Origin of the sequence: Massilia alkalitolerans DSM 17462, from assembly GCF_000427785.1 — a bacterium.
GTDB classification, from domain to species: Bacteria; Pseudomonadota; Gammaproteobacteria; order Burkholderiales; family Burkholderiaceae_D; genus Telluria; species Telluria alkalitolerans.
On sequence record NZ_ATYR01000001.1, the window covers coordinates 399,115 to 452,008 of the forward strand.

Annotated in this window: 52 protein-coding genes, 1 tRNA gene and 1 pseudogene (1 of these 54 cut by a window edge); 16 read left to right on the forward strand and 38 right to left on the reverse strand. The window is 66.4% G+C overall.

Features of this window, described 5'->3' with window-relative positions; genetic code table 11:
• The 5 genes in view from YWC_RS0101815 to YWC_RS0101835 are tightly spaced (at most 37 nt apart) and all read left to right on the forward strand, a layout consistent with a single transcriptional unit that may run on beyond the window.
• Positions 1–28, forward strand: partial view of a response regulator transcription factor gene (locus YWC_RS0101815; protein WP_027863849.1) — the end only. Its footprint begins 371 nt before the window's first position; 28 of the gene's 399 nt are visible here — the last part of the coding sequence; the start codon falls outside the window, past its left edge; the stop codon is at positions 26–28.
• On the forward strand, positions 25–1,083 hold the full coding sequence (locus tag YWC_RS0101820) for a HEAT repeat domain-containing protein (RefSeq protein ID WP_027863850.1): 1,059 nt from the start codon (positions 25–27) through the stop codon (positions 1,081–1,083). The genes YWC_RS0101815 and YWC_RS0101820 overlap by 4 nt, the downstream gene beginning before the upstream one ends.
• Positions 1,080–2,495 carry a glycosyltransferase family 2 protein gene (locus YWC_RS0101825; protein ID WP_027863851.1) on the forward strand — a complete coding sequence of 472 codons (1,416 nt, stop codon included), beginning with the start codon at positions 1,080–1,082 and terminating at the stop codon, positions 2,493–2,495. The genes YWC_RS0101820 and YWC_RS0101825 overlap by 4 nt, the downstream gene beginning before the upstream one ends.
• Before the next feature lie 37 nt (positions 2,496–2,532).
• A complete protein-coding gene (locus YWC_RS0101830) occupies positions 2,533–4,206 on the forward strand; it encodes a hypothetical protein (protein ID WP_156923429.1) in 1,674 nt (557 codons plus the stop codon).
• Between the two features lie 2 nt (positions 4,207–4,208).
• On the forward strand, positions 4,209–4,967 hold the full coding sequence (locus YWC_RS0101835) for an SIR2 family NAD-dependent protein deacylase (protein WP_036212666.1): 759 nt from the start codon (positions 4,209–4,211) through the stop codon (positions 4,965–4,967).
• A gap of 30 nt (positions 4,968–4,997) precedes the next feature.
• Here YWC_RS0101835 and YWC_RS0101840 read toward each other — a convergent pair whose 3' ends face one another.
• Positions 4,998–6,347, reverse strand: coding sequence for a GntP family permease (locus tag YWC_RS0101840; protein WP_371845988.1), 1,350 nt, complete (start codon positions 6,345–6,347; stop codon positions 4,998–5,000).
• A 189-nt stretch (positions 6,348–6,536) separates the two neighbouring features.
• Between YWC_RS0101840 and YWC_RS0101845 the strand changes: the two genes are divergently transcribed.
• Positions 6,537–7,289 carry a hypothetical protein gene (locus YWC_RS0101845; RefSeq protein ID WP_027863855.1) on the forward strand — a complete coding sequence of 251 codons (753 nt, stop codon included), beginning with the start codon at positions 6,537–6,539 and terminating at the stop codon, positions 7,287–7,289.
• Here the strand turns inward: YWC_RS0101845 and YWC_RS0101850 are convergent.
• On the reverse strand, positions 7,286–9,574 hold the full coding sequence (locus YWC_RS0101850) for a sensor histidine kinase (RefSeq protein ID WP_027863856.1): 2,289 nt from the start codon (positions 9,572–9,574) through the stop codon (positions 7,286–7,288). The two genes, YWC_RS0101845 and YWC_RS0101850, sit on opposite strands and share 4 nt — an antisense overlap.
• 142 nt (positions 9,575–9,716) lie before the next feature.
• Between YWC_RS0101850 and ribA the strand changes: the two genes are divergently transcribed.
• From ribA to YWC_RS27875, 6 genes are all read left to right on the forward strand, one after another.
• Positions 9,717–10,385 (forward strand): GTP cyclohydrolase II, encoded by a 669-nt coding sequence (gene ribA, locus YWC_RS27870; protein ID WP_036212528.1) that lies wholly within the window; start codon positions 9,717–9,719, stop codon positions 10,383–10,385.
• Positions 10,386–10,496: 111 nt separating this feature from the next.
• Positions 10,497–11,954 carry a S1 family peptidase gene (locus tag YWC_RS0101860; protein ID WP_027863857.1) on the forward strand — a complete coding sequence of 486 codons (1,458 nt, stop codon included), beginning with the start codon at positions 10,497–10,499 and terminating at the stop codon, positions 11,952–11,954.
• Positions 11,951–12,913 carry an FHA domain-containing protein gene (locus YWC_RS0101865; RefSeq protein ID WP_027863858.1) on the forward strand — a complete coding sequence of 321 codons (963 nt, stop codon included), beginning with the start codon at positions 11,951–11,953 and terminating at the stop codon, positions 12,911–12,913. Before YWC_RS0101860 ends, YWC_RS0101865 begins: the two co-directional genes overlap by 4 nt.
• Before the next feature lie 70 nt (positions 12,914–12,983).
• A complete protein-coding gene (locus YWC_RS0101870) occupies positions 12,984–14,048 on the forward strand; it encodes a sensor histidine kinase (RefSeq protein ID WP_027863859.1) in 1,065 nt (354 codons plus the stop codon).
• Positions 14,036–14,755: a LytR/AlgR family response regulator transcription factor gene (locus YWC_RS0101875; RefSeq protein ID WP_027863860.1), complete on the forward strand. Its 720-nt coding sequence runs from the start codon at positions 14,036–14,038 to the stop codon at positions 14,753–14,755. The genes YWC_RS0101870 and YWC_RS0101875 overlap by 13 nt, the downstream gene beginning before the upstream one ends.
• 112 nt (positions 14,756–14,867) lie before the next feature.
• On the forward strand, positions 14,868–16,097 hold the full coding sequence (locus YWC_RS27875; protein WP_036212531.1) for an acyltransferase family protein: 1,230 nt from the start codon (positions 14,868–14,870) through the stop codon (positions 16,095–16,097).
• 18 nt (positions 16,098–16,115) lie between these two features.
• Here YWC_RS27875 and YWC_RS27880 read toward each other — a convergent pair whose 3' ends face one another.
• The 34 genes from YWC_RS27880 to YWC_RS0102050 all read right to left on the reverse strand — a co-directional run bounded on the left by YWC_RS27880 (position 16,116) and on the right by YWC_RS0102050 (position 46,333).
• Positions 16,116–16,694 carry a phasin family protein gene (locus YWC_RS27880; RefSeq protein ID WP_051306130.1) on the reverse strand — a complete coding sequence of 193 codons (579 nt, stop codon included), beginning with the start codon at positions 16,692–16,694 and terminating at the stop codon, positions 16,116–16,118.
• A 133-nt stretch (positions 16,695–16,827) separates the two neighbouring features.
• The gene (locus YWC_RS0101890) at positions 16,828–17,733 is read right to left on the reverse strand and encodes an ion transporter (protein WP_051306131.1); all 906 of its coding nucleotides are present in this window, start codon (positions 17,731–17,733) and stop codon (positions 16,828–16,830) included.
• A complete protein-coding gene (locus tag YWC_RS0101895; protein ID WP_036212534.1) occupies positions 17,730–18,191 on the reverse strand; it encodes a VOC family protein in 462 nt (153 codons plus the stop codon). Before YWC_RS0101895 ends, YWC_RS0101890 begins: the two co-directional genes overlap by 4 nt.
• The gene (locus tag YWC_RS0101900; RefSeq protein WP_027863863.1) at positions 18,181–18,735 is read right to left on the reverse strand and encodes an NADPH-dependent FMN reductase; all 555 of its coding nucleotides are present in this window, start codon (positions 18,733–18,735) and stop codon (positions 18,181–18,183) included. Before YWC_RS0101900 ends, YWC_RS0101895 begins: the two co-directional genes overlap by 11 nt.
• 78 nt (positions 18,736–18,813) lie before the next feature.
• Positions 18,814–19,122, reverse strand: coding sequence for a hypothetical protein (locus YWC_RS0101905; RefSeq protein WP_027863864.1), 309 nt, complete (start codon positions 19,120–19,122; stop codon positions 18,814–18,816).
• A gap of 4 nt (positions 19,123–19,126) precedes the next feature.
• On the reverse strand, positions 19,127–20,386 hold the full coding sequence (locus YWC_RS0101910) for an MFS transporter (protein WP_027863865.1): 1,260 nt from the start codon (positions 20,384–20,386) through the stop codon (positions 19,127–19,129).
• A gap of 79 nt (positions 20,387–20,465) precedes the next feature.
• Entirely contained in the window at positions 20,466–20,984 is a 519-nt protein-coding gene (gene ispF / locus YWC_RS0101915) for a 2-C-methyl-D-erythritol 2,4-cyclodiphosphate synthase (protein ID WP_027863866.1), read from the reverse strand.
• 6 nt (positions 20,985–20,990) lie between these two features.
• On the reverse strand, positions 20,991–21,731 hold the full coding sequence (gene ispD, locus YWC_RS0101920) for a 2-C-methyl-D-erythritol 4-phosphate cytidylyltransferase (protein WP_027863867.1): 741 nt from the start codon (positions 21,729–21,731) through the stop codon (positions 20,991–20,993).
• A complete protein-coding gene (locus YWC_RS0101925; RefSeq protein WP_027863868.1) occupies positions 21,728–22,426 on the reverse strand; it encodes a hypothetical protein in 699 nt (232 codons plus the stop codon). Before YWC_RS0101925 ends, ispD begins: the two co-directional genes overlap by 4 nt.
• Before the next feature lie 3 nt (positions 22,427–22,429).
• On the reverse strand, positions 22,430–22,987 hold the full coding sequence (locus YWC_RS0101930; RefSeq protein ID WP_027863869.1) for an NUDIX domain-containing protein: 558 nt from the start codon (positions 22,985–22,987) through the stop codon (positions 22,430–22,432).
• Positions 22,988–23,019: 32 nt separating this feature from the next.
• The gene (locus tag YWC_RS0101935; protein ID WP_027863870.1) at positions 23,020–23,346 is read right to left on the reverse strand and encodes a DUF2818 family protein; all 327 of its coding nucleotides are present in this window, start codon (positions 23,344–23,346) and stop codon (positions 23,020–23,022) included.
• Positions 23,347–23,359: 13 nt separating this feature from the next.
• Positions 23,360–24,853: an NADH-quinone oxidoreductase subunit NuoN gene (nuoN, locus tag YWC_RS0101940; RefSeq protein WP_036212536.1), complete on the reverse strand. Its 1,494-nt coding sequence runs from the start codon at positions 24,851–24,853 to the stop codon at positions 23,360–23,362.
• A gap of 27 nt (positions 24,854–24,880) precedes the next feature.
• The gene (locus tag YWC_RS0101945) at positions 24,881–26,380 is read right to left on the reverse strand and encodes an NADH-quinone oxidoreductase subunit M (RefSeq protein WP_027863872.1); all 1,500 of its coding nucleotides are present in this window, start codon (positions 26,378–26,380) and stop codon (positions 24,881–24,883) included.
• A gap of 25 nt (positions 26,381–26,405) precedes the next feature.
• Positions 26,406–28,466 (reverse strand): NADH-quinone oxidoreductase subunit L, encoded by a 2,061-nt coding sequence (gene nuoL / locus YWC_RS0101950; protein ID WP_027863873.1) that lies wholly within the window; start codon positions 28,464–28,466, stop codon positions 26,406–26,408.
• Positions 28,467–28,505: 39 nt separating this feature from the next.
• Complete coding sequence (gene nuoK, locus YWC_RS0101955) at positions 28,506–28,814, reverse strand: NADH-quinone oxidoreductase subunit NuoK (RefSeq protein WP_027863874.1); 309 nt, start codon at positions 28,812–28,814, stop codon at positions 28,506–28,508.
• Entirely contained in the window at positions 28,811–29,497 is a 687-nt protein-coding gene (locus tag YWC_RS0101960) for an NADH-quinone oxidoreductase subunit J (RefSeq protein ID WP_036212538.1), read from the reverse strand. Before YWC_RS0101960 ends, nuoK begins: the two co-directional genes overlap by 4 nt.
• A gap of 17 nt (positions 29,498–29,514) precedes the next feature.
• A complete protein-coding gene (nuoI, locus tag YWC_RS0101965) occupies positions 29,515–30,003 on the reverse strand; it encodes an NADH-quinone oxidoreductase subunit NuoI (RefSeq protein WP_027863876.1) in 489 nt (162 codons plus the stop codon).
• Between the two features lie 14 nt (positions 30,004–30,017).
• Positions 30,018–31,106, reverse strand: a complete 1,089-nt coding sequence (gene nuoH / locus YWC_RS0101970) for an NADH-quinone oxidoreductase subunit NuoH (RefSeq protein ID WP_027863877.1) — start codon at positions 31,104–31,106, stop codon at positions 30,018–30,020.
• The gene (nuoG, locus tag YWC_RS0101975) at positions 31,106–33,448 is read right to left on the reverse strand and encodes an NADH-quinone oxidoreductase subunit NuoG (RefSeq protein WP_027863878.1); all 2,343 of its coding nucleotides are present in this window, start codon (positions 33,446–33,448) and stop codon (positions 31,106–31,108) included. Before nuoG ends, nuoH begins: the two co-directional genes overlap by 1 nt.
• Before the next feature lie 21 nt (positions 33,449–33,469).
• Positions 33,470–34,765, reverse strand: a complete 1,296-nt coding sequence (gene nuoF / locus YWC_RS0101980; protein ID WP_027863879.1) for an NADH-quinone oxidoreductase subunit NuoF — start codon at positions 34,763–34,765, stop codon at positions 33,470–33,472.
• Positions 34,762–35,238, reverse strand: coding sequence for an NADH-quinone oxidoreductase subunit NuoE (nuoE, locus tag YWC_RS0101985; protein ID WP_036205799.1), 477 nt, complete (start codon positions 35,236–35,238; stop codon positions 34,762–34,764). The genes nuoF and nuoE overlap by 4 nt, the downstream gene beginning before the upstream one ends.
• 17 nt (positions 35,239–35,255) lie before the next feature.
• Complete coding sequence (locus tag YWC_RS0101990; RefSeq protein ID WP_027863881.1) at positions 35,256–36,509, reverse strand: NADH-quinone oxidoreductase subunit D; 1,254 nt, start codon at positions 36,507–36,509, stop codon at positions 35,256–35,258.
• Complete coding sequence (locus YWC_RS0101995; protein ID WP_027863882.1) at positions 36,509–37,105, reverse strand: NADH-quinone oxidoreductase subunit C; 597 nt, start codon at positions 37,103–37,105, stop codon at positions 36,509–36,511. The genes YWC_RS0101990 and YWC_RS0101995 overlap by 1 nt, the downstream gene beginning before the upstream one ends.
• A gap of 15 nt (positions 37,106–37,120) precedes the next feature.
• Entirely contained in the window at positions 37,121–37,597 is a 477-nt protein-coding gene (locus YWC_RS0102000) for a NuoB/complex I 20 kDa subunit family protein (protein ID WP_020654624.1), read from the reverse strand.
• A 3-nt stretch (positions 37,598–37,600) separates the two neighbouring features.
• On the reverse strand, positions 37,601–37,960 hold the full coding sequence (locus YWC_RS0102005) for an NADH-quinone oxidoreductase subunit A (RefSeq protein WP_027863883.1): 360 nt from the start codon (positions 37,958–37,960) through the stop codon (positions 37,601–37,603).
• Between the two features lie 182 nt (positions 37,961–38,142).
• Positions 38,143–38,227 (reverse strand) — tRNA-Leu (locus tag YWC_RS0102010).
• Positions 38,228–38,452: 225 nt separating this feature from the next.
• Positions 38,453–38,938 (reverse strand): preprotein translocase subunit SecG, encoded by a 486-nt coding sequence (gene secG, locus YWC_RS0102015; RefSeq protein WP_027863884.1) that lies wholly within the window; start codon positions 38,936–38,938, stop codon positions 38,453–38,455.
• 93 nt (positions 38,939–39,031) lie between these two features.
• Positions 39,032–39,781: a triose-phosphate isomerase gene (tpiA, locus tag YWC_RS0102020; protein WP_027863885.1), complete on the reverse strand. Its 750-nt coding sequence runs from the start codon at positions 39,779–39,781 to the stop codon at positions 39,032–39,034.
• Between the two features lie 108 nt (positions 39,782–39,889).
• Positions 39,890–40,870, reverse strand: a complete 981-nt coding sequence (locus YWC_RS0102025; RefSeq protein ID WP_027863886.1) for an NAD(P)H-quinone oxidoreductase — start codon at positions 40,868–40,870, stop codon at positions 39,890–39,892.
• Between the two features lie 60 nt (positions 40,871–40,930).
• Positions 40,931–41,749, reverse strand: a complete 819-nt coding sequence (locus YWC_RS0102030; protein WP_156923430.1) for a hypothetical protein — start codon at positions 41,747–41,749, stop codon at positions 40,931–40,933.
• 93 nt (positions 41,750–41,842) lie between these two features.
• Positions 41,843–42,061, reverse strand: coding sequence for a hypothetical protein (locus tag YWC_RS0102035; protein ID WP_156923431.1), 219 nt, complete (start codon positions 42,059–42,061; stop codon positions 41,843–41,845).
• A gap of 61 nt (positions 42,062–42,122) precedes the next feature.
• The gene (locus YWC_RS27885) at positions 42,123–43,124 is read right to left on the reverse strand and encodes an MYG1 family protein (RefSeq protein WP_051306132.1); all 1,002 of its coding nucleotides are present in this window, start codon (positions 43,122–43,124) and stop codon (positions 42,123–42,125) included.
• A gap of 57 nt (positions 43,125–43,181) precedes the next feature.
• On the reverse strand, positions 43,182–44,033 hold the full coding sequence (gene fdhD / locus YWC_RS27890; protein WP_051306133.1) for a formate dehydrogenase accessory sulfurtransferase FdhD: 852 nt from the start codon (positions 44,031–44,033) through the stop codon (positions 43,182–43,184).
• The gene (locus YWC_RS0102050; RefSeq protein WP_027863889.1) at positions 44,030–46,333 is read right to left on the reverse strand and encodes an FdhF/YdeP family oxidoreductase; all 2,304 of its coding nucleotides are present in this window, start codon (positions 46,331–46,333) and stop codon (positions 44,030–44,032) included. Before YWC_RS0102050 ends, fdhD begins: the two co-directional genes overlap by 4 nt.
• Positions 46,334–46,602: 269 nt before the next feature.
• Here YWC_RS0102050 and YWC_RS0102055 point away from each other — a divergent pair, with 269 nt between their 5' ends.
• Positions 46,603–47,961: an SGNH/GDSL hydrolase family protein gene (locus YWC_RS0102055; RefSeq protein ID WP_084416248.1), complete on the forward strand. Its 1,359-nt coding sequence runs from the start codon at positions 46,603–46,605 to the stop codon at positions 47,959–47,961.
• Between the two features lie 36 nt (positions 47,962–47,997).
• Here the strand turns inward: YWC_RS0102055 and YWC_RS0102060 are convergent, their stop codons facing one another.
• Positions 47,998–48,609, reverse strand: a complete 612-nt coding sequence (locus YWC_RS0102060) for a tetratricopeptide repeat protein (protein ID WP_027863891.1) — start codon at positions 48,607–48,609, stop codon at positions 47,998–48,000.
• Positions 48,610–48,695: 86 nt separating this feature from the next.
• The gene (locus tag YWC_RS0102065; protein WP_027863892.1) at positions 48,696–49,481 is read right to left on the reverse strand and encodes a GIN domain-containing protein; all 786 of its coding nucleotides are present in this window, start codon (positions 49,479–49,481) and stop codon (positions 48,696–48,698) included.
• A gap of 317 nt (positions 49,482–49,798) precedes the next feature.
• Here YWC_RS0102065 and YWC_RS0102070 point away from each other — a divergent pair, with 317 nt between their 5' ends.
• The 3 genes and pseudogenes from YWC_RS0102070 to YWC_RS32585 all read left to right on the forward strand — a co-directional run.
• On the forward strand, positions 49,799–51,199 hold the full coding sequence (locus YWC_RS0102070) for a M16 family metallopeptidase (RefSeq protein WP_229412983.1): 1,401 nt from the start codon (positions 49,799–49,801) through the stop codon (positions 51,197–51,199).
• Positions 51,200–51,210: 11 nt separating this feature from the next.
• Positions 51,211–52,638, forward strand: coding sequence for a M16 family metallopeptidase (locus YWC_RS0102075; RefSeq protein ID WP_027863894.1), 1,428 nt, complete (start codon positions 51,211–51,213; stop codon positions 52,636–52,638).
• A gap of 114 nt (positions 52,639–52,752) precedes the next feature.
• Positions 52,753–52,894 (forward strand): annotated as a pseudogene (locus tag YWC_RS32585) (IS110 family transposase); the annotation flags it as partial.

Consider the following 52,894-nt stretch of genomic DNA (forward strand, 5'->3'; position numbering starts at 1 on the left):
CCGGCGTTTCCTGAAGACGGCCCCATGACCCCGAGCGCCTTGCCCGCAGGCGCCGGCGACACCTTCATTACCGTCGCGGTCTGGACCGGGACGGTCGCCCTCGTCCTGACCCTGTTGCTGGCCTTGCAGATCGTGCTGCTGCGTATGAGCCTGCGGCGGCGCGAGCGGCGCGCGGCGCGTGCCGTCGCCCGCTGGCGCCCGCTGCTGAACCAGGCCATCATCGGGGAAGAACCCGAGTTGCCGTCCTTGCGGCCGAACGAACGCCTGCCCTTCCTGCACCTGTGGGCGCACCTGCAAGGTTCGCTGCGCGGCGAGGCCAACGAAGCGCTCAATGGCGTGGCGCGCCGGCTCGGCGTCGACACCCTGGCCCGCGGCATGCTCGCACGCGGCGCGCGCGATGAACGCCTGCTGGCCACCCTGGTGCTGGGACACCTGCGCGACCGCGCCGCCTGGCCGCAGCTGCTGCCGCTGGCCAGCGCCGCCGACAGCGTGCTCTCGCTGAGCGCGCTGTGGGCGCTGGTGCGGGTCGATCCGGAAGCCGCGGCCGACTACCTGACACCGCTGTTCATCGAACGCGAAGACTGGGCGCTGTCGCACGTGGCCGGCATCCTGCAGCAGGCCAGCGGCCCGGTGGCGCAGGTGCTGGCGCGCATCCTGCCGGGCTTGCCCGAGGAACGGCTGCCGCGCGCACTGCGGATCGCCGAATCGCTGCGGGTCACCCTACCGGCCGGGGTGCTCGCCGCGGCGCTGCGCAGTCCGTCCAGTGCGGTGGTGATCGCCGCGCTGCGCGGCGTGCTGACGCCCGCCACCTTGTCCGAAGTGCGCGCCCTGCTCGGCCATGAAGACTGGCAGGTGCGGGTGCAGGCCGCGCGCGCCCTGGGCCGGGTCGGCGAGCGCAGCGACGCCGCCCGCTTGACCAGCCTGCTGGGCGACCCGCAATGGTGGGTGCGCTACCGCGCGGCCCAGGCTCTGCGCGAACTGCCGCTGCTGTCGCAGGCCGACCTGGACGCGGTGCGCGCCTCGCTCACCGACCGCTTCGCGCTGGACATGCTCGACCAGGTACTGGCGGAGGAGCAGGCATGACCGATTTCATCACCTGGTTCGTGTTCTGCTACTTCATCGCGCTCAACGGCGGATACCTGCTGCTGAACGCGATCGCGCTGCGGGCCCTGCGCGCCAAGGGCCAGGAACTGTTCATCGCCGACCTGCCGCGCGCCTACTCCGGCCTGGAGCCGCCGGTGAGCATCCTGGTGCCGGCCTATAACGAGGAAGCCACCATCGCCGCCTCGGTCCGCTCGATGCTGCAGCTGACCTACGCCGAGTTCGAAATCATCGTCGTCAACGACGGCTCGAAGGACGGCACGCTGGAGGTGCTCAAGCGCGAGTTCGCCCTGCTGCCCTTCCCCGAGGCCTACCGCCGCCAGATCCCGACCGCCGAGGTGCGCGGCATCTACCGCTCGACGCGCTACCCGAACGTGCGCGTGATCGACAAGCTCAACGGCGGCAAGGCCGATTCCCTGAATGCCGCGATCAACGTCTCGCGCTATCCGCTGGTGTGCGGGGTCGACGCCGATTCGATCCTGCAGCGCGACAGCCTGGCCAAGGTCACCGAGCCCTTCCTACGCGACCCGACCGTGGTGGCGGCCGGTGGCACCGTGCGGGTGGCCAACGGCTGCACGGTCAGCGGAGGCTTTCTCACCAGCGTCGGGCTGCCGAAGAACATCTGGGCCCTGTTCCAGGTGGTCGAATACCTGCGCGCCTTCCTCTTCGGGCGGCTGGGCTGGTCCTCGATGAACGGCATGCTGATCATCTCCGGCGCCTTCGGCGTGTTCCGCAAGGACGCCGTGGTGCTGGCCGGCGGCTACCGCCGCGACACCATCGGCGAGGACATGGAACTGGTGGTGCGCATGCACCGCCTGCTGCGCGAGAAACGCCAGCCCTACCGCATCGAATTCGTGCCCGACCCGGTGTGCTGGACCGAGGCGCCCGAGGACTACCGCACTCTGAAGAACCAGCGCATCCGCTGGCAGCGCGGACTGGCCGAGAGCCTGAACGCCAACTGGGGCCTGGTCTTCTCGCGCACGGGCGGCGTGCCGGGCTGGGTGGCCTTCCCCTTCATGCTGCTGTTCGAGTGGCTCGGTCCGCTGGTGGAGATCGGCGGCTATGTGTTCATGATCTGGGCCTACTTCAGCGGGATGATTTCCTGGGAGGCCTTCGGCGCCTTCCTGTTCGTCGCCATCGGCCTGGGCATCCTGCTGTCGGCCTCCGGCCTGCTGCTGGAAGAGATGTCCTTCCACATCTACCCGCGCGGCAGGCAACTCTTGACGCTGGGACTGGTGGTGATCCTGGAGAACTTCGGCTACCGCCAGCTCAATTCCATCTGGCGCCTGACCGGCCTGTGGCGCTGGGCGATGCAGAAGGAGTCGAGCTGGGGCACGATGAAGCGCAAGGGCACTTGGCAAAGCCAGGACGGCCAAACGCCAACCGGCAAATGAGCGCGGCAAGCGGGCCGTCATCGCTACACTGAAGGCCATGTCACGGCTTGCCTTACTTTTTCTCCTGTCGATGAGCGCTCCCGCCCACGCCGCGTTCCTGCACCTGTGTCCCGCGCAAGCGGCACCCGGCGGCAGCCCGTCCGCCAAGGCCCTTGGCCCTGACGGCAAGGAGCTGCGCTTCGTCGTCACCGGCGCAGCAGCGCTACCCGGCTGCCGCTCGCTCGCACTCGGCGCCGCCCAGGTCGAAACCCTGCACGTGCTGGGCGCGGACGCGACGCCGACGCCCACCATCCTGCTCCAGGGCGAGGCAAGGGACGGAGGCTTCGCCGTCAGCGAACAGACCCTGGTGCCGGAAGAAGGCGGCAAGCAGCCGGCGCCGCCCGCGCCGATGCCGCTGCGAACCAACCTGCTGGCCGGGATGCAGGTCCGCACCTATGGTGTCGAAGAGCGGGTGCAGGCGCGCCTGGACGGGGGCCGCCTGCGCATCGACTGCCGCGCCGGCTCGCGCCCGGCGGGCGTGCTGCTCACGGGCCCGTGGACCATCCCGCGCCTGCGCGCGCACCTGGCGGCCAGGTATTCCGGCAAGGGGCAGCTCACCTGGCAGGCTGCGGATGCGGCAGGGGCGGCGCGCGAATCGGCGCTCGACATGGGCCAGCTTTCCGCCGGACCCGCCGCGAGTAACACCCGGCTCGCCCTGCCGGCTGCCCTCGACCGGGCCAGCTGGCGCCACTTCGTGCTTGCATGCCCGGCCGCCGGCGCCAGCGTGGCGCTGGATTCCCTGACGCTGGAACCGGATTCCCCGGGCGCCGCGCCGCGCTCGACCTGGATCTGGGACCGCAGCGCCTGGCTCGAACGCGGCGAGGAACTGCTCGACTGGGCCGCGCGCGAGCGCATCGGCGAGCTGTTCATCGTGGTGCCGCTGGAACAAGGCCGCATCAAGGATCCGGAGCTTCTCTCCGCCTTCGTGCGCCGCGCCGGGCAAAGGGACATCGGCATCAGCGCAGTGGAAGGCGACCCGCACATGGTGCTGCCGGGCGAACGCGCCGCCACCGCCGCGCGCGCCCGCGCCTATGCCGCCTACAATGCCGCGCTAGAGCCGGCAGCGCGCTTGAGGAGCATCCAGTTCGACATCGAACCCTACCTGCTGCCCGAGCACGTGCTGCCGGCCGCGCGCCTGGACCGGGAGTACGTGGCCACCCTGGCGGCGCTGCGCGCGGCGGCAGGCGGCATGCCGCTCGAGTTCGTGGTGCCCTTCTGGTGGGGCGACCGGCAAGCGCTGCTGGACGGCCTGGCGCAGCACGCGGACGCGGTCTCGGTGATGGACTACCGCACCGATCCCGGGCAGATCCTCGCCTTCGCCATCCCCTTCCTGGATTGGGGAGCGGCCAACGGCAAGCGCGTGCGCATCGCGCTGGAAGCCGGCCCGCTGCCGTTCGAGACCCAGCGCCGCTACCGCCGCGCGCCGGTTGGCGCCGCGGGCGACATGCTGCTGTTCACGGTCGACGGCCAGCAGGTAGCGGTGCTGCTGCGCCAGCCGCTCGCGCATCCGCGCGCCATGCCCTACCAGCTGGTGGATAGCCGCCCGATCGACGGTTCGGCCACCAGCTTTCACAAGAACAAGGACGCGCTGCGCGCCCTGCTGCCCCGCCTGGAGGCCGAGTTCGGTGCCTGGCCGGGGTTCGCCGGGATCGCGTTGCACGAATGGCGATGACGATGACCGACTTCGACCCCGGCCTGCTCGCCGCGCTGAGCGGCGCGCGCAAGCTCATGGTGCTGACGGGCGCGGGGATGTCCGCCGAAAGCGGCATTCCCACCTTCCGCGACGCCTTGACCGGCCTGTGGCAGCATTTCGACGCGGCCTCGCTGGCCACGCCGGACGCCTTCCGGCGCGATCCCGCCCTGGTCTGGGGTTGGTACGAATGGCGGCGCATGAAGGCGCTGTCGGCCCGGCCGAACGCGGGTCATGCCGCGATCGCGGGGCTGGCCAGCCGCGTGGAACACCTGTCCCTGTTCACGCAGAACGTCGACGACCTGCACGAGCGTGCCGGCAGCCATGACGTGCAGCACCTGCACGGCAGTCTCCATCATCCGCGCTGTGCCGACTGTGCCCGCCCCTTTTCCCTGCCGGCGGCCGCGCCCGTGGAGCCCGAAGGCGGCCGGCGCCTGGCGCCGCCAGGCTGCCCGGCCTGCGGCGGCCCGGTCAGGCCCGGCGTGGTGTGGTTCAACGAAGCGCTTCCCGAAGACGTCCTCGCGCGTGCATTCGATGCATGCGCCAGCTGCGATCTCCTGATCGTCGTCGGCACCTCGGGCACGGTCTATCCGGTGGCGCAGCTTCCCGAGGTGGCGCGCCGGGCCGGCAGCCGGGTCGTCCAGGTCAACCCGTCTGCCAGCGAGCTGGATCGCGTGTGCACGTGGAATGTGAGAGGAAGCGCCGCACAGGTGTTGCCGGCCTTGCTCGACCGCGCGTGGTGAGCCCCGGCTGCGCGCCGGTTCCGGCGCCCCTCAGACCAGGCCGAACAGGTAATAGGCGCCGATCGCCACCAGCACCGCCGAGGTGCCGATCAGGACCGTGACGATGAAGATGTCGCGGTAGGCCTGCTTGTGTGTCAATCCGGTCACGGCCAGCAGGGTAATCACGGCCCCGTTGTGCGGCAGCGTGTCCAGCCCCCCGCTTGCCATGGACGCGACGCGATGCAGCACCTCGAGGGGAATGCCGGCGCCGTTCGCGGCGGCGATGAAACTGTCCGAGAGGGCCGCGAGCGCGATGCTCATGCCGCCCGATGCCGAGCCCGTGATTCCCGCCAGCGCGCTGACACTGACGGCCTCGTTGAGCAAGGGATCGGGAATATGCTTGAGCAGCCCGGTCACGGCGCCGAATCCCGGCAGTGCGGCGATGACGGCGCCGAATCCATATTCGGACGCGGTGTTCAGCGAGGCCAGCAGCGCGCCGCCTACCGCGCTGGTGGAGCCTTCCGCAAAACGCGCCGCAACCGGCCGGAACGCGAACAGCATGACCCACAGGATGCCTGCCAACAAGGCTCCCTCCACGGCCCAGATCGCGGCCAGCGGCGTCACCTGCACGGTCAGCGGCGTACCGGAAACGTCAATGGTGACGGCGCTGCCGAAGTAGCGCGGAATGAGCTGGGTGAACAGCCAGTTCAGCAGGCCGACCACGAACAGGGGCGAGACCGCCAGCAGCGGATGCGGGAGGCCCGCGCGGTCGATCGCCTCCGGTTCGTTGCGATGGCCGGCGCCGTAGCCCTCGCCGGCCGCGGCAGCGCTGCGGCGCCGGGCTTCCAGGTAAAGAATGCCCAGGACGACGATGAACACCGAACCCAGCAGGCCGAGGACGGGCGCGGCCCAGGTCGTGGTGCCGAAGAAGCTGGTGGGAATGATGTTCTGGATCTGGGGCGAACCAGGCATGGCCGTCATGGTGAAGGTGAAGGCGCCCAGCGCGATGGTGGCCGGGATCAGGCGTTTCGGGATATCGCCCTGCCTGAACATCTCCGCCGCGAACGGGTAGACCGCGAACACGACCACGAACAGGGACACGCCCCCGTAGGTCAGCAGCGCGCACACCAGGACGATCGACAGGATGGCGCGCTGTTTCCCGACCATCTGGATGACCGCGCCGACGATCGCCCTCGAAAATCCGGACAGCTCGATCACCTTGCCGAAGATCGCGCCGAGCACGAACACCGGGAAGTACAACTTGACGAAGCCGACCAGGCTTTCCATGAACACCCCGCTGAACATCGGCAGCACGGCACCCGGATCGGTCAGCAGCACCCCGAGCAGCGCGCACAGCGGAGCGAACAGGATCACGCTATAGCCACGGTACGCGGCCAGCATGAGCAAGGACAGCGCAGCAAGTACGACGAGAATATCCAACACGGCCTCCCTGAAAAGCAGACATCGTTCAGCCGTCCAGTATAGTCGAGCCCGAGCACGGGACGGCGCCGTGAGATTTGGTGAATTTGTCCGGCCTGTTCAGGGGTAGAGTCGAGGCTTTGCGGCCACCCGAACGCCCGCGAGGCACCGATGCGTACTCCACCTGCCCATCCCCGCGTGGCCACGCGCGCCACGGCGGTACAACTCATGCGCGCCCGCCTGCTGCGCGAAGGCTTCCCGCGCGTCCAGATGTTCATCCTGGTGTCGCTGACTGGGCTGGCCGGTTTCGGCGCCTCGGTGGCGATGCTCGCGGCCGGGGTCGACGCGATGGCGCTGCGCTATACACTGGCGATGGGCGTGGCCTACATCGTCTTCCTCCTGCTCCTGTGGCTGTGGCTGCGCACCAGTGCGGCGGACTACCTCGACCCGGGATGGGTCGGCAATGCCGACGGCAGCGCGGCGGCGAAGGATGGCGCGGCCGACTTCAGCGGCGGCGGCGGCAGCTTCGACGGCGGCGGTGCCAGCGGCAATGTCGACTTCGGCACGCAGGACAGCGCCCTCGGTGCCATCGCCGACGCGCCGCTCGAGGCCGTGGCCGAGGCCGACGAAACCGTCATGCCCCTGGTGGTGATCCTGCTCGCCGTCGGCATCGCACTGTCTTCCCTGTTCGTGATCTGGTCGGCGCCGATCCTGTTTGCCGAGATCCTGGTGGACGCACTGCTGGCCGCGGGCCTGTACCGGCGCCTGCGGGTGCTGGAGCCGCAGCACTGGATGCTCGCCGCCTTGAAACGCACCATCGTCCCCTTCGTGCTGACCACCCTCACGGTGGCCGCGGCGGGATGGGGCATGCAGGCCCATGCGCCCGAGACCAGGTCGCTGGGCGAGGTCCTGTCCAGCCGCTAGATCGCTGCCGGCAGTTCCACCACGAAGCGCGTGCCGCGATCGGGCGCGGTGGTAAATCCGATGGTCCCGCCGTGCTCCTCGATGATCGCCTTGCTGATCGCCAGTCCCAGGCCGGTGCCGCCGCGCGTGCGCGAGTCGGCCCCGTCGGCCTGGGCGAAGCGCTGGAACACGCGCTGCTGGAATTCCGGGGCGATGCCGGGGCCTTCATCAAGGACCAGCAGGCGGACCTTGCCGGGGGTGTGCGCCAGGCCCAGCGTGACGGACTTGCCCGCCGGGGTGAACTTGATGGCATTCGACAGCAGGTTGGTCAGCACCTGCTCCATGCGGTCGGCGTCGATGCTGGCCGCGATCCCGGCTGCGTGCGCATCCCAGTCGCTCAGCAAGCGCACCCCGGCCTTGCGGGCATGCCCTTCCATTGCCGCCAGCGCGCGCTCGGCCACCGGCAGCAGCGGCTGCGCTCGGGCCTCGAAGTGCATCTGGCCGGCCTCGATCTTCTGGATGTCGAGCAGGTCGTTGACCATGCGCACCAGCCGCTCGCTGCTCTGGCTGGCGATGGCAGTCAAGCGCAAGGCGTCCGGCGGCAGCTCGCCCGCCATGCCGTCGGCCAGCATCGCCAGCGAGGCCTGGATCGAGGTCAGCGGGGTGCGCAGCTCGTGCGAGACGGTCGAGATGAACTCGTTCTTCATCTGCTCGACCCGCTTGCGCTCCGAGATATCGTGCAGGAACACGCTGAAAAAGGCGTCCTCGCCCTGGCCGGCCAGGGCCGCCGTCATCTCGATGGTGAACTCGCGCCCCTGGCGGTCGATGACCTTGCGCTCCAGGCGCCGGTCGAGCATGGCCAGGTGGCCGGTCTGGCGGAAGGCAAGCAGGGCCTGCCCCAGGCTGGCGCGGTAGCGCTCCGGCAGCACCAGCTCGGACAGCGGCCAACCCACGGCCTCGTTGCGGCGCCAGCCGAACATGCGCTCGGCCGCCCCGTTCCAGTCGAGGATCATGCCGCGCTGGTCGACCGCGATGTAGGCATCCTGGGCCGCTTCCACGATCGCATTGATGCGCTGCTCGCTGGCCTGCACCGAGGCCAGCGCGCGCTCCAGTTCGCGGGTGCGTTCCTCGACGCGCTGCTCCAGCGTGGCGTTCAGGTCGCGCAGTTCGGCCTGCTTTCGCACCAGGTCGCCCACCAGCCCGTTCAGGGTGGTCGACAGCGCCTGCACCTCGAAATAGTCGTTCGCATTCGGCGGCAACTGGACCGCTTCGCCGCGTCCCAGGCGTTCGGCCGATTCGGCCAGCGCCCCGAGCGGACGGGTGATGCGGCGCGCCACCAGCAGGCCGGCCACGGAGAACAGCACCGCCAGCGCCGCGCCGCTCCACAATGCCTGCTCGCGCAGGCGGCGCACCGGCGCATAGGCATCCTCCACGTCCTGGCGCACCAGCACGGTCCAGCCAAGGCCGGGGTAGATGCCGCGGCCGACGGTGGCGCCGTAGCCGACCAGGTAGGACAGGCCGTCCGGCCACTCTTCGACCAGGTAGCCGGTGCGCTTCTGCTGCGCCAGCCGCAGGCTCTCGGTCGCGATCTTCTTGCCCTGCAGTTCCGGGGGGCCGAGCAACACCACGCCCTGCGCACTGACGATCAGGGCCTGCACCCGGCCGCGTGCCTGGACCGGCGCGATGATCGAGCGCTCGACGTCGCGCGCCCACTGCCATGACAGGTGCACGCCCAACACCCCGGCCGTCTTGCCGGCCAGGTCGGCAAACGGGAAGGCGACGTCGACGAAGCGAAGCGGTTCGCCGTTCTCGCTCGGGAGCAACTTGGCGAGCTTGACCGCCTCGTGGACGTCGCCAACGTTGACGCCCTCGAGGGCGTTGCGGAACCACGGGCGCTGCGACACGTCCGCGCCTTCCAGCAGGCCGCGCGCCTCGACGATCACGCGGCCGTCGAGGCCGGTCAAGCCGATCCAGTCGTAGTAGCCGTAGGTCTCGCGCATGTCGGACAGGATCTGGCGGCGCTCGGCCGGCCCCAGGCCGGGGTCGCGCAGGTCTCGCCGTCCGGCCATGAGCTTGACTTCGCGGTAGCGCTCGGCCATGCCGCGGTCGAGCTTGTCGGCGGTCTGGCGCGCCAGCTCGCCCAGGCCGTGCCCGATGCTGTCCTTGACCTCTTCGTTCGAGGATTGCTCGACCACCTGCACCAGCAGCAGGGTCAGGATCACCGTCAGCAGCGAAAAGGCCAGCGCCAGCCAGGCGCCTAGGCCGCGCCTGCGCTGCCGGGTCGGGGATGAGGGGGGTGTGGCCATGCTGGCTCGCTGCTGAAACAATTGCGCCAGCGTAACATACGGCCGTCCAACATACTATGGCCATGGCTGCGGGCGTCGCACGGGAGAAACGGATTTCCTGTAAACTAGAAGGCTAGCGATTAGAAACACCAAGAGAAACGCCATGCCCACCCCATCCGCCGCCAACGACCAGCTGCTCGATTACGTCACTTCGTGCGCCCTGCCGACTCCCTGGGCGCAGTTCACGCTGCACGCCTTCATCGAGCACTCCACGGGCAAGGAACACTTGGCGATGGTGCTGGGCGACATCGGCGACGGCGAGCCGGTGCTGGCGCGCGTGCATTCCGAATGCCTGACCGGCGACGTGCTGTTCTCGCAGCGTTGCGACTGCGGTGCCCAGCTCGAGGGCGCGCTGCAGCGCATCGCCGAGGAAGGGCGCGGCATCCTGCTGTACCTGCGCCAGGAAGGCCGCGGCATCGGCCTGGTCAACAAGATCCGCGCCTACCGCCTGCAGGAAGCCGGCGCCGACACGGTCGAGGCCAACCTGCAGCTGGGCTTCCATGCCGACGCCCGCAATTACGAGCTGTGCAAGCCGATGCTGGAACAGTTCGGCGTGCGTTCCCTGCGCCTGATGACCAACAACCCGCGCAAGATCGACGCCCTGAGCCGCCTCGGGATCGCGGTGGCCGAGCGCGTGCCGCTGCTGGTCAACCGCAACGCCTTCAACGACAGCTACCTGAATACCAAGCAGGCCAAGCTGGGCCACATGATGGGCCCGCTCGAGCCGCTCGAGCCGGTTGCCGCGGCGCTGGCCGAGCCTGGCAACAGCTGAGCCACCCCTGCTTCGCGTGATCGGGTCCACTGGGCCCGATCACCATAACGCGCGCGCAGCCCGCGCGTCCGGTGGCAAGATAGTGCTTCCTTCTTGCCATGATCGGAATGCATGAAACGGACCGCCGCCGCCCTCCTGCTTCTCTGTCTCGCGGCGGGCGCCGCCACGGCGCCGCCGGAACAGGCCAACCGCCCACCCCCAGCCCGCGCCGCCACGGCGCCCGCGCCGCCCCCGCACCTGTCCCCAAGCGATCCGCCGGGGACCACACCCCCGGCACCGGCGCCGGGCGAGGTCGACTCCCAGGACGCCCTGCCGCCGCCCTCCTCGGCCGCCCAGGACCTGTACTCGTCGGCGCGCGGCGACCTGCTGCAGATCCGCATGCTGCTCAAGAACGGCCGCACCCAGTCCACCGTCGGTTCGGGCTTCCTGGTCGGCACCGGCAACCTGGTGGTCACCAACTACCACGTGGTGTCGCAGATGGCGCTCGACCCCGACGTCTATACCGCCGAATACGTCGACACCGACGGCAACAGCGGCCCGGTCGAGCTGCTGGCGGTCGACGTGCTGCACGACCTGGCCGTCCTGCGCGTCGACCGCGAAGGCAGCGGCTTCTTCAAGGTGCCCGAACGTCCGGTGCGCCTGACCCAGGGGCAGCGCCTGTACTCGCTCGGCAATCCCCTCGACCTGGGCTTTGCGATCTCGGAAGGCGCCTACAACGGCGTCGTCACACGCAGCTTCTACGACCAGCTCATGTTCGGCGGGCCGATCAATTCCGGCATGAGCGGCGGTCCCAGCGTGACCGGCAACGGCACCGTGGCCGGCGTCAACGTGTCCAAGCGGCGCGACGGCGAGTCGGTCAGCTTCCTGGTGCCGGTGAAGTACGTGCAGGAGCTGCTGCGCAAGGTGGAGAGCCAGCCGGCGCCGCCGAAGGATTTCAATCCCTTGATCGCCGCCCAGCTGCTGGAGCACCAGCGCGCCATGGTCGACCGCCTGCTGGAGGAGCCGCTGGCCATCAAGAGCATGGGACCGTACCTGGTGCCGGTGCGCGAATCCGGCCAGCTGCGCTGCTGGGGCCGCTCGAACGTGAAGGCCGAGACCGCGTATACCTCGGACTCGATGAGCTGCGCGATGGAATCGGCGATCTACGTGTCCTCGACCCAGCAGACCGGCCACGTGGCGATGACCCACCAGTACATCCGGTCCGACAACCTGGCCCGCCTGCCCTTCGCGGCACTGAGCAGCCGCCTGTTCGGCGCGGCCAAGCTGGGCAACGCCGGCGACGCGCGCCTGACCAAGCCGGTGTGCACCGAACGCTTCGTGCACACCCGCACCCTGCCTTTGCGCGCCGTGACCTGCGTGCGCGCCTACCGCAAGTTCGAGGGCCTGTACAACTTCACGCTGCTGACCGCCAGCACCAATGCGGCCGAGTCGAGCCTGCAGAGCCGGCTGGACGTGTCCGGGGTCTCGTATGAGAACGGCATGCGCGTGACGCGCGCCTTCCTCGGCTCCTTCGGGCGCAACATCCGGCGCGCGCCCGCCGCACCAGGCACGCCGGGAGGCCAGCGATGAACGGCCCCTGGACCGTCGAGATCCTGGCGCGCAACGGCGAGGTGCTGCACCGGCATCGCGCCGCCAGCCTGCCGATCCGCGTCGGCCGCGCCTACGACAATGACTTCATCCTCGACGACGAGTACGCCGCCGCTCACCACGCCGTCATCGAGCAGGGCCCGGATGGCGCGCTCGTGATGCGCGACCTCGGCACCCGCAATGGCTTGAACACCGGGCGCAAGCGGGTGCAGGAACTCGCCCTCACGGGCGACACCGTGGTGCGCATGGGCCATACCTCGCTGCGCGTGCGCGCGGCCGATTTCCCGGTGCCGGCGGAGCTGCGCGACCGCACCATGCACGGTTGGGAAGGCCTGGTGCCCGGCATCGTCGGCGTGCTGCTGGCCGGGCTGGTGGCCCTGTTCGTGACCTGGCTGCTCGACGCCGAGCCCTTCGAACTGCTCAACTATGTGCTGGCGCCCGGCGCCGGCATCGGCGCGGCGCTGCTGTGGAGCAGCCTGTGGGCCTTCATGAACCGCCTGTTCGGGCGCTATACGCGGCTGGGGCGGCACCTGTTCATCTTCGGCTGCGGCACGGCTGCACTGGTGGGCTTCCGCCTGCTGGCGGCAGTCGCGGCCTATGCCTGGTCGCTCGAATGGCTCACCCGCTACGGTTCCCACGTAGCGGTGGCCACAGTCGCGGGCATCATCTACTTCCACCTGGCGACCATCAAACCGCCGCTGCGCCGGCGCCTGCGCGCGATCTGCGCTTGCGCGGCGGTGCTGGCGTCGGGGCTGGTGCTGATCGTGAACCAGCAGCAGCACGGCCGGGTCGCGGACGAACTGTACATGGCCGTGCTGCTGCCGCCGGAGCTGCGCGCCAGCCCGGATGCGACGGTGGCGGAGTACATGGTCGACGTCGAGGCAATGCGCACGCAGCTGGAGGAAGAACGCGGGACTGCGCCGGCGGCGGGCGGGAACTGAGCAAGGCTTTGCAGCTTTGACAAGCAGCGGCGAATACTGGATCATCGGGCATCTTCAGCCCGGCCATCCCATGAAACCGACCCGCAGCGCCATCACCGCCGTCATCGCCTGGCTCCTGTTCTGGGCGCTGATGGTGCTGGTCGCCGTCGAGGACTACCGGCGCGACGGCGGTACGGCCTACTGGCAGCCGGTGCTCTGGGAGACCTCCTCGGCCTGCGTCGCCACTTTCCTGCTGCTGCTCCAGCGCCGCGCCACCCGGCGCCACGACCACCTGATCGCCACGCCCTGGCGCTGGTTCGCCCTGCAGGCACGCATGCTGCCGCTGTTCTGGCTCGCCTTCGTGCCGCTGGTCTTCGGCGTACGCCATGTCGTGTATGCGCTGGCCGGCGCCAGTTACGAGCACGAGCCCTGGCTGCAGGTCTTCGTCTACGAGTCGCTCAAGCTCACCGTGTTCGTCGGCCTGTTCATCGTGATCGGCTTCGGCCTGCTGTCCTACCGCGAACTGCTCGGCGCGCGTTTGCGGGCCGAACAGGCCAACGCCCTGCTGCGCGAAGCGCAGCTGCAGTCGCTGGCGCGCCAGATGCAGCCGCATTTCCTGTTCAACGCGCTCAATACCATTTCGTCGCTGATGCATACCGACGTGGCGCGCGCCGACGCCACCCTGGTGCAGCTGGCGGACCTGCTGCGCGCCGCCCTGGCGCTGGGCGAACGGCCGCAGGCCTCGCTCGAGGAAGAATTACGGCTGGCGCGCGCCTATGCCGGGGTCATGGAAGAACGCTTCGATGGCCGCGCCCGGGTCGAGTGGCGCATCGACGAGGCGCTGCTGGGCCTTGCACTGCCGGCGATGAGCGTGCAGCCGCTGCTGGAGAACGTGTTCAAGCACACGGTCGAACGGCGGCGCGATCCGACCCGCATCGCAGTCAGCGCAGCACGCGAGGACCAGGATGTCGTGCTGCGCGTCGAGGACGACGGCGGCATCCTCGGCAAGGACGCCGGCGACAGTGCGCCGGGCATCTCCCTGGCCAACCTGCGTGCGCGCCTGGCGGCGCTGTACGGGGACCGCGCCAGCCTGACCCTGAGCCAGCTGCTGCCTTGCGGCGTACGCACCGAACTGAGGCTGCCATGCGCATCCTGATCGTCGACGACGAGCGCCCGGCGCGCGAACGCCTGCGCCGCATGCTGGCGCTGGAAGCCGGCATCGAGGCCATTGGCGAGGCGTCCGACGGCATCGACGCGCTGCGGCAGCTGGCGCAGTTCCGGCCCGATGCGCTGCTGCTCGACGTCGAGATGCCGGAGCTGTCGGGCATCGACCTGGCGGCCTCGCTGCCGGCCCCTGCGCCGCTGGTGGTGTTCGTCACCGCCTACGACGAATACGCGCTGCGCGCTTTCGACGCGAATGCCATCGATTACCTGCTCAAGCCTTTCGACCAGGCGCGCCTGCGGCGCTCGCTCGAGCGCCTGCGCGCGCGCCATGCGGCGCAGGCCCTGGCGGCAGCGGCGGTTCCCGGCCTGCCGCCGCGCCAGCTCCTGGTGTCGGAGCGCGGGGCCACGCGCGTGGTACAGGTCGCGGACATCGAATGGCTGGAGACCGCCGACAACTACGTCGTCCTGCACACCGCTGGCGACGCGCCGCTGCTGCGCCAGACCCTGTCCGGACTGCTGGCGCAGCTGGGCAACGGTTTCGTGCGCTGCCACCGGCGCGCGGCGGTGCGTCCCGGCGCCGTCCAGCGCGTCAATCCGCTCGACAAGGGCGACTGCGAACTGGTGCTGCGCAGCGGCGCGCTGGTCCCGTGCAGCCGCCAGTACCGGGCCGCGCTCATGGAAGCACTCCAGGCCTGCTAGCCTGGCCCCTCCTGTCCGATCCGCCCCATCCCGGACCCGCCTCGCCACAAAACGCTCGCCGCCGGCAGGTCGACACGCCATGCTCGCGCCATCACTTCAACAAGAGCGAGCCATGAACCGTCACCTTCCCCCATCCGCCACCCGCCTGTACTTCCTCGACTGGGTGCGCATCCTTGCCTTCTTCGTCCTGATCGTCTACCACGTCGGCATGTACTACGTGAGCTGGGACTGGCACGTGAAGAGTCCTTTTGCCGGGACCGGTCCCGAACCCTTCATGAAGCTGTCCTCGCCATGGCGCCTGAGCCTGCTGTTCTTCGTGGCCGGCGTCGGCGCCAGCCTCATGCTGCGCAAGCTCGGCAGCGCGTCCTTCGTGCGCCGGCGCAGCCTGCACCTCCTGGCGCCGCTGGTGTTCGGCATGCTGGTGATCGTGCCGCCCCAGCCCTATCTCGAAGTCGTCGAGAAGCTCGGCTATGCGGACGGCTATGGCGCCTTCATGGAGCTGTACCTGCAGGCCTACAACGGTTTCTGCCGCGAGGATTGCCTGATCCTGCCGACCTGGAACCACCTGTGGTTCGTCGCCTACCTGTGGATCTACACGGTGCTGCTCGGCGGCCTCGTTGCCGTGCTCGGAAATCGCTTCGACCGCATCGCCGCGCATGCCGGCGCCCTGCTCCAGGGCTGGAAGCTGGTCGCGCTGCCGGCCGCGCTGCTGGCCCTGGCGCGCATCAACCTGGTCGAGCACTTCCCGACCAATCACGCCGTGCTCGGTGACTGGTACAACCACGCGATGTCCTTCCTGTGCTTCCTGCTCGGGGCGCTGGTGGCCCGGGTGCCGGGATTCTGGACGCGTCCAGCGCTGCTGCGCTGGCAGGCGCTCGGCATCGCCGCCTTCGGGTGGGCGGCGCTGGTGATCTGGAGCGCGGCCTACGAGCTGCTTGCGCCGCAGGCCAGAGAGACGCTCCGGCCCCTGATGTATGCGCTGTACGCCGTGCTGGCCTGGAGCGCGATCATGGCCGCCTGCGGCTTCGCCGCGCGCCACCTCGACCGTGACGGCCCTGCGCGGCGTTACCTGAACGAGGCGGTGTTCCCGGTCTACATCCTGCACCAGACGCTCATCGTCGTACTGGCGCACGGGATGCAACCGCTACGGTTCGCGCCGGGCCTGGAAGCCATCCTGTTGATCGTGCTGACCCTGAGCCTCAGCTTCGGCGCATTCGAACTGATCAGGCGCGTGCGCTTGTTGCGGCCGCTGTTCGGGCTGGCGCCCCGCGCGGCCGGGACCGCGCCGGCAGCGGCCCCGGCGCCGGCGCAGCCCGCCCCTGCGCAGGCCGCCGCCGGCTAGCCCCGAAGGCGGGAGCGCTCAATGGGTCTGGGCGCCCTCCGGTCGGCTGCCCTGGCTGCTACGGCCTTGCTGCCCGCCTTGCCCCACGCCCGGCTGGCCGGGCTGCGGCTCGCTGTTGCCGCCGGCCGAGGCGCGCGCCTCGCCGTTGGGCCGTGCAAACGGATCGACGACGTTGCGCATCGCCTCCTGCTGGTTGCGGATATTGCGCTCGGTTTCCTCGGCGGTGCTGCGCGCCACCTCGTCGACCAGGGCACGCGCGGTGCGCGAGGTGTTCTGCACGTGCTGCTCGGTCACGCGCGCCAGCTCCACCTGGGAATCCGCGGCCAGGCGCGAGATGTGCTGCTGGTAGGCGCGCAGCTTCTCGGTGGTGGGCTGGGCCCGGGCCGCGGCGGCGCTGAACAGCTCGGTCTGGCGCTCGGTGCTCAGCACCTGCTGGCTCGCCAGGGCGCCCTCCTCGACCAGGGTCTGGACCAGCTGGATGTTCAGGTCGCACATCTGCTGGAAAGAGCGGAACATCGATTTGGACATTTCGTTGAGAAACGCGGTCTGCGCCTCCACGTGGGAGCGCACGGCCGGGGTTTGCGGAAAGAAGTACATGCGTTGACCTCCGTATGTGCTTGCAAAGAAAGGCACGCCACGGCCGGCAACGCGGACCGTGGCACGAAGGTAGAAGGCTAGAGAGGCAGCCAGGTGCGCGCTTGATGTAAACCAAACGTGCGCCTGCCAGACTTCATTGCCGGGCCGGCGCGGCGGGCAGTTCGGCGCCGCAATCCTTGCAGAAGTGCGCACCGGCCTCGTGGCCGGTACTGGCGCAGGCCGCGCAGGCGCGCTCCGGGCGCGCCGGACCGTGGCGGCGGTCGACCCGGCGCGCCGTCATCTCGGCGGTGACGATGCCGGTCGGCACTGCCAGGATGCCCCAGCCGAGCAGCATCATGAAGGAGGCGATGCCCTTGCCGAGCGTCGTGTGCGGCGTGATGTCGCCGTAGCCGACCGTCGTCATGGTGACGACGGCCCAGTACATGGCGGTCGGGATGCTGGTATAGCCGTGCGCCGGCCCTTCGACCACGTACATCACGGTTCCCATGATCAGCACCACCATCAGCACCACCGACAGGAAGACCATGATCTTGCGCCGGCTGGCCGCGAGCGCCTCGGCCAGGCGGGTGTATTCCTCGATGTACAGGGTCAGCTTGAAGATGCGCAGCAGGCGCAGGATGCGGATGTCGAGCAGCGCCTGGCTGCCCGGCACCAGCAGCGAGATGTAGGTAGGCAGCACCGACAGCAGGTCGACCAGGCCGAAGAAACTGGTGGCATAGCGCAGCGGATGGCGCACGCACAGCAGGCGTGCGAGGTACTCGGCGCTGAACAGCAGCGTGAAGAACCATTCGAGCACGCGCATGGTCGGCGCATAAGGCACGCCGATCGCGGGCACGCTCTCGAGCACCACCACCAGGATGCTGAGCAGGATCGCGGCGATCAGCACGATGTCGAAGCGGCGCCCGGCAGGCGAATCGCTGAGGAAGATCAGGTCATACATGCGCCCGCGCCAGCCCTCCGCGCGGCCGTAGCGCAGCAGCGCCTTGTCGGGGCGGCGGGCCGGCCCCGCCCCGGCTCCTACCTTCGTTCCTGCTTTCATCCCGCTTGCGGCGCTGCGCCCGTCCCCGGTTTGGCGCCTTGGTAGGCTGCGCCCTTGAGCTCGACGGTATTGCGCTCTGGGTCGAGCAGGTAGATCGAGGGACCGTCGCCTTCGGCGCCGTAGCGCGTTTCGACCGGACCGGCGGCGACCCCATGCGCCTCCAGGTGGCGCCGGATCGCCGCTTCGTCGAAGGGCTCGACACGCAGGCACAGGTGGTCCAGGTTGCGTCCGCCCACGCCTGGCGCCGCGCCGCCTTCGCGCCCGAGCCGGCTGTCCACCGGCACCAGGTCGATCAGGGAATGGCCGGCGCGCAGCTGGATCAGGCCGATGTCGTCGAGGCGGCGCTCGACCCGGCAGCCGAGCACCTCGCCATAGAAGGCGATCATGGCCTCCAGGTCGGTCACGCGCAGCACGATGTGGTCGAGCCCGCGTACCGCGATCGGGTGATCACTTGGCATGGCGCTCGACCCAAGCGGCGAAGGTGTCGATGAAGGTCTGGAAGAAGGCGCGGCTGGAATCGTCGATGAGCCGGTCGCCCTCGTACTTGCCCGCCACCTGCCCGACATAGGCTTCCGGCGCCGGCATGCAGGGCATGTCCAGGAAAGGCAGCATCTGGCGCAGGTGATGGTTGGCGCCGAAGCCGCCGAGTGCGCCCGGCGAGACGCTGACGATCGCGCAGGGTTTACCGGTCCAGGCCGCCTTGCCGTAGGGGCGCGAGCCGACGTCGATCGCGTTCTTCAGGGCGCCCGGCACCGAGCGGTTGTATTCCGGGGTGCAGAACAGGATGCCGTCGGCCTGCCGGATGCGCTCGCGGAAGGCGGTGAAGGCGGCGGGCGGGTTGTCGGTCTCGTCGTCCTGGTTGTAGAGCGGCAGGTCGCGGATCTCGACGATCTCCATGTTCAGGCTGGCGGGCGCCAGTCCGATCATCGATTGCGCCACCTTGCGGGTGAACGAGTCCTTGCGCAGGCTGCCGACGATGACGGCGATGTTCCGTGTGCTCATATTCTTCCTTTCGGGTTCGGTCACAAAACCTGATGTTAACCAGTTTTGCACTATCCCGCAGAGCGAGCCGGCCGGGTATTAAATTCGCAGGCGCCTGCGCTCTTCCAGGAAGCGCTTGAGCTGGGCCGGCTTCATCACGACCACGGGATCGCCATGCCATACGAACAGGAAAGGCTCGCCGCCCAGGCGGTCGGTGAGCTTGGCCGACACCAGGAAGCGCGTGCCGACCGGATAGCGTTCAGGATCCCTGAGCGCGCGCGCGCACTGCACGCGCAGGGAGGTCGCGTAGGCCTGCCCCGAAACCGGACGGATGCGTACCCGCCCGCTGCGCGGATCGACGGCCGACTCGACGGCCACCTCGCGATAGGCCCAGGCTTCGCGCGCCATCCGTTCAGCCCTTCGCGGCCGTCAGCGCCGGGCGTACTACCTTCGCCTCGCGGATCGGCAGGTTGATGAGCGCGGCCGCCAGCGCCAGCAGGATGTCGGCGTACCACATCCAGGTGTAGTCGCCGAAGCGCACGAACGACAGGCCGCCCAGCCAGGCGCCGAAGAAGGCGCCGATCTGGTGCGACAGCAGGGTCATGCCGAACAGCGTCGCCAGGTAGCGCATGCCGAACAGCTTGCCCACCAGGCCGGCGGTGGGCGGCACGGTGGCCAGCCAGGTGAAGCCGAGGGCGCCGGCGAACAGGTAGAAGGTCAGCGCAGTCTTCGGGGCCAGCAGGTAGAGCACGATCAGCACGGCGCGGCTGGCATAGATGATGGTCAGCAGCGACTTCAGCCGAAAGCGGCTGGCGAGCATGCCCGCGGCGAGGCTGCCGCCAATGTTGAACAGGCCGATCAGGGCCAGCGCGGTAGCCGAGACGCCGGCCGGCAGGCCGCACAGCGCGACTTCTTGCGGCAGGTGGGTGACGAGGAAGGCGATGTGGAAGCCGCAGGTGAAGAAACCCAGGTGCAGGCACAGGTAGCTGCGGTCACGCATGGCCTGGCGCAGCTGTTCGGTGAGTGTGATGCCTGGTACGGTCGGGGCACTGGTCGCGGCAGTCGCGGGCCTGGAGGACACCGGCGCAGCTGTTTTCTTGCTGCGCATGCCGAGCGCGAGGGGAATCGTCAGCAGGGTCGCGGCCGCCATCGTCAGCATCGCCATCACCCAGCCGGCGCCGGCGATGATCGCACCCATCAGCGGCGCGAACACGAACTGGCCGAAGGAGCCACCGGCATTGATGAAGCCGGACGCGAAGGCGCGGCGCTCCGCCGGCAGGCGCTGGGCGGTGGCGCCGATCAGGATCGAGAAACTGCCCGCCCCTGCCCCGGCGGCGGACAGGATGCCCATCGTCAGCAACAGGCCCCACTCGGAATCCACGAAGGGCGTGGCGGCGGTGCCCGCGGCCAGCATGATGCCGCCGATGACGATGACCCTGGCCGCCCCGCACTTGTCGGCAATGGCGCCGAACACGGGCTGGGAAGCACCCCACATGAGCTGGGCCACGGCCATCGCGAAGCTGATGCTGGCCACGCCGAGACCGGTGGAAGTATTGATCGGCGACAGGAACAGGCCCGTGGTCAGGCGCGCGCCCATCGTGATCATCAGGATCGTGCTCGCAGCCAGGATCAGCATCCAGGTCGCGCGCGGCGTCATCGTCTCTTGGTTCATGTGCGCCTCCTCGGCCGGGCGAAGCGCCCACCGAAGGGATTATAGTGCATATGCACGCACATGTCAGAGATGCATTACATCAGCCTGGTTCTACGGCGCGGATCAGCATCGCGACCGACTCCGCGGCCATGCCCTCCTCGCGCCCGAGGAAGCCCAGCTTCTCGTTGGTCTTGGCCTTGATGTTGACCTGCTGCGGCGACACGCCCAGGTCTTCGGCGATGCGCGAGACCATTTGCGGGATGTGCGGCGCCATTTTCGGCTGCTGGGCGATGATGGTCGCGTCGATGTTGCCGATGGTGTAGCCGGTGGCCACCACGCGGTGCGCCACTTCGCGCAGCAGCGTGCGCGAGTCGGCGCCGGCGAACATCGGGTCGGTGTCCGGGAAATGCTTGCCGATGTCGCCCAGGGCAGCGGCGCCGAGCAGCGAATCGATGATGGCGTGCAGCAGCACGTCGGCGTCGGAGTGGCCGAGCAGGCCGAGACGGTGCGGGATGGTCACGCCGCCGACGATGAGCTTGCGCCCTTCGACCAGCGCGTGGCAGTCGTAGCCGGTTCCGATGCGGAACGGCGGGGTGGGATTCCAGGATGCTTGTGTCATGGTCGTTCAGTTCGCTTCGTTGTTTGGATCGGTTCGGTAGGCTGCCAGGTACATCTCGGCGATCCGGATATCGGCCGGCAGCGTGACCTTCAGGTTGCGGGGATGCCCTTCCACCAACTTGGGGGCCAGTCCCAGCGCTTCAACCGCGCTGGCGTCATCGGTAATCGCCGACGGGTCGGTCGCCGCATCGAGCGCCCGCAGCAGGAGCTGGTAGCGGAACATCTGCGGCGTCTGCGCCAGCCATAGCCCGTCGCGCGAGACCGTCGCGACTTCGCCCGCGCTGCTGCGCTTGACCGTGTCGACCACGGGCAGGGCCAGCAGTCCGCCGGCCGGGTGTTCACCCGTTTCGACGATCAGGCGTTCGATCAGTTCCGCATCCAGGCCGGGCCTGGCCGCGTCGTGCACCAGGATCCAGTCGTCGGGCCCGATGCTGCCGTGCAGTGCGCGCAGGCCGTTGCGGATCGATTCCATGCGGGTGGCGCCGCCGCAGCGCAGGACGGTCACGCCGTCCGGAGGCAGCACCGCATCGATGAACGGGTCGTCGGCGCTGACCACCACATAGGTATGCGCGATCAGGGGACTCGCGCGGAAGGCGTCGAGCGTGTGGCGCAGCATCGGCTTGCCGCCGATCTGCAGGTATTGCTTGGGACTGTTCGCGCCCATGCGTGCGCCGACCCCGGCCGCGGGGAGCAAGGCGAAATAGCGTTGCGGATACTCTGACGGTTTTGCTACTGCCGGGTTTGTCATTTTTGCTTGCTTCGTTGTAAAGGGCCAAGCAAAGACTGTACCTCACCTCCGCAAACCTTGCCGAGACGGGCATATTCCTGCGGCGAGTCGATTGCCGCCTGCAAGGCCTCGACCTTCGCCATCTCGCTTTTAATATAGGGCATCCAGCCGCGGTCGATTTCGCGCTGGAGCAGGCTTTGTGCCTGGCCGATGCGCGCATACAGGGGCTTGTCCTCGAAACGCCGCGCCAGCGCCAGGCGCACCCGGGCCTCGGCCTTGGGCAGGTAGTCGAGGTAGGCGTTCAGGTGGCGCATCTCGTGCGCCAGCACTTCTTCGTAGGCGCAGGAACCGGACCGGAACTCGCGGCTGATGTAGACCACGATTGGCAGGTAGTAGAGCTTGATGTCGATGTGCGGCGCGATGCACTCGTAACCGCTGGCCTCGTCGGCCAGCAGGCGCCCGCCGACATGGATGCTCACGCGCGACTCGGTGCGGGTCAGGCCCAGCACCAGCTGCCCGGGACGGGCCCGCCCCTTCATCGCCGTCAGCGCACGGGCGCCGACGGTGTTGTCGATCCGGAAACCGTTCTGTGTGCCGGTCAGTACCGACAGGCTTTCGCCGATCGTGTCTTCGCAGCGCGCCTGGAACTCGGTGCGCCCCGCCGCCGTGGCCGCCAGCGCCCAGCACCACAGCACGAGCGCCAGCAGAGCGCGCATACCTTAGGCGGGACTCCAGGTGCCGGACAGGATCTTCTCGAGCCAGAAGCTGCCGATGATGGTCTTCACATCGGTGATCTCGCCGCGCCTGACCATTTCGAGCAGCTCGGGCACGGTGACGCTGAAGGTTTCGAGGAACTCGCCCTCGTCCAGCTTCTGTTCCCCGGCGCTCAGCTCTTCGGCCAGGAACAGCTCGAGGTGCTCGTCCGAATAGGCGATGGCGTTGTGGATGGTGCAGACGAAGCGCCACTTGGCGGCCGTGTAGCCGGTCTCTTCTTCCAGCTCGCGCTTGGCGCAGGCCAGGTGGTCCTCGCCCGGGTCGATCTTACCGGCCGGGAATTCAATGAAGACCTGGGAGTTCGGATAACGGAACTGGCGCTCCAGCAGCACGCGGCCGTCGGGCAACAGCGGCAGGATGACCACTGCGCCGGGATGGCGGATGAATTCGCGCTGGGTGATGGAACCGTCGGGGAGCTTGATGCGGTCGTTTTCGACCTTGAGGAAGTGGCCGTCATAGACGACGCCGCCGTCGATGCGGGTCTCGCGTAAATCTGAAACCATACGGTCTCCAGTTGCTACTGCGTTACAGGAAATCAGGCGCGGCGTTTGCGCAGGTAACGGAAGACGAAACCGGGGAACGCCAGCACCAGGAACAGGCAGCCGGTGATCGCATAGAACTCCCAGTTCTGCGCGAACACGCCGCCGATCCGGGATTCCAGCATGCGAGCCAGGAAGCCGACGACGAAGTATAAAACAATTAACTCTAACAGGCGCAGCAGGAAGGACTTCGTGCGCGGGCCGTCACCGGCGCTGCTGGTCTTCAGGGGTACAAGACCGAACACACGCTCGGTGAGGAAAGGCAGGTTGGCGGCCGCGAGCGAGATCGCGACCACCAGCCAGGCAGCGAGGGAGGAATCCACCCGGCTAGCCTGATTACTTGGCGAGGGTTGCCTGCATCGCGGTGTAGCACACCGCCAGCAGCCAGCCCGGGACGATACCCAGCACCACCACGGCCACGCCGTTGATCGACATCACGGCGCGCATGTCGGCCGAGGTATTGATCGGGGCGGTGTCCACCGCATCGTCGAACCAGATGGTCTTGACGATGCGCAGGTAGTAAAAGGCGCCGATCAGCGAGAACAGCACGGCCACGACCGACAGCCACACCATGCCCGCGTTCACGACAGCCTGCAGGACCGCCCACTTGGCCATGAAGCCGACCATCGGCGGCACGCCGGCCAGGGAGAACATCAGCACGGTCATCACGATCGCGAACCATGGCGAACGCTTGCCCAGGCCCTTGAAGTCGGCGATGGTCTCGGCCTCATGGCCGGCACGCGCCAGCATCATGATCAGGCCGAAGCTGCCGACCGTGGTCAGGACGTAGGTGATGGTGTAGTACATCGCTGCGCTGTACGAAGCGGCGGCATTGCTGCTGTCGCCGTCGACGATGCCGGTCATCATGGCCAGCACCACGAAGCCCATCTGGGCGATGGTCGAGTAGGCCAGCATGCGCTTGATGTTGGTCTGCGCGATCGCGGTGATGTTACCCACGGCCAGCGACAGCACGGCCAGCACCAGCAGCATCTGCTGCCAGTCGAAGGCCATGCTTGGGAGGCCTTCGACCAGGATGCGGATCACCATGGCGAAGGTCGCCAGCTTCGGTGCGCCGCCCAGCAGCAGGGTGACGGCGGTCGGGGCGCCCTGCACCACGTCCGGAACCCACATGTGGAACGGGACCACGCCGAGCTTGAAGGCCAGGCCGGCAACGACGAACACCAGGCCGAACACCAGGATGTTGCGGTTCGCGTCGACGACGCTGCTTGCCTGGTTGATGGCGGTCAGGTCGAGCGAGCCGGTGGCGCCGTAGATCATCGACATGCCGTACAGCAGGAAGCCCGAGGACAGCGCGCCCAGGATGAAGTACTTCATCGCGGCTTCGGTCGAGATCGCGTGGTCGCGGCGCAGTGCCACCAGCGCATACAGCGACAGCGACATCAGTTCCACGCCCAGGTAGATCGACAGCATGCTGTTGCCCGAGATCATGATCATCTGGCCGAGCATCGAGAACAGCGCGAGCACGTAGAACTCGCCGCCCAGGTTACCGGACATCATGGCGCGGTCTTCCGCGTACTGGCGCGAATACACCAGGGTCATCGCGGTGGCCACGTAGGTCACCAGCTTGAGCAGGTTGGACATCGGGTCCGACACGTACATGCCGTTGAAGGTGTACACGGTCGCGCCGGTACCCATGTCGGCGAAAGTCAGCACGCCGCAACCGGCGATGGCCATCAGGCTGAGCGCATACGTCAGGTTGCGCTTGCCTGCTTTCATGTACATGTCGATCAGCAGGATCGCGGAAGCCGCGATCAGCAGGAAGATTTCGGCATAGACCGGCGCCAGGTTGGCATCGGTTGCCGCTAACATTGTGGAGTTCATTTCGTTCATGTCAGTTTATTGAGGCAGTTTGCCGGCTGCGACGTGCTGCAGCAGGTCGGTGACCGACACCTGCAGCGTCTCGGCGATCGGCGCCGGGTACAGGCCCATCACCAGGGTGGCGATGGCCAGCACGCCGAGGATGGCGAACTCGCGGCCGTTCAGGTCGGTCAGTTCGGCCACGTGCTTGTGCACGACCGGGCCGAACACGACACGCTTGACCATCCACAGCGAGTAGGCGGCGCCCAGGATCAGCGCGGTGGCTGCCAGCAGGCCGGTCCAGAAGTTGAACTCGACGGCGCCCAGGATCACCATGAATTCGCCGATGAAGCCCGAGGTGGCCGGCAGGCCGGCGTTGGCCATCGAGAACAGCACGGCGAAGGCGGCGAACTTCGGCATCCTGTTGACCACGCCGCCGTAGTCGGCGATTTCACGCGAGTGGACGCGGTCGTAGAGCACGCCGATGCACAGGAACATCGCGCCCGACACGAAGCCGTGCGAGATCGACTGCATGATGCCGCCCTGCACGCCCATGTCGTTGAAGATGAAGAAGCCCAGGGTGACGAAACCCATGTGGGCGATCGACGAGTACGCGACCAGTTTCTTCATGTCCTTCTGGACCAGGGCTACGAGGCCGATGTAGATCACGGCGATCAGCGACAGCACGATGACCACCGGCGCCAGGTACTGCGAGGCGTCCGGGGTGATCGGCAGCGAGAAACGCAGGAAGCCGTAGGCGCCCAGTTTCAGCATGATCGCGGCCAGCACCACGGAACCGCCGGTCGGCGCTTCCACGTGGGCATCCGGCAGCCAGGTGTGCACCGGCCACATCGGGACCTTCACGGCGAAGGCCATGAAGAAGGCGATGAAGATCAGGATCTGCTCGTTCATCGTCAGCGGCAGGCGGTGCCACTCGAGGATGTCGAAGCTGCCCGACTGGTTGTACAGGTAGATGATCGCGACCAGGGTCAGCAGCGAGCCGAAGAACGTGTACAGGAAGAACTTGAATGCCGCGTACACGCGGTTCGGGCCGCCGAACACGCCGATGATGATGTACATCGGGATCAGGGTGGCTTCGAAGAAGAAGTAGAACAGCAGGCCGTCCAGCGAGGCGAACACGCCGATCATCAGGCCCGACAGGATCAGGAAGGAACCCATGTACTGCGCCACGCGCTCTTCGATCACCTGCCATGCCGCCAGCACCACGATGATGCTGATGAAGGCGGTCAGCGGGATGAACCACAGCGACAGGCCGTCGACGCCCAGCTTGTAGAACACGTTGAAGCGTTCGATCCAGGCGGCCGACTCATAGAACTGCATGCCGTGGGCGGCATTGTCGAAGTTCATGATCAGCGGCAGCGTCGGCAGGAAGCTGACGACGGCGCCGACCAGGGACAGCAGGCGCACGAAACCGGCGTTCTTGTCGCGGCCGACCGCCAGCACGATCATGCCGAACAGGATCGGGAGCCAGATCGACAGGCTCAGGTAAGGAGGAAATGTAGAAATTGACTGCATCATTTTTCGCTTTTCTTATCTGCCTGTATTAACCGCGCCAGAACGGGAAGAACCACAGCAGGGTTGCCAGCACGCCGACGATCATCACGAATGCATAGTGATAGATGTAGCCCGTCTGGAAGGTACGGGTGATCGTCGAGAACCAGCCCACCAGTTTGGCCGAACCGTTGACCAGCAGGCCGTCGATCAGGCCGCGGTCGCCCACTTTCCACAGGCCGCCACCGATGGCGCGCGCGCCGCCGGCGAACACGACATCGTTGAACTTGTCCATGTAGTATTTGTTGTCCAGCAAGGTGTGCAGGAACTTGAACTTGGCATAGAACCAGGCCGGAACGCGCGGGTTGACCATGTAGCAGTAGTAGGCAGCAACGACGCCCGCCAGTGCCAGCCAGAATGGTGCGGTTTGCAGGCCGTGGATCGCCATTGCGCCGGCGCCGTGGAACATTTCGTTCAGTTCGGCCATGGCCGGGTGGCGCGGATCGACGTAGATCACGTCCTTGAAGAAGTCGCCATGCAGCATCGGGCCGATGGCCAGGAAGCCGATGATGACCGACGGGATCGCCAGCAGGATCAGCGGCAGGGTCACGACCAGCGGCGACTCGTGCGGCTTGTCGCCCGGCTGCAGGCCGTGGTGGTGATGGTCGTCGCCATGCTCGTCTTCTTCGTGGTGCGCATCCGAATCATGGCCTTCGCTATGCGGTTTCGGGTTGTTCCAGCGCGATTCGCCATGGAACACCAGGAAGTACATGCGGAACGAGTAGAAGGCGGTCACGAACACGCCGGCCAGTACGGCGAAGTTGGCGAAGCCGGCGCCCGGCAGGTTCGAGGCGTGCACCGCTTCGATGATCGAGTCCTTCGAGTAGAAGCCCGAGAAGAACGGGGTACCGATCAGGGCCAGCGAGCCCAGCAGCGAGGTGATCCAGGTGATCGGCATGTACTTGCGCAGGCCGCCCATGTTGCGCATGTCCTGGTCGTGGTGCATGCCGATGATGACCGAACCCGCGCCGAGGAACAGCAGCGCCTTGAAGAAGGCGTGGGTCATCAGGTGGAACACGGCCACCGAGTAGGCCGACACGCCCAGTGCGACGGTCATGTAGCCCAGCTGCGATAGGGTCGAGTACGCGACCACACGCTTGATGTCGTTCTGGATGATGCCCAGGAAGCCCATGAACAGCGCGGTGATCGAGCCGATCACGATGATGAACGAGAGTGCGCCGTCCGACAGTTCGAACAGCGGCGACATGCGCGACACCATGAAGATGCCGGCGGTAACCATGGTTGCAGCGTGGATCAGCGCCGAGATCGGGGTCGGGCCTTCCATCGAGTCCGGCAGCCAGACGTGCAGCGGGAACTGCGCCGATTTACCCATCGCGCCGATGAACAGGCAGATGCAGGCGGCGGTCAGCAGCGGCCATCCGATGCCCGGCACGGTCATGCCGGCCAGCTTGTCGGCCTGGGCGAACACCTCGGTGTACTGCATCGAGCCGGAAGCGGCCAGCAGCAGGCCGATGCCCAGGATGAAGCCGAAGTCGCCCACGCGGTTGACCAGGAAGGCCTTCATGTTCGCGAAGATCGCGGTCGGACGGGTATACCAGAAGCCGATCAGGAGGTACGAGACCAGGCCCACCGCTTCCCAGCCGAAGAACAGCTGCAGGAAGTTGTTGGACATGACCAGCATCAGCATCGAGAAGGTGAACAGCGAGATGTACGAGAAGAAGCGGTTGTAGCCTTCGTCCTCGGCCATGTAGCCGATCGTGTAGATGTGCACCATCAGGGAGACGGAGGTCACCACGCACATCATCATTGCCGACAGCGTGTCGATCTGGAAGCCGACGGCCAGCTTGAGCGTGCCGACGGTCATCCAGGTGTAGATGTCTTCATTGAAGGTCGCGCCATCGAGCACGGCCATCAGGGTCTGGACCGAGATGATCAGCGCGATCAGCACGCCCAGGATGGTCGCCGTATGCGACACCTTGCGGCCGACCACATTGCCGAAGAACTTGGTGCCGAGCAGGCCGGCGATCGCCGAGCCCGCCAGCGGCGCCAGAGGCACCGCCAGTAACATTGAGGAAGAGAGTTGCCCCGCCATTGTTGAACCTTAATCGTTATTGTTAATCAGCCGAGACCATCAGCCCTTCAGGCTGTCGAGGTCTTCCACATTGATCGTGTCCAGGTTACGGAACAGGACCACCAGGATCGCCAGGCCGATTGCCGATTCGGCGGCCGCGACGGTCAGAATGAAGAACACGAAGATCTGCCCCGCCGCGTCTCCGAGGTAATGCGAGAACGCGACGAAGTTCAGGTTCACCGCCAGCAGCATCAGTTCGACGGCCATCAGCAGGATGATGATGTTCTTCCGGTTCAGGAAGATGCCGATCACCGAGATCGCGAACAGGATCGCGCCCAGGATCAGGTAATGTGCGAGCGACAAAGTCATGGTGCCTCCTTCGGTGCGGCTGTCTTCGACAGCGCTGCCGCGTCCACAGCCTTCGCTGCGGACTCGGCGGCTGCTGCATCGATGGCGCGCTGGTTGACCGCATCCATCTTGACGATGCGCAGGCGGTCGTTACGCTTGACGCGGACGGCGGCGCCCGGGTCGATTGCTTTGGTGTCCTTGCGCTTGCGCAGGGTCAGGGCGACTGCGGCGATGATCGCCACCAGCAGGATCACGGCGGCGATTTCGAAGCCGTAGATGTACTTGGTGTAGATCAGGAGGCCCAGTTCCTTGGTGCCGCCGATGTTCAGGGCGGCAGCCTCGGCCGACAGGTCGGTCTGGCTGTACGAACGGTACAGCACGGCAGCCATCTCGAGCACGATCAGGGCGCCGATACCCGACGCCAGCGGCAGGTAACCCCAGAAGCCCTCTCGCATGCGGTCGATATTAATGTCGAGCATCATCACGACGAAGAGGAACAGCACCATCACGGCGCCGACGTAGACCAGCACCAGCACGATGGCCAGGAACTCGGCCTTCAGCAGCAGCCAGATGCCGGCCACGTTGAAGAAGGCCAGCACCAGGAACAGCGCGGCGTGGACCGGGTTCTTGGTGGTGATGACGCGCAGGGCGGCCAGCACCGTGATGGCCGCGAACGCGTAGAACAGGAAAGTGGTGAATTCCATGAATTGACAGCCTCTTCTTATCGGTACTTCGCGTCCGCTTCGCGGGCGGCGGCGATGTCGTTTTCGTAGCGGTCACCGACGGCCAGCAGCATCTCTTTGGTGTAGTAGAGATCGCCGCGTTTTTCGCCGTGGTATTCCAGCACGTGGGTTTCCACGATCGAGTCGACCGGGCAGGACTCTTCGCAGAAACCGCAGAAGATGCACTTGGTCAGGTCGATGTCGTAGCGCGTGGTGCGGCGGGTGCCGTCCTCGCGCTGCGCCGATTCGATCGTGATCGCCATCGCCGGGCACACTGCCTCGCACAGCTTGCAGGCGATGCAGCGCTCTTCCCCGTTGGGGTAGCGGCGCAGGGCGTGCAGGCCGCGGAAGCGGTTCGACATCGGCGTCTTCTCTTCCGGGTACTGGACCGTGATCTTGCGCGACAGCGCATACTTGCCGGTCAGGGCCAGGCCCTTGAAGAGCTCGGACAGCATCAGGCTGCCGACAATTTCTTTAATCCGATTCATTTTCGTTTGATTCCTTACTTCACAGGCATCCAGATGTTCCACGGCGAGTGCATCCAGATCGCGACCACCACCAGCCAGAGCAGGGTCAGCGGGATGAACACTTTCCAGCCCAGGCGCATGATCTGGTCATAGCGGTAGCGCGGGAAGGTGCCGCGGACCCAGACCATGGTCGATACCAGCATGAACATCTTCAGGAACAGCCAGAAGAAGCCGCCGATGGCGCCGAATTCCAGGAAACCGAACGGTGCCGACCAGCCGCCCAGGAACAGGATCGCTGCCAGGGTCGAGATCAGGATCATGTTCGAATACTCGGCCAGCATGAACATCGCATAGGACATGCCCGAGTACTCGACCATGTGGCCGGCGACGATCTCCGACTCCCCTTCCACCACGTCGAACGGGTGGCGGTTGCACTCGGCCAGGCCGGACACGAAATAGATCACGAACAGCGGCAGCAGCGGCAGCCAGTTCCACGACAGGAAGTTCAGTCCCATGTCGGCGAAGCTGCCCATTTGCTGGCTGATGACGATATCCGTCATGTTCAGGCTGCCGGTGACCATCAGCACCACGACCAGCACGAAGCCGATCGGGATTTCGTAGGAGATCATCTGTGCCGAGGCGCGCATCGCACCCAGGAACGAGTACTTCGAGTTCGAAGCCCAGCCGGCGATGATGATGCCGTAGACTTCCATCGAGGTGATCGCCATCAGGAACAGCAGGCCGGCGTTGACGTTGGCCAGCGCGGCTTGCGGGCCGAACGGGACAACCGCCCAGGCGGCCAGCGCCGGCATGATGGTCATGATCGGACCGATCACGAACAGGCTGCGGTTGGCCTTGGTCGGGATGACGATTTCCTTGAGCAGCAGCTTGATCGCGTCGGCGATCGGCTGCAGCAGGCCACCTGGGCCGACGCGGTTCGGGCCCTGGCGGATGTGGATCCAGCCGATCAGGCGTCGTTCCCACAGCGTCGCGTAAGCGACCAGGCCCATCAGCGGCAGGAGCACGCACAGGATCTTGATCAGGTTCCAGACCAGCGGCCAGACCGGGCCGAGCAGGTCAGCCCCGCCGGCGTTCAGCGTATCGATAAAACCGGGCGTTGCCATTATTTGCCGCCTCCTACCTGTTCAACTGCTTTCTCAACATTGATCTCACCGAACATCGCGCCGAGACCAGCGACGGCCGGGTGGCCGGCGGCCACGCGCACTGCGTTCGACGGCAGGCGTGCGTCCACGTTGGCGACCAGCACGGCGCTGCCCGAACCCTGCGACACGCGGACCGAGTCGCCGGCCGTGACGCCGATCTGCTCGGCCACGGCCTTGGACAGGGTCACCAGCGGCGCATTCGCGTCGGCGGTGCGCTGCAGCGGTTCCGAACGGCGCGCCAGCGCGTCGGTGAAGTAGATGCCGACGTCGGCGACGCGCTCGAGCTGGCCGGCCGGGGAATACTGGCCCGCGGTCGGCGCCAGGCGCGCGACGTTGTTCAGCTTGGCTGACAGGTCGGTGACGCCCTTGCCGATGGCTTCGTCGCGGATCGATTCCGACGTCTCGTAGTCGAAGCCCGACAGGCCCAGCAGGTTGCCCAGCACGCGCAGCACTTTCCAGGCCGGACGAGTCTCGCCCAGCGGCTTGACGGTGCCGTTGAAGCTCTGTGCGCGGCCTTCGCAGTTGACGAAGGTGCCGGCGGTCTCGCTGAACGGCGAGATCGGCAGCAGCACGTCGGCGAAGTCCATGCCGTGCTTGAAGGCCGACATGGCGACGACCATTTCGGCGCCGTCGAGCGCGGCGCGGGCCTGCTGCGGGTTGGCCGCATCCAGTTCCGGTTCCGCGTTCAGCAGCACGTAGGCCTTCTTCGGCGATGCGAACACGGCTTCGCCCTTGCCCGTCGCGCCGACGATGTAGCCGCCGACGGTGTTGGCGGCGTCGACCAGGTAGCCGAAGGAGCAGCCGGTCTGCTCGGCGATCCACTGCGCGGCGGCGTGGATCTTCGAGGCTTGCGGGTGGTAGGAAGCGGCATTACCCAGCAGGACGGCGCCCGGGGTATCGACGCCGACCAGGGTCGCGGCGATGGCCTTGCCGCCTTCGCTCGGTTCGACATTGCCGAAGCCGGCCGGGGCGGCGACGTCCTTGGCCAGGGCCACGGCAACGACGACTTCCGACAGTGCGGCCAGCCAGTCGCTCGGCGCCGCAACCATCTTGTTTGCCACCGGCATCAAGAGGTCTTCGTCGCTCGCGCCCAGCAGCGACAGCTTGGCGCCGCCCTTGGTGGCGGTACGCAGGCGGGTCGCGACCAGCGGGTGGTCCTTGCGCAGGTTGGAGCCGATGACGAAGGCGCGCTTCAGTTGCGAGAAGTTCGCGATCGGCATGCCCAGCCATGGGGTGACCTGGCCGTCCAGGGCGAAGTCGCTCTGGCGCAGGCGGAACTCGATGTTGTCCGAGCCAATGCCACGGGTCATCTTGTTCAGCAGGTACAGCTCTTCCAGGGTCGAGTGCGGGGTCGCGACGGCGGCGATGCTGTCGGCGCCGTGCTCGTGGCGGATGTTACGCAGGCCGTGGGCCACGTATTCCAGCGCGGTCTGCCAGTCGGTTTCCTGCCACACGCCACCCTGCTTGATCATCGGGTTGGTCAGGCGGTCGGCATTGTCCAGCGCCTCGTACGAGAAGCGGTCCTTGTCCGACAGCCAGCATTCGTTGATGGCTTCGTTTTCCAGCGGCAGCACGCGCATGACCTTGCCGCCCTTGACCTGGACGATCAGGTTCGAGCCGAGCGAGTCGTGCGGCGCGATCGACTTGCGGCGCTGCAGTTCCCACGGACGGGCCGAGTAGCGGAACGGCTTAGAAGTAAGCGCGCCGACCGGGCACAGGTCGATCATGTTGCCCGAGACTTCCGAGTCCACGGTCTTGCCCACGAAGGTGGTGATCTCCGAGTGCTCGCCGCGGCCGACCATGCCGAATTCCATCACGCCGGCCACTTCCTGGCCGAAACGCACGCAGCGGGTGCACTGGATGCAGCGCGCCATCTCTTCCATCGAGATCAGCGGGCCGGCCTCTTTCGGGGCCACCACGCGCTTCTCTTCTTCGTAGCGCGAGTTGCTCTTGCCGTAGCCGACGGCCAGATCCTGCAGCTGGCATTCGCCGCCCTGGTCGCAGATCGGGCAATCCAGCGGGTGGTTAATGAGGAGGAACTCCATCACCGACTTCTGTGCCTGCACGGCCTTGTCGCTGTGGGTGCGCACGATCATGCCCGGCGAGACCGGGGTCGCGCAGGCCGGCAGCGGCTTCGGTGCCTTCTCGACTTCGACCAGGCACATGCGGCAGTTCGCTGCGATCGACAATTTCTTGTGATAGCAGAAGTGCGGGATATAGGTCCCGAGTTTGTTTGCGGCGTCCATCACCATGGAACCTGGTGCGACTTCGACTTTTTTGCCGTCTAATTCAATTTCAACCATTTGATCGTTACCTGACCTGGTTTAAAGGTATGCGGGCACGAGGCAGTGCTTGTGCTCGATGTGATATTCGAATTCCTCGCGGAAGTTCTTGATCATCGCTTCCACCGGCATCGCGGCGGCGTCGCCCAGCGCGCAGATGGTGCGGCCCTTGATGTTGCCCGCGATGTTGTTCAGCAGGTCCATGTCTTCCGGACGACCCTTGCCGTTCTCGATGCGGTGGACCATGCGGTACATCCAGCCGGTGCCTTCACGGCACGGGGTGCACTGGCCGCAGGATTCTTCGTAGTAGAAGTACGACAGGCGCAGCAGCGACTTGACCATGCAGCGGGTCTCGTCCATGACGATCACGGCGCCCGAACCCAGCATCGAACCGGCCTTGGCGATCGAATCGTAGTCGAGGTCGGTATCCATCATGACCTCGCCGCGGATCACCGGCGCCGACGAACCGCCCGGGATGACCGCCTTGATCTTCTTGCCGCCGCGCATGCCGCCGGCCAGCTCCATCAGCTTGGCGAACGGGGTGCCCAGCGGGACCTCGTAGTTGCCCGGACGCTCGACGTCACCCGAGATCGAGAAGATCTTGGTGCCGCCGTTGTTCGGCTTGCCGAGGGCCATGTAGTTTTCCGGACCCATGTTCAGCAGGAACGGAACCGCAGCGAAGGTCTCGGTGTTGTTGATCGTGGTCGGCTTGCCGTACAGGCCGAACGAAGCCGGGAACGGCGGCTTGAAGCGCGGCTGGCCCTTCTTGCCTTCGAGCGACTCCAGCAGCGCGGTTTCTTCGCCGCAGATGTAGGCGCCGTAGCCGTGGTGGGCATGCAGCTGGAACGAGAAATTCGAGCCCATGATGTTATCGCCCAGGAAGCCGGCGGCGCGCGCCTCTTCCAGCGCTTCCTCGAAGCGCAGGTATTCCTGGAAGATCTCGCCGTGGATGTAGTTGTAGCCCACGGTGATGCCCATCGCGTAGGCGCCGATGGCCATGCCTTCGATCAGCGCGTGCGGGTTGTAGCGGATGATGTCGCGGTCCTTGAACGTGCCCGGCTCGCCCTCGTCTGTGTTGCAAACCAAGTATTTCTGGCCAGGGAACTGGCGCGGCATGAAGCTCCACTTCAGGCCGGTCGGGAAACCGGCGCCGCCGCGGCCGCGCAGGCCCGATGCCTTCAGGTCGGCGATGACCTGTTCCTGGGTGACGCCGCCTTCGAGGATCTTGCGCAGGGCCGAATAGCCGCCGCGCTTGACGTAGTCCGCCAAGTGCCAGTTTTCGCCGTTCAGATCCTTGAGGATCAGCGGATTGATGTGACGGTCGTGCAGGCTGGTCATTTGTTCAGTTCCTCAAGCAGGGCGTCGATCTTCTCGTCGCTCATGAACGAGCACATGCGGTGGTTATTCACCAGCATCACCGGTGCGTCGCCGCAGGCGCCCATGCACTCGCCTTCCAGCAGGGTGAACTTGCCGTCGGCGGTGGTTTCGCGGTAGTCGATGCCGAGTGCGTCCTTGATGCGCTGGCCGGCGCGCTCGCCGCCCGACAGGGCGCACGGCAGGTTGGTGCAGACCGTGATCTTGGCCTTGCCGACCGGCTTCAGGTTGTACATGTTGTAGAAGGTCGCGACTTCCTGCACGGCGATGGCCGGCATGCGGATGTAGTCGGCGATTTCCTGCATGGTTTCCGGCGACAGCCAGCCCAGTTCGACCTGGGCGTGGGCCAGCGAGGCCATTACGGCCGACTGGCGTTGATCGGCTGGGTACTTGGCCAGCTCGCGGTCGATTTTCTTGTAGGTTTCCTGCGATAACATAATTCTTTCCTACCCTCTTAGCGGTCGATACTGCCGAACACGATGTCCTGGGTGCCGATGATGGCCACAGCGTCGGCAATCATGTGGCCGCGCGACATTTCGTCGAGGCTCTGCAGGTGGACGTAGTCCGGGGTGCGGATCTTCAGGCGGTACGGCTTGTTGGCGCCGTCCGACACGATGTAGATGCCGAACTCGCCCTTCGGGTGCTCGATCGCCGCAAACGCCTCGCCTTCCGGCACGTGGAAGCCTTCGGTGAACAGCTTGAAGTGGTGGATCAGCGATTCCATGTTGGACTTCATGTCCATGCGGTTCGGCGGCACGATCTTGTGGTTGTCGATCATGACCGGACCCTGGTTCACGCGCAGCCAGGCGATGCACTGCTTGATGATGCGGTTCGCCTGGCGCATTTCCTCGATACGCACCAGGTAGCGGTCGTAGGAGTCGCCATTGGTGCCGACCGGGATGTCGAAATCCATCTTGTCGTAGGCCGCATAGGGCTGGGTCTTGCGCAGGTCCCAGGCAATGCCCGAGCCGCGCAGCATCGGGCCGGTGAAGCCCATTGCCAGTGCGTCTTCCGGCGAGACGACGCCGATGCCGACGGTACGCTGCTTCCAGATACGGTTATCGGTCAGCAGGGTTTCGTATTCGTCGACGTAGCCGTCGAAGCGCTTGGTGAAGGCTTCGATGAAGTCCAGCACCGAACCCTGGCGGTCGCGGTTCAGGTCGTCGATCGCCTTCTTCGAGCGGATCGGCGATTCGCGGTGCTGCGGCATGCGGTCCGGCAGGTCGCGGTACACGCCGCCCGGGCGGTAGTAGGCCGCGTGCATGCGCGCGCCCGAGACCGCCTCGTAGACGTCGAACAGGTCTTCGCGGTCACGGAAGGCGTACAGGAACGGACCCATGGCGCCGATGTCGAGCGCGTGCGCGCCCAGCCACATCAGGTGGTTCAGGATACGGGTGATCTCGTCGAACATCGTGCGGATGTACTGCGCGCGGATCGGCGCTTCGATGCCCAGCAGCTTTTCCACTGCCAGCACGTAGCCGTGCTCGTTGCACATCATCGACACGTAGTCCAGGCGGTCCATGTACGGGACCGACTGCAGGTAGGTGCGGGTCTCGGCCAGCTTCTCGGTGCCGCGGTGCAGCAGGCCGATGTGCGGGTCGGCGCGCTGGATCACTTCGCCGTCCAGCTCCAGCACGAGGCGCAGCACGCCGTGCGCTGCCGGGTGCTGCGGACCAAAGTTCAGGGTGTAATTCTTAAGCTCAGCCATTATTTCGATGTCCCGTAGGTTTCTTCACGGATCACGCGCGGGATGTTCTCGCGCGGCTCGATCGTCACCGGTTGGTAGATCACGCGTTTCTGTTCAGGGTCGTAGCGCATTTCGACGTAGCCCGTGATCGGGAAGTCCTTGCGGAACGGGTGGCCGATGAAGCCGTAGTCGGTCAGGATGCGGCGCAGGTCGCCGTGGCCGTCGAACAGGATGCCGAACAGGTCGAAGGCTTCGCGCTCGAACCAGTTGGCGGCGCGCCAGATCGGCGTGATCGACTCGACCATCGGCATGTCGTCGTCGGCGCAGAAGGTGCGCACGCGCACGCGCCAGTTGTGCGTCACCGACAGCAGATGGACGACCACCGCGAAGCGCGGGCCGTCCCAGGTGCCTTCACCGTACTGGGAATAGTCGACGCCGCACAGGTCGATCATTTGTTCGAAGCGGAGCGCCGGGTCGTCGCGCAGCGCCTGCATCGTCTTGATGTAGTCGGCGGCCTTGACCACCACAGTCACTTCGCCCAGCGCCTGCTTGATGGCAGCGCTCTCGCCCAGTGCATTTTTCAGGGCGAGTTCAAGGGTTTCGAGTTTCGTCGTCATGGTGTTTCGCTGTTCTTAGCGCGCGATGGTGTTGGTGCGCTTGATCTTGTTCTGCAGCTGCATGATGCCGTACAGCAGTGCTTCCGCGGTCGGCGGGCAACCCGGCACGTAGACGTCGACCGGCACGATGCGGTCGCAGCCGCGCACCACCGAATACGAGTAGTGGTAGTAGCCGCCGCCGTTGGCGCAGGACCCCATCGAGATCACCCAGCGCGGTTCGGCCATCTGGTCGTACACCTTGCGCAGGGCGGGAGCCATCTTGTTGCACAGCGTGCCGGCGACGATCATCACGTCGGACTGGCGCGGCGACGGGCGGAACACAATGCCAAAACGGTCGAGATCGTAGCGGGCAGCGCCCACATGCATCATCTCGACCGCGCAGCATGCCAGGCCAAACGTCATCGGGAACATCGATCCCGTGCGGGCCCAGTTGATCAGCTTGTCGGCTGTGGTGGTAATGAAACCTTCGTTTAATACGCCTTCAATTGCCATGGCTTATTCCCAATCAAGGGCACCTTTCTTCCAGATGTACCAGAAGCCCACGATGAATTCGGCGATGAACACCATCATCGTGATGAAACCGGTCCAGCCCAGTTCGCGCATCGAGACGCCCCATGGGAAGAAGAATGCCGTTTCCAGATCAAACAAAATAAACAGGATCGCCACCAGGTAGTAGCGAACGTCGAACTTCATGCGCGCATCTTCGAAGGCTTCGAAGCCGCATTCATACGGGGACAGCTTGGCTGCGTCGGGACGGTGCGGACCAAGGATGCGGCCGAGCACCTGCGGAGCGACACCGACGCCGATGCCAACCAGGATAAAGAGAAGAACGGGGAGATAATTTTCGAGGTTCACGTGAAGCCTATTTGAACGATCGGTTAATGAAACACTGCAGGGCTGCAGCGCCGAGTCGCGCGAACCTGGCCGGAGGGGAGCTCCGTTGAATGCCACCAGGACCGTACAACTGATCCTCGTGAAAAAGCCAGCTCAGGCAGGAGAGCGATCGCTCATGCGCCCTTGCTGGCTCTTTCGTATATTGGTGCCGACGGCGAGACTCGAACTCGCACAGCTTGCGCCACTACCCCCTCAAGATAGCGTGTCTACCAATTTCACCACGTCGGCTGGAGACCAGTATTTTACCCTGCTTTAGCACTACTTTTCAATGCACAAATTGCGCTATCACAAGGAAATTACGCAATTACTCAACATTTCTTTTGATGCTAGCCATCTTTACGGCAGGGTTGGCAGCATGGAGGGCTGCCCATCCTTTACAACAATGCGTCCCTGCCAGATAGCGAGGCGCATTCTACTCCTAATCTGGAACGGGCGTGCGGCCCGGACCAGGAATTACTTGGTCGGAGCCGGTGCGGCCGGAGCCGGTGCTGCTGGTGCGGCCGGGGCCGGAGCGGCTTCGCCCGGCGCCGCAGGAACGGCGACGCCCGGGGTCTGCGGGATGTCGTTGGCCGGAACGGCGGTGGTCGGGCCGGCGTTCGGGCCTGCGCCCGGGACGTCGCTCGGAATGCCGGTGGCCGGCGCCTGCGAGGAAGGCACGGTGACGCGCTCCATCACGCCGCCATCGGTGCCGGCGGCGGTGCTGCCATTGCTGTGCCAGGCCAGCGCCAGGGTCGATGCGAAGAACACGGCGGCCGCGACGGCGGTCGACTTCGACAGGAAGTTCGACGAGCCCGAGGCGCCGAACAGGCTACCCGAGGCGCCCGAGCCGAAGGCCGCGCCCATGTCGGCGCCCTTGCCGTGCTGGACCAGCACCAGGCCGATGATGGCCAGGGCCGAAATAACCTGCACAACAATAATCAGATTGAACACGGTGTTCATTGCAATTCCATTTCCAAGTTAAACGACGTCGATTGACTGCTTTGTGAATGCTTTATCTCTAAAGCTTTTACTTCTTTTGAAACTGTGAATCTCTCAATTCGCTGAGCGAATGATGCCGAGGAAGTCTTGCGCTTTCAGCGCCGCACCACCGATCAGGCCGCCATCGATGTCCGGCTGCGCCATCAGGTCCGCCGCATTATCCGGCTTCATGCTGCCGCCGTACAGCACCAGCGTGCGTTGCGCGGCGTCGGCGTTGCAAGCGCGCAGTTTTTCGCGCACGGCGGCGTGGACTTCCTGGGCCATTTCCGGGGTTGCGGTCTTGCCGGTGCCGATCGCCCACACCGGCTCGTAGGCCAGCACGATCTTGTCGACAGCATCGGCCCCGACCGCTTCCAGCACGGCTTCCAGCTGAGCATTGACCACGTCCATGGTCTGCCCCGCTTCGCGCTGCTCCAGGGTTTCGCCGATGCAGACGATCGGGGTCAGGCCGGCTTCCAGCGCAGCCTTGGTCTTTTTCGCCACCAGCTCGTCCGTCTCGCCGTGGTAGGCGCGACGCTCCGAGTGGCCGACGATCACGTAGCGACTGCCGAAATCCTGCAGCATCGACATGCACACTTCGCCGGTATAGGCGCCGACCGGATGGCAGGACACGTCCTGCGCACCCCAGGCGATCGGGGAAGCCTTGAGAATTTCTTCGCACTGGAACAGGTAAGGCGCCGGCACACAGACCGCGACCTGGGCCTTGGCATTGCCGAGACCTTCGAGGATGCCGGTCAGGAGCGCGGCATTGGCAGCGCGGCTGCCGTTCATTTTCCAGTTACCTACGACGAGCTTGGGACGCATAGAACCCCATCTTTTAATTTAACCCGCTATTCTAGCGGTCGAATATGTGGCGGTCAAACAATGGCTGAGCCATTCCTTGAACGCCACTTCCCTTTTTGATTCAATCTGTTAGACCACTTCCAGCACGATCTTGCCGACGTGGGTGCTGGATTCCATCAGCGCGTGTGCCTCGGCCGCCTGGGCCAGCGGGAAGCTCCGGTAAATGACCGGCTTGAGTTTGCCCTGTTCGAACAGCGGCCACACGTGCTCGCGCAAGCTGCGCGCGATCGCGGCCTTGAAGGCGACCGGGCGCGGGCGCAAGGTGGAGCCGCTGATGGAGAGGCGGCGGCGCAGCACCTGGCCCAGGTCGATCTCGGCTTTCGCGCCGCCCAGCAGCGCGATCAGGGCGATGCGGCCGTCGTCGGCCAGGCAATCGATCTCGCGCGGGATGTAGTCGCCGGCGACCATGTCGAGGATCACGTCGACGCCCTTCCCGCCCGTCAGCTCTTTTACTACGGCGGCAAAATCCTCGTTGCGGTAATTAATGCCGCGTTCGGCGCCGAGCTGCTCGCAGGCGCGGCATTTTTCGTCCGACCCGGCGGTAGCGAAGACGCGATGCCCCAGGGCCGCGGCGAGCTGGATCGCGGTGACGCCGATGCCCGAGGTGCCGCCCTGCACCAGCAGCGACTCACCCGGCGCCAGTTGCGCGCGGTCGAACACATTTGACCAAACGGTAAAAAAAGTCTCCGGCAGCGACGCCGCTTCCAGCGGGCTCAGGCCTTGCGGGACCGGCAGGCATTGCTCGGCGGGCGCGGTGCAATATTCGGCATAGCCACCGCCCTGCACCAGCGCGCAGACCATGTCGCCCTTGGCAAAGCCGGCGGCCGCGTAGTCGCCGTCGACGATCTCGCCGGCCACTTCCAGGCCCGGCAGGTCGGAGGCGCCAGGCGGCACCGGATATTTACCGAGCCGCTGCAGCACGTCGGGGCGGTTGATGCCGGCCGCGTGCACCTTGATCAACACCTCGCCGGCCTTCAAGACCGGCACAGGCCGTTCGCACAGTTGCAGGACGTCCGGCTTGCCGGGCTGCGTGATTTCGATGGCGCGCATGGGAACTCCCGTGTTGAAAAAACCACAATTGTAAGGGAGCCGGCAAAAACCTGCGTGAACTTAGGGTGCTTCCTGATGCGGCGCCCCGGGCAGAATGTCGGCCCCGCCGTTATGCCAGACCGCATATCCATCGCGCGCGACGAGCTCGATCTCGGCGAACACGGCAGCCCCTGGAAATCTCGGGAAGATCGAGAAGCGCAGGCGAACCTTGGCAGCGCCCAGTTCATGCATCCACTCCCCCAGCAGAGCGCGCAATCGTGCGGCATACAGCCGCGCGACGGCATCGCCTGCGGGATGCGGCGGCACTGCGCACTCGCGCAGCAGGTCGAACGCCGGCCAGTGCCTGATGGTGTATGCATCGCGCAAGCGATCCAGGGCGCGGCGCCCATCGGCGGCGATGACATGCTGACACAGCCCGTACCCAGCCTCGCGCATCGCTACCGCTCGCCGGAACACCGACGAATCATGCGGCGCGCAACGCGCCGACGCATGCAGCGACACAGTCCGGCCGTCCCGCGCCACGATCGTGAGGATGCATTCGACAGGATCACCGAAGCTGCTTCCGTTCGCAGGCATCGATGCCGCCGGCGAGCAGAAGGCAAGCGAAAGCGTGGCGCTGGACAGCATATCCGGCACCAGCCCTTGCCGAGCCAATGCGGTTCGCAGGAAAACAGCATGGCTACGTGCTACCGACACACATGCCGTGGCCTCCGGCAGTGCGCGGCCATGCAGCAAGTCGAGTTCCACGCGCATACCGGAAGCGCGCGCCTCCGTGTACAGCACGCCAAGTGCCCAATAGCCGTGATAGTCGTTGTTACGGCTCATGAACTTGCCGAGAAGTCCCGCAGCCGCGTGGCGAAGTTTGCGTTTGGCAATCATGCCCATACCCCGTCGATCGCCGGATGCCTGGCATCACGCGGCGGATCGATCAAGATGAATGGCCAGGGGGTCAGATTACCACAACCACCAGCCTCATGGGCGCAAACGCCGCTCCGGCTCCTGCATGACGCTGACACCCACCAGGGTGTCGCGCCGCAAGCGCACGCGGGTATGCGGGGCACGGATCCCGGCGCACATGCCCCAGGCCGCGGCCCAACGCAGCGCCCGGTCCGTTTCCGGTCCGAAGGGCCGCGCTGCCGAGGCCCGGTTCAGCGCGGCCGACATACGCTGCATCGCATAAAGCTTTTTCATCGAAACAATCTTGGCCATGGGACCAAGATAAAGTTTCAGGCCGGGACTGACCGTTCCCTACCTAACTCAGTGGCGATGCCGATGATGTCGATTCGCGCGGGACAAACAGCGGGCTCAGGCCGGCGTCCACGGCCTGCAGCGCCTGCAGCGCCATCGCATACGCGCCCTCGTAGGACTTTGCCGCGGCAATGAAGCGCCCGTTATGGCAGAACTTCGCATCGGGCACGCCAGTCACCGCCGCCAGGTCGGCGTCACGCAGGCCGGCCCAGCTTTCCGGCAGGTCGGCGCGGGCATCGAAGGTATCGGTCGTGGCCGGTACGGTATGCAGCATGTAGCGGTCTTCCGACAGGCTGTGACTGAGCACGAAGAGCACCTTCGGCATTTCCTTGCGCACCACCGAGCTCCACGGCAGCGCGGCATTCTTCAGGAACAGCAGGCGTCCATTCTCCAGCACCTGCGCCTGGCGCACCTGGGCCAGCGCCAGGATGGCGCCGACACGGTACTTGACCGAATTGACGATCACCTCGGTGAGGAAGTCCATCGCCTTGCGGAACTGGGCCAGGCGGTAGGCATCGGCCCGCTCGCCATAGCCCAGACGCTGCTCGTCCATCCAGTTCGGGTTGAAGCCGGACACCACGGCCGACATGCCGTAGCCGCCCGGCGCATTCTTGGCCGCGCCCACGTCCGACAGGTCGAGGTACTGGACGATGTCGGCATCGATGGCATAGGCCATCTGCTGCGCCGTGTCCTCATCGAGCCCGTGGCCGGTGTGCTGCATGGCCAGATGGGCGACGCAGCGCGCGCCGTATTCGCGCCAGACCAGGCCGGCGCTGGCATAAGGCACGCCGCTCGTGCGGGCGCCGTCGAAGCCCTTCTGGTGATGGTCGAAGCGGCCCGCGGCCGGATCCCAGATGCCGCCGACATCGACCACGAAGTCGGCGGCCTCGATGATGGCGGGCTCGCGCGTCCTGACGATCTCGGCGTCAGGAAAGAGGATGTGCAGGACGGCCACCGCCCATGCGTCGTCCGCATGGAACTTGCCGTTGTGGGTCACGATGACCATTGTCGCTCCAATACTTGAAAATCAGGAGCGCATCATACAGGGTTCACCCCGGCGGCTTCACACCGCTTCCGGCGCGAGCCGTTGTGGATGGCTGTACAGCACATGGCGCCCTCCCCGCACGAAACCGGCCAGGGTCAGCCCTGCCCGCTCGGCCACCTGCACCGCCAGCGCGGTCGGCGCCGAGACCGCGGCTAGCAGCCCAAAGCCCGCGCGCGCGGCCTTCTGCACCATCTCGAAGCTGGCGCGGCTGGTCACCACCGCGAAGCCGCTTCCCGTATCGGCCCTGGCGCGCGCCAGCGCGCCGACCAGCTTGTCGAGCGCATTGTGGCGGCCGATGTCTTCGCGCACGCACAACAGCTCACCGGTGCCATCGGCCCAGCCGGCCGCGTGCACGGCCCCGGTCGCATGGTGCAGGTCCTGGCGCGCCGCCATCGCCGCCATCGCACGGTGCAGGGCGTCGGGTGCGAAGCTCACCTGGGTGCTGCCGCGCAGGTCGGCGAAGGCATCGTCGTCGAAGCAGTCCAGGCTCTCGACGCCGCACAGGCCACAGCCTGTCTTCCCGGTACGGGCGCGGCGCGTCTGCTTCAGCCGCATCATGGCGCCGGCCGCGATGCGCATCTCGATGGCGATGCCGTGCGGCGTCTCTTCCACCTCGACGTCGTGGATGTCGCGCGCGTCGCGCACGATGCGTTCGCCCAGCGAGAAGCCGAGCGCGAAATCTTCCAGGTCCTGGGGCGAGGCCAGCATCACCGCATGGCTGATGCCGTTGTAGCTGAGTGCCACCGGCACCTCGTCCGCCACCAGCTCGGTCGCGCTTTCCAGGCGCCCGTCGCGCCAGCGCCCGGCCGGCAGGCGGCATGCGCCCTCAGGTACGTCGTAGTGCGCGAAGAAGCCTGCGCCCGCGTTCACGACCGCCTCCCGCCGCGCTCGAGGATCACGTCGATCGCCTTGGCCGCCGGCACCTTGCTTTCCTTGGCGTGGTGCCACAGCGGGATCAGGGGATTCAGCTCGGGGAAGTAGCCCGCGATGCAGCCTTCCGGCACGTCGTAGGGCACCACCGCCAGGCCGCCGACGCGACGCTCGACGCCGTCCTCGGCGGCGCAGCGCAGGCCCACCAGGTCGCCCTGCTTCAGCGCGTATTTGGCCATGTCGGCGCGCGCCATGAAGATCACCATGCGGCTGCCGTAGACGCCGCGGAAGCGGTCGTCGTGACTGTAGATGGTGGTGTTGAACTGGCCGTCGCTGCGCACCGTGAACAGGCGCAGCGTGCCCGCGCCGCCCTTCAGGTCCGGATTGCCCTGCAGCGCTTCCGGCACCGTGAAGTTGGCCTTGCCGCTCTCGGTCTTCCAGACCCGGTTCGCGGCGCCCAGGGGTTTGCGAAAGCCGCCCGGCGTCCACATGCGCGCGTTGAAGTCGTGGAAGATCTCGGGATAGGTCTGGGCGATCGCATCGCGGATGCTCGCGTAATCCGCCACCCAGCGCTCCCAGTCGACGCGCGGGTTGGGATCGAGCGTGGCCCTGGCGATGCCGGCCACGATGGCCGGTTCCGACAGCAGCGACGGCGCCACCGGCTCGGCCATGCCGCGCGAGCCGTGCATGCAGGCGGTCGAGTCCTCGACGGTGACGTCCTGCGGCCCGCTCGCCTGGCGGTCGATCTCGATCCGCCCCAGGCAAGGCAGGATGTAGGAGGCCTTGCCGTGCACGAGGTGGTTGCGATTGAGCTTGGTCGAGACCTGCACCGTCAGCGGGATCGCGCGCCACGCCGCCTCCATCAGCCCGCGCTCGGGCACCGCGCGCACGAAGTTCCCGCCCAGGCCGATGAAGGCCTGCACGCGTCCGGCCAGGATGCCTTCGCAGGCCTCGACCGTGTTCATGCCGGGTTCGCGCGGCGGCGCGAAGCCGTACTGTTCCTCCAGCTTCTCGAGCGGCGCCAGCTCGGGCTTCTCGGTGATGCCGACCGTGCGCTGGCCCTGCACGTTGGAGTGGCCGCGCACCGGGCACACGCCGGCGCCGGGCTTGCCGATGTTCCCGCGCAGAAGCAGCAGGTTGACGATCATCGCCACGTTCTGCACGCCGTTGCGGTGCTGGGTCAGGCCCATGCCGTAGACCGCCATCGCGGCGGCCGAGCCACAGTACACCTGGGCCGCGCTTTCGAGGGCGGCGCGGCGCAGGCCTGATTCGCGCTCGATGGCTTCCCACGCGCAGGCACGCACGGCCGCTTCGAACGCCGCGAAGCCGTGGGTATGCTCCTGCAGGAAGGCCATGTCGAGCACCCGCTGGCTGCCTGTCACACGGGTAGCGTCGTCGAAGGCGAAGATGGCCTTGCACAAGCCCATGATGGCGGCGGTGTCGCCGCCCGGCTTGACCTGGTGGTACTGGGTGCTGATGGCGGTCTCGGCTCCCGTAAGCATCTCGGCGGGCGATTGCGGATTGGTGAAGCTGACCAGGCCGCGCTCGCGCAGCGGGTTGAAGGTGATGATCGGCACCCCGCGGCGGCGCGCCTCCTGCAGCTGGTGCAACATGCGCGGGCTGTTCACGCCCACGTTCTGGCCGAAGAAGAAGATGCAGTCGGTCTGCTCGAAGTCGTCCAGCGCCACGGTGCCGACCGGCACGCCGATGGTCTTTTGCAGGCCGACCAAGGTGCTTTCGTGGCACATGTTCGAGCTGTCCGGCAGGTTGTTGTTGCCGTACATGCGCGCCAGCAGGCCATACATGTAGGAAGTCTCGAGCGAGGCGCGGCCCGAGCTGTAGAACACCACCTGTTTACGGTCCATGGTGCGCAGCAGCGCCCCGATCTCGGCAAACGCGCTGTCCCAGGCGATCTCGCGGTATTTGTCGGTCTGCGGGTCGTAGCGCAGCGGCACCGTCAGGCGGCCCTGGTCTTCCAGGCTGTGGTCGTCCCATGCTGCGAGCTCGGTGACGGTGTGGCGCTCGAAGAAATCGGCCCCGATGGTCTTGCTGGTGGTTTCCCAGGCGGTGGCCTTGGCCCCGCTTTCGCAGAATTCGAAGGGATGCGGATTGGCCGGCTTGGCCCAGGCGCAGCTGACGCAGGCATAGCCATCCGGCTTGTTCTGCTTCAGCAGCAGCCGGCTGTCCTTCAGCGGCACGCGCTGGTGCAGCAAGATGGTGGAGACTTCCTGCACCGAACCCCAGCCGCCGGCCGGCATGGTCGGGTTCTCGATCCTTAGCTCATTCGAATGCTTGCTCATGGCCGCTCCTCGTCCGTGGAAGCATCAAGCTAATCCAGTTGCCGGGGCCACTCGGTGCGCCTGCGAACAGTTGGGACGGCAAGACGGGTCAATTTGCGGACAAAATTTCTCGGCATGCAGAGAAGATTCTTGCAGGAATATTAATCGTTTGTGGCTTCGATCCCGCGCAAATGACGCGATTGTCGCCTTCTTGTTCAGGTCCCCGGGGCTGGCTACAGTTGTTAGACGAGCTCATGCATATCGCATGGCCACTACCCGAGGAGCCGACCATGAAACGCTTCCTTCCCCTCCTGCTCGATGCCGCCCGACGCATCAAGGACGGTTTCGCCCTCTCCACCACGGGCATGAATCCGCCGCGCCGGCGCCTGCTGCTGGGCAGCGCCATGCTGGCCGCGGCGATCGCCCTGCCGCAGCCGGCCGCCGCCCAGCCCTGGACCACGGAAAACTGGACCGGCACCTGGGGCACGGCGCCGGCCGGTCCGCCGCCGGTCGGCCTACCGCCCGACCCCAGCCTGCAGACCTTCGCCGACCAGACCCTGCGCCTGATCGTCCACACCAGCACCGGCGGCAACCGCGTGCGCATCCGGCTGTCCAACGAGCTGGGGTCCACACCCTTGACCGTCGGCGCCGCCCGCATCGGCCTGCGCGCCGGGGGCTCGGACGTCGCCGCCGGCACCGACCGCGCGCTCACCTTCGGCGGGCGCGCTTTTGTGACCATCCCGCCCGGTGCACCGGCGCTCTCCGATCCGGTGGAGCTGAACGTGCCGCCGCTGTCCGACCTGGCGGTAAGCCTCTACCTGCCCGGCACGGTACAGGCGACCACCGTGCACCAGCTGGCCCTGCAGACCAGCTACGTATCCCTGCCCGGCAATTTCACGGCCGCCGCCACCCTGCCGGTGCAGCGCACGATCCAGGTCTGGCCCTTTCTGACCGAGGTCGACGTCGACACCAGCGGCCCCACCATCGTCACCCTGGGCGACTCGATCACCGACGGCACCCGTAGCACGCCCGACACCAACAACCGCTGGCCCGACTGGCTGGCGCGCCGCCTGCAGACCGAGCGCGACCCGGTCCTCGGCATCAACGCGCGCTTCGGCGTGGTCAACCGCGGCATCAGCGGCAACCGCCTGCTGGGCAATTCGCCGAACACCCTGGCCGGGCGCAGCGCGCAGGAGCGCTTCGACCGCGACGTGCTGGCCACCGCGGGCGTGCGCTACCTCGTGGTCCTGATCGGCATCAATGACATCGGCAACAGTTCGGCCACCAGCCCGGTGACGGCCGAGGACCTGATCGCCGCCTACCGCCAGCTGATCCAGCGCGCGCATGCCAAGGGCATCAGCGTGATCGGCGCCACCCTCACGCCCTTCGAAGGCGCGGCGTATTACTCGCCCGAGAAGGAAGTCGTGCGACAGGCGGTGAACAACTGGATCCGCAATAACGACGAGTTCGACGCCGTGATCGACTTCGACCGCGTCACGCGCGACCCGGCGCGGCCGAGCCGCTTCCTGCCGGCCTACGACAGCGGCGACCACCTGCATCCGAACGACCTGGGCTATCAGGCGATGGGCAATGCGGTGCCGCTGAGCTTGTTCCGCAGTGCCGCGAAGGCGCCGGTCATTGCCAAGTGAAGTAAAAAACCGCCGGTCGAGGCCGGCGGTGTTTGATCAGGAATTGTTCCCCGTACGCGAACTCGTCGGCAGCGGCCGGCCCGGGCGCCAGGTGCGCGACATCGCCTGAGCCTCCTCGATCTGCTCCTGCGTCATCTGGCGCGAGATGGCCGCGCGTTGCTCGACCGCATTATGGTTGCCGCCGGCTGCCGCCAGGTTCCACAGCATATAGGCCAGCACCTTGTCTTGCGGCATGCCCGCCTGGTGGTAGCGGTACATCAGCCCGAGCGCGTGCTGCGCCTCGGCATGGCCCTGCTCGGCCGCCTTGCGGAACCAGCCCACGGCATGGCGCTGGTCCTGCGGAACGGCATTGCCGGTGTAGTACATGGCGCCGACCACGTACTGGGCGTCGGCCTTGCCCTGCTGGGCCGCCTTGTGGTGCCAGGCGAAGGCCTGCTTGTAGTCGCGCGCGACGCCGCGCCCCATGTAATACATCAGGCCCAGCAAATGCTGGGCATCCGCATGGCCGGCCTTGGCGAGCGGGACGATCTCTTTCAGTGCTAGCGCGTAGTTGCGCGCGTTATACGCGCTGGCCCCTTCCGCGAAGCCCGCATGCGCACTGGCCTGCAGGCCCAGCACGAATGCGATCGCTATCAATAGTTTTTTCATGTCTCGACCATGGAATCAGGGTCTCTGCGTACCCTTGGTCCTCGTGATGGACTCAATGTTGGTTCGTGTCGTTGTTCTTGTTCTGCTTATTTCCAGTTGACCTTGCCCAGGCCGTCGACGCTCACCTTGCGGTTTTGCGGCTTGCCGTGCACCGTCACCGAACCCAGGCCCGACAGGGTCAGATTGGCGCTGTCCTTGGCGGTCACGGTCGCGTTGCCCAGGCCGGACAGCTCGAGAGTCACGTTCTCGGCCGAGAATGCCTGGGCGTCCAGGCCGCCCAGTCCGCCCAGCTCGGCCTTCAGCTTGCGGCTGCGGCCCGACAGGGTCACGTAGCCGGCGCCGCTGAGGTTCAGCTCGACGCTCTCGCTGTTGATGCCATGTATCTTCATGCTGCCGACACCGCCCAGGTTGGCGGTCAGCACCTTGTAGTTACATGATACATTCATTGAGCCGGCCCCATCGAGGTTGAGCTCGAGCTCGTCACCCGAGAAACCGGTGATCGCGGTGCCGCCCACGCTTTCGGAACTGACTTCACGCAGGTTCGGCAGCGTCAGCTCGGCATGCAGGCCCATGCTGCGGCCGAGGTTGATGCTGACACCCTTGGTCTCGGTGCCGATGCTGATGGTGTCGCCGCTTTGCAACGTGGTGGTCTTGCCGAGCAGGCGCGGGTCGCCGGTCAGCACCAGCAGCGGCGTGCTGCCCTGGCGGATCTTGAGGTCCACCACGCCGTCGAGCTTGACGCGCACCACGCGCGCATCGACCTGGCGCGTCTCGGTGACCACATCCGGCGCAGCCTTGGCCATGCCCATGCAGGTCAACAGCCAGGTGCACAGTGCGGCGACCGCAAAGCCGGCCTTGGAAAGCTGATTCATACCATTCTCCGAATACATGTTCGTGTTGTCCGTGGGCCGCCTTGTGGGTGAACCAATGTGCAACAGCTCAAAATTATCATGTTGCAACTATATCCGTTCGTACCGCCATCGCCCACCAATCTGCGATGAACTGCAAAAATGGCACCCTGGAGCGGCGTATGCACGGATGGCTGGCCTGTGGCGCAGGGTGAACACGAGGCCAGGCTTCCCGATAAAAAGATTACTTATTGGCATGACATTGAGCTAAGATGCAGCGCATGACGGCCCTGCCGTCAGTACAGTTCCTTCCCGTATTTTTTCGAGGTCAACCAATGCGCATGCGCCAATTACCTGTATTGCTGGCCGGGCTCACGTTCTCGCTGTCGGCGTTCGCCGCCTCCGCGGACCAGTGGACCCTGCCGATCGCCGTCAAGAAGCTCGACAACGGCCTGACGGTCATCGTCACCGAAGACCGCAGCTCGCCCACCGTGGGCGTGTCAGTCGTCTACAAAGTGGGCATGCGCCTGGAGCCGAAGAACCGCACCGGTTTCGCCCACCTGTTCGAACACCTGATGTTCCAGGGCACGCCGAACGCCAAGAAGGGCGTCTTCGACACCACCATCACCGCCGGCGGCGGCCGCAACAACGGCTCGACCCGCGCCGACTACACCAACTACATCGAGACCGCGCCGCGCTCGGCGCTCGAGCCGATCCTGTGGCTGGAAGCGGACCGCATGAAGACGCTCGACTTCAACCCGGCCACGCTGAAGAACCAGCAGGACGTGGTAAAGGAAGAGATCCGCGTGAACGTGAAGAACCAGCCCTACGGCGGCTTCATGTGGATCGACATCGGCCAGCACGCCTTCCAGAAGTGGGAGAACAACCATGACGGCTACGGCAGCTTCGAAGACCTCGAGAACGCCAGCCTGGACGACGTGCGCGCCTTCCACCGCGACTACTACGGCCCGAACAACGCCGTGATCGCGATCGCCGGCGACATCACCCCGGCCCAGGGCTTCGCGCTGGCCGAGAAATACTTCGGCAAGATCCCGGCCCGCCCCACCCCGAAGCCGACCGACTTCAGCGAAGGCCTGAACACCGCCGAGAAGCGCCTGGTGCAGAGCGACGCACTGGCCCAGGTGCCGGCGATCGCCGCGGCCTGGAAGATGCCGCCGCGCGGCCACCGCGACCAGGCCGCCATGGCCGTGCTGGGCGAGCTGCTGGCCGGCGGCGACGCTTCGCTGTTCTACCAGGGCCTGGTGAAGGGCCGCGAGATCGCGCTCAACGTCGATTCCCTGTTCGGCCTGACCGGTCCCTTCGAATACGACGGCCCGACCCTCTTGACCGTGTTCGCCCTGTACAAGCCGAATAGCAGCGCCGACGCCATGCTCAAGGCCATCGACGAGGAACTCGCCAAGGTGGCGCAGAACGGCGTGGACGACGCGACCCTCAAGCGCGTCAAGACCCGCATGCTGGCCAACTGGAACAACCAGCTGGAGAGCTTCATCAACCGCGCCGACATGATGGCCAAGATGCAGGTGATGTGGGGCGACGCCAACGTGGTCAACAAGGTCCCGGGCCTGATCGAAGGCGTGAACTCGGAAGACATCCAGCGCGCGGTGCGCACCTACATGGTGCCGACCAACCGCACCGTCATCGACCGCAAGCCGGCCGCGATGCTCGCCGCCCCAGCCACCCCCGCTGCCGCAGCCGTACCGGCCGCCGCCGCCAACAAATAAGGAGCGCATCGATGAAAAAACTGATGCTCGCATTCGCCGTCTCGGTCGCCTTTGCGCCGATGGCCTACGCCGCGCCCGCCGCCGCGGACAACCCCGCATCGGCGGACCGGCCGATGCCGGCCTACGGCAAGGACAATCCGATCCCGGTGCCGAAGATCACCAAGAAAACCCTGGGCAACGGCCTGACCGTCTGGGTCGTGCCGCGCAAGGGCCTGCCGCGCGTGGACTACGTGCTGGCGGTACGCGGCGCCGGCTTCGCGGCCGACGCGCCGCAGTCCCCGGCCTTCGCCAACATGCTGGCCGGCCTGCTCAACGAAGGCACCGCCAAGCGCGACTCGCGCGCGATCGCCGAAGCGGCCCAGGGCATGGGCGGCGAAGTCGGCGCCAGCGCCACCTCGGACGGCATCGTGGTATCGGCCAATGCGCTGGTCTCGCAGGCCGCGCCGATGATGCAGCTGCTGGCCGAAGTGGCGCGTACCCCGTCCTTCCCGGAAAGCGAAGTGGCGCTGGCCAAGGCCAATGCGCTGCAGTCGCTGCGCGTGTCCGAGACCCAGCCGGGCTTCCGCGCCGAACGCGCCATCAGCCGCGCGGTCTACGGCGACCATCCTTACTCGCGCACCACCCCGACGGTGGAAGCCATCAACGCGGTGACCCAGGACATGCTGCGCGCCGAGCATGGCAAGCGCCTGCGCCCGGACCGCGCCTTGCTCGTGATCACCGGCCCGGTCAAGGAAGCCGACGCGCTCAAGCTGGCCGAACAGGCCTTCGGCGATTGGAAGGCCAGCGGCCCGGCCCTGCCGGAAACCGCCGCCGCCCCGGCCAATGCCAAGCCGGCGCGCATCCTGCTGAACCGCGACAAGAGCGTGCAGTCGGCGGTGCGCCTGGGCAGCCCGGGCATCGCGGCGAGCGCTCAGGACCAGATCCCGCTGCGCCTGGCCAGCACCATCCTCGGCGGCGGCTTCTCGAGCCGCGTCAACATCAACCTGCGCGAGGAAAAGGGCTATACCTACGGCGCCTCGGCCGGTGCGCGCATGAACCGCGCGGGCGGCGCGATCGTCGGCGGCGCCGACGTGCGCAACGAAGTGACCGGCGCGGCGCTGAACGAATTCTTCTCGGAGTACAAGCGCATCGGCACCGAACTGGTACCGGCCAAGGAAATGGAGATGAACAAGCGCTACGTGGCGGGGGGCTACATGATCAGCAACCAGCTGCAGCGCTCGGTCGCCGCGACCCTGGCGCAGAACTGGCTGGTCGGCCTGCCGGCCGAGTTCCTGGGCGAGTACGTGCCGCGCATCCAGAAGGTCACGCCGGAACAGGTGCGCGACGTGGCGAAGAAGTACTTCAATCCGGAGAACCAGTCGATCGTGGTGGTGGGCGATCCGAAGGCGGTGGGCGAGCAGCTCAAGGCCTTCGGGGAGTTCACGGTCACCGACAAGTGATCTTGCCTGCTTGATGTGGAAAGCCCCGCTGACGCGGGGCTTAATGAGATGGTCCCCCTCCACCCTGCAAGGTACTAATCTTGTGGGGTGTGTTCTTTCTGGACGGAGGCCATCATGCAAGACGTCACTCTCATCGGTATCGACCTCGGCAAGCACAGCTTTCACGTGCACGGACAGGATCGGCACGGCAAGGCGCTGCTGCGCAGGAAGTTCGACCGTAAGCACCTGATCACGTTTCTCGCTAACTTCCAGCCGT

Coding starts and splice junctions, on each gene's coding strand:
- YWC_RS0101820 (WP_027863850.1), top strand. CDS start 25: ATGACCCCGAGCGCCTTGCCCGCAGGCGCCGGCGACACCTTCATTACC.
- YWC_RS0101825 (WP_027863851.1), top strand. CDS start 1,080: ATGACCGATTTCATCACCTGGTTCGTGTTCTGCTACTTCATCGCGCTC.
- YWC_RS0101830 (WP_156923429.1), top strand. CDS start 2,533: ATGTCACGGCTTGCCTTACTTTTTCTCCTGTCGATGAGCGCTCCCGCC.
- YWC_RS0101835 (WP_036212666.1), top strand. CDS start 4,209: ATGACCGACTTCGACCCCGGCCTGCTCGCCGCGCTGAGCGGCGCGCGC.
- YWC_RS0101840 (WP_371845988.1), bottom strand. CDS start 6,347: ATGCTGGCCGCGTACCGTGGCTATAGCGTGATCCTGTTCGCTCCGCTG.
- YWC_RS0101845 (WP_027863855.1), top strand. CDS start 6,537: ATGCGTACTCCACCTGCCCATCCCCGCGTGGCCACGCGCGCCACGGCG.
- YWC_RS0101850 (WP_027863856.1), bottom strand. CDS start 9,574: ATGGCCACACCCCCCTCATCCCCGACCCGGCAGCGCAGGCGCGGCCTA.
- ribA (WP_036212528.1), top strand. CDS start 9,717: ATGCCCACCCCATCCGCCGCCAACGACCAGCTGCTCGATTACGTCACT.
- YWC_RS0101860 (WP_027863857.1), top strand. CDS start 10,497: ATGAAACGGACCGCCGCCGCCCTCCTGCTTCTCTGTCTCGCGGCGGGC.
- YWC_RS0101865 (WP_027863858.1), top strand. CDS start 11,951: ATGAACGGCCCCTGGACCGTCGAGATCCTGGCGCGCAACGGCGAGGTG.
- YWC_RS0101870 (WP_027863859.1), top strand. CDS start 12,984: ATGAAACCGACCCGCAGCGCCATCACCGCCGTCATCGCCTGGCTCCTG.
- YWC_RS0101875 (WP_027863860.1), top strand. CDS start 14,036: ATGCGCATCCTGATCGTCGACGACGAGCGCCCGGCGCGCGAACGCCTG.
- YWC_RS27875 (WP_036212531.1), top strand. CDS start 14,868: ATGAACCGTCACCTTCCCCCATCCGCCACCCGCCTGTACTTCCTCGAC.
- YWC_RS27880 (WP_051306130.1), bottom strand. CDS start 16,694: ATGTACTTCTTTCCGCAAACCCCGGCCGTGCGCTCCCACGTGGAGGCG.
- YWC_RS0101890 (WP_051306131.1), bottom strand. CDS start 17,733: ATGAAAGCAGGAACGAAGGTAGGAGCCGGGGCGGGGCCGGCCCGCCGC.
- YWC_RS0101895 (WP_036212534.1), bottom strand. CDS start 18,191: ATGCCAAGTGATCACCCGATCGCGGTACGCGGGCTCGACCACATCGTG.
- YWC_RS0101900 (WP_027863863.1), bottom strand. CDS start 18,735: ATGAGCACACGGAACATCGCCGTCATCGTCGGCAGCCTGCGCAAGGAC.
- YWC_RS0101905 (WP_027863864.1), bottom strand. CDS start 19,122: ATGGCGCGCGAAGCCTGGGCCTATCGCGAGGTGGCCGTCGAGTCGGCC.
- YWC_RS0101910 (WP_027863865.1), bottom strand. CDS start 20,386: ATGAACCAAGAGACGATGACGCCGCGCGCGACCTGGATGCTGATCCTG.
- ispF (WP_027863866.1), bottom strand. CDS start 20,984: ATGACACAAGCATCCTGGAATCCCACCCCGCCGTTCCGCATCGGAACC.
- ispD (WP_027863867.1), bottom strand. CDS start 21,731: ATGACAAACCCGGCAGTAGCAAAACCGTCAGAGTATCCGCAACGCTAT.
- YWC_RS0101925 (WP_027863868.1), bottom strand. CDS start 22,426: ATGCGCGCTCTGCTGGCGCTCGTGCTGTGGTGCTGGGCGCTGGCGGCC.
- YWC_RS0101930 (WP_027863869.1), bottom strand. CDS start 22,987: ATGGTTTCAGATTTACGCGAGACCCGCATCGACGGCGGCGTCGTCTAT.
- nuoN (WP_036212536.1), bottom strand. CDS start 24,853: ATGTTAGCGGCAACCGATGCCAACCTGGCGCCGGTCTATGCCGAAATC.
- YWC_RS0101945 (WP_027863872.1), bottom strand. CDS start 26,380: ATGATGCAGTCAATTTCTACATTTCCTCCTTACCTGAGCCTGTCGATC.
- nuoL (WP_027863873.1), bottom strand. CDS start 28,466: ATGGCGGGGCAACTCTCTTCCTCAATGTTACTGGCGGTGCCTCTGGCG.
- nuoK (WP_027863874.1), bottom strand. CDS start 28,814: ATGACTTTGTCGCTCGCACATTACCTGATCCTGGGCGCGATCCTGTTC.
- YWC_RS0101960 (WP_036212538.1), bottom strand. CDS start 29,497: ATGGAATTCACCACTTTCCTGTTCTACGCGTTCGCGGCCATCACGGTG.
- nuoI (WP_027863876.1), bottom strand. CDS start 30,003: ATGAATCGGATTAAAGAAATTGTCGGCAGCCTGATGCTGTCCGAGCTC.
- nuoH (WP_027863877.1), bottom strand. CDS start 31,106: ATGGCAACGCCCGGTTTTATCGATACGCTGAACGCCGGCGGGGCTGAC.
- nuoG (WP_027863878.1), bottom strand. CDS start 33,448: ATGGTTGAAATTGAATTAGACGGCAAAAAAGTCGAAGTCGCACCAGGT.
- nuoF (WP_027863879.1), bottom strand. CDS start 34,765: ATGACCAGCCTGCACGACCGTCACATCAATCCGCTGATCCTCAAGGAT.
- nuoE (WP_036205799.1), bottom strand. CDS start 35,238: ATGTTATCGCAGGAAACCTACAAGAAAATCGACCGCGAGCTGGCCAAG.
- YWC_RS0101990 (WP_027863881.1), bottom strand. CDS start 36,509: ATGGCTGAGCTTAAGAATTACACCCTGAACTTTGGTCCGCAGCACCCG.
- YWC_RS0101995 (WP_027863882.1), bottom strand. CDS start 37,105: ATGACGACGAAACTCGAAACCCTTGAACTCGCCCTGAAAAATGCACTG.
- YWC_RS0102000 (WP_020654624.1), bottom strand. CDS start 37,597: ATGGCAATTGAAGGCGTATTAAACGAAGGTTTCATTACCACCACAGCC.
- secG (WP_027863884.1), bottom strand. CDS start 38,938: ATGAACACCGTGTTCAATCTGATTATTGTTGTGCAGGTTATTTCGGCC.
- tpiA (WP_027863885.1), bottom strand. CDS start 39,781: ATGCGTCCCAAGCTCGTCGTAGGTAACTGGAAAATGAACGGCAGCCGC.
- YWC_RS0102025 (WP_027863886.1), bottom strand. CDS start 40,870: ATGCGCGCCATCGAAATCACGCAGCCCGGCAAGCCGGACGTCCTGCAA.
- YWC_RS0102030 (WP_156923430.1), bottom strand. CDS start 41,749: ATGATTGCCAAACGCAAACTTCGCCACGCGGCTGCGGGACTTCTCGGC.
- YWC_RS0102035 (WP_156923431.1), bottom strand. CDS start 42,061: ATGAAAAAGCTTTATGCGATGCAGCGTATGTCGGCCGCGCTGAACCGG.
- YWC_RS27885 (WP_051306132.1), bottom strand. CDS start 43,124: ATGGTCATCGTGACCCACAACGGCAAGTTCCATGCGGACGACGCATGG.
- YWC_RS0102050 (WP_027863889.1), bottom strand. CDS start 46,333: ATGAGCAAGCATTCGAATGAGCTAAGGATCGAGAACCCGACCATGCCG.
- YWC_RS0102055 (WP_084416248.1), top strand. CDS start 46,603: ATGAAACGCTTCCTTCCCCTCCTGCTCGATGCCGCCCGACGCATCAAG.
- YWC_RS0102060 (WP_027863891.1), bottom strand. CDS start 48,609: ATGAAAAAACTATTGATAGCGATCGCATTCGTGCTGGGCCTGCAGGCC.
- YWC_RS0102065 (WP_027863892.1), bottom strand. CDS start 49,481: ATGAATCAGCTTTCCAAGGCCGGCTTTGCGGTCGCCGCACTGTGCACC.
- YWC_RS0102070 (WP_229412983.1), top strand. CDS start 49,799: ATGCGCCAATTACCTGTATTGCTGGCCGGGCTCACGTTCTCGCTGTCG.
- YWC_RS0102075 (WP_027863894.1), top strand. CDS start 51,211: ATGAAAAAACTGATGCTCGCATTCGCCGTCTCGGTCGCCTTTGCGCCG.